The sequence below is a fragment of the Pseudomonas sp. NY15372 genome (assembly GCF_048068215.1).
Classification (GTDB): domain Bacteria; phylum Pseudomonadota; class Gammaproteobacteria; order Pseudomonadales; family Pseudomonadaceae; genus Aquipseudomonas; species Aquipseudomonas guariconensis_A.
Window position 1 is genome coordinate 1 of the sequence record NZ_JBLUPY010000009.1, and the last position, 52,783, is coordinate 52,783.

The following is a 52,783-nucleotide window of genomic DNA, read 5'->3' on the forward strand; positions in this document are numbered from 1 at the left end:
CCGCAAAAGCTCATGGCTGCGCAAAATCCGACTGTTGGGTTTGGGGGGCAGATCGCCAAATTTGGCGGAGGTATTGCGGCGGCAGCTGGGTTGATGGATGCGGTGCAGTACAGATCTTCTGCCATTAGATCAAAAAAAAATGGGGATATTAATGCTAGCCGAGAATATTGGTTCGCCAGCTCGGCTGCCTCAGCATCAGCTCTGACTGGTATTTATGCATCTCTTGCAGGGAGTTCATTATTTGGCCCATTGGGTTTTGCACTTGTTTTGGGGGTGAGCGCATTTGCAGCTTCTAATTTAGCAAAACAAGAAGAATCAACATTAATGGAGTTGTGGGCGCGCTCCTGCAAATGGGGGGTGCCCGAGACCTATCGCCACTGGGTCAAGGCTAGCGATCTCGACGTAGCTATCAGCGCCTTGAATGCCGCAGCAATTGGCATGCAGGCTGATGTATCTGTCCAGGCGCGTTTTCTTCATGCCAGTAACATACATATATCCACACCAATTGGACTAGTCAATCCTAGTGACGCCGTCCCCATAGTTTTCACTCTAAAGTACAGTCTCCGACTTCCAAAATTCAGTCCGGCGCACTCTAGATATGAATGGCGTTTAGTTATTTATTCGACTGGCAGCAATGGAGGAAGCGCAACCCTATCAGGTGATAGTACAAACCCAGAGCGAACAACATTAGCGGATGCTTCGAATGGAAAGATACTCATCGACACCACCCAAACACAAGCGATCGTGCATCATGATAAAAAGAATCAAATCTTGCTCCTTCAGGGGGCACTACCACTGAATGACAATCACGGCATTAATGCTATCGAGCTGCTTCTGACGTACTGGCCAAACGAGCATGACGAAGCTTCAAGTGCGCAGCTGTTAGTTAGAGAAGATAAAATTGAATTATAAGGAAAGGTTCAATGAGTCGCCCACTTCTAACCCCCCCATGTATTGGATGGAAAGAGGATCTCCCTCCCCCCTGCGAGGTACCAAATCTAGAGGCAGCATTAGGTGATCAAACACCGAACCATCAGGATTCTGTGTATTTGGAAATCCCTAGAAATTTGCATCTTCTGCGAGACCTTAAATTGTTATTGGTTCTGCCCGTCCTGTACACAACATTTTATATACCAGGCATGATAATTGATAGTTTTCGCACCGACGACCTCGAATCTATTTTACTAGGCGTGCCGACTTTACTAATAGGCATCTGGAGCATAGCTTTCGGTCTCCGTATTAGTCTTTGCCCGCCGAGAGATGAACCTATTAGATTCAATCGAGCCAGAAATAAAATATATGCTTATAACTTTAAATTTCCTTGGTGGAATCCTTTCGGCAAATGGTACATACATACGGTGAGCTACGACTGGCCCAACGTCAGAGCAGAGCGTTGGGCACAAGGAAGCGGCTTCAAACGGGGCGTAATGCTTTCAATCGTAGAACCGGGCACCCACAATGTAATTGATCGTTTCTCTCTGACCCTTATGGGTGCCGATCAATATGCCTGGTCCTATATATGCGTCTACATGCAAGATGGCCCAGAAACGCTACCGCCACCGAACCCGCCACGGGATCATAATGATGTGCTTTGGTGCGAGATTACAAAACGCCTGGCGCCGAAGGTCGAATGGCCAGCGGAGATCGATAGGGAGTCGCGAACGGCGCCCTAATTATGGATTACCGCCCCAATACAAGAAATCTTCTCGTGTAGACAGTCCTTTACGAGACCTCTATCAAGCCAACTTTTCATATTTCACTAGCAAAACACTCACCTGTCCGGATATTGATACCTGATATGAAACCCATTGCCCTTGTTGGTCACCTCCACATCTGCCCGCTTCATGGAAAGGGCACTATCACCACTGGCGCGAGCGCTACATTCGTCAATGGCAAACCCATCGCCCGCGCCGGTGACGAAGTTAGCTGCGGAGCCATCATCGAAACTGGATCGGTAAGCACGCTAATCGAAGGTCACCCTGCTGCGCGGCAAGGAGACACGACAGACCATGGCGGAACAATTGTCGAAGGTGACGCCGACTGGCTCGTGGAATGAATCGGTCAAAGCTTCTACGGGTCTACGGTTTTCCTGCGACAAGCAGCCCAGCCCAACTGGTGCGCACCAGCTTCACAGGCCTGCGCGGAGTGATCGGCAGCTGGCAACTGCTGCTGGGGCTGGGTAGGCTCTATCTGTTCAGCGACAGCCTGGACAAGAACCTGGCGAAAGCGGAAACGGAGATTGGTGCCAAGTCGAAGGAAGCGCTACTGGCATTGCACGGAAGCCGGTTGGCGTTGCTGGGTGGGGGCGTGGAAGTGCTGGGGATTACCCTCCGGGAAGGTTTCAAGCATGCCTCGGCGTCTAGCTTTGCGAGCAGTGTTTTCAAGACAGGCCTATCGTTGGAGGCCTTCATAGGATTTGAAACACACAGATCCGATCCAATGAAAACTGGGAAAATCGGTGGATTAGTCAACTTGGCGTTAGATCAGAAAATCAGATTTAGTATCACCCTCCCTACATTCGACGAACATAGATCTGGGTACCGATGGTATGTAATTGTACATCGTCATGGAGATGGCCGGGGCTATAGCTACCGTGCGGGAGAGGTAGTCGCCAGCGAGGAATTTCAGGTACCGCCCGAATATATTGAACATTCGTGCACTGCAGAATTTAAGCCGTCTCGCCCCCAAAAACATATAGATTACAAACAAGACAAAACAACAATAGAAATCATCGATCGCGCATTCAAGCTAGAAAAAGGAGGCGAGTTAAGGCACAGGCATTTTTTCGGTGCAATTGAGCTTATTCCCGATATTGGTGCCCATAGCATTATCGCTGCTACGCTATCCATTGCATTTTGGCCAGATCGCAACACGCCAGCTGCTTACGCCAAAATGACAACGCTGGAATTGAATGAGTGAGCAAGAAAAAAGCCCCCCTTTCACCGCGACCGCGTGGCTGGAGGTATGACCTGCCTGCACACCATGAGGCTACTACACTTTACCAGCATTCAGAACATTTGCGGCCGCCACCCAATCATTATGATGACATCTATCTGGAACTATCGAGATCCTCAATACGGACCAGAGGCTTCTTCGTATGTACTGGGATTTTATTGTTTTCCATGATTGTCATCGGAGAGCTGTGGATATTCTATACATCCTTAATGGATTCCAGCTACGCAGACATTGACATGCTCATCATCCTTAGCGCATTTTTTGTTTTGCAGTGGTTGATACTACCCACTATACGCATGGATCTTGAGCTTCCTCGTGACGAGCCCATACGCTTCAATCGCCTTCGCCGAAAAGTGTACGTCTATCAGTACAAATATGATCATCTTCGAGTATTCAGCCGTCATCGCTGGGGAGTACAGCCAGAGGTCTATGACTGGGATGACTTGCATGCTGAAGCGTGTAGTGTCTATCTACCTATGGGGAACGGCGGCCTGATCGAGAACATCATCATTTCAGTCCGCAAACCCGGTACAGACGAAGTAATCGACCGGTTCTTCTTTTCCCATGATTGGGTGGAGGGGCAGGCATATTGGACCATTGCCCAGCTTTTCATGGAGCAGGGCCCTCAAGCCCTTCCGGAATTTGTCCATCCACCTAGGGATTGGAACAACGAGCCCACAGCCTTCGACTTCATTCCCCATTTCGCACCGAAGGTCCAATGGCCAGCAGAAATGGATCTTGAATCTCGTTCCGCACCTTTTTCAAGAGAGACATCATGAAACCCGTTGCACTCGTTGGCCACCAACATGAATGCCCCTTGCATGGCTCAGGCATCGTGGTAAGTGGCAGCAAGACCTACCAATTCAACGATAAAGCAGTTGCCTGCATAGGAGATCGAACCAGCTGCGGCGCTATTATCATCGAGGGCTCCATGAATTATCAAATAAATGGAAAGCCTGTGGCACGACAGGGCGATCATACGGACCATGGTGGGGTACTGATTGTAGGTGATACTGGCTGGCTGCTCGAGTGAAAAAACTTACCCCTTCGAAACGCAAACTTGACCTGCACGCCATTTATAATCGTACTACTTATTTTTACCTCTCCAATCATGATTAAAACCAGCCTTCACAGCAATAGCCATGAACCACTAATAATTAGCATATAATCCATTTTAATCGGAGTATGGACTGTAGCGCTGGGGCTTAGGTTTTCATTATCCTTGAGTCAGGTATCAATAAGGTAATTGATCGCTTTCCGTTGAGCAGCATGGGGCTGGATTAAGCCGTCTGGACGTATGTTTGTACCTACATGCAAGAAGGCCCGACGAACCTGCCATTGCCGAACCCGCCACTGGACCATAACGATGTACTTTGGTGCGACATTGCAAAACGCCTAGCGCCGAAGGTCGAATGGCCAGCGGAGATCGATAGGGAGTCGCGAACAGCGCCCTAGTTATGGCCCATTGGCACAACCACGAGACCGGTTGGCATGGCGGCGCAGCCATCGCGGGACAAGCCCGCTCCCACAGAGGGGGCGGCGCTAGCCGCTAGTTATCTGCGCGACGGCGCAGCCCAAAGGGCTGGGTGATCTCCCACAGGGGCTCGGGATTCTTGAAGTGGCCACAGACCTGTGGGAGCGGGCTTGTCCCGCGATGGGGCGCTATGCGGTATCAAGCGTCGCCACCGCCCTGCCCCTGGTGTACAAGCGCCTGGCTCGCGGCAAATCGCAGGCACAAAAAAAGAGGCCCTGAGGCCTCTTTTTCGGTGACCCTACAAAAACTTGAAGGATCGAATCTGGAGCGGGAAACGAGACTCGAACTCGCGACCCCGACCTTGGCAAGGTCGTGCTCTACCAACTGAGCTATTCCCGCGTCGTGATGGCTGCCATTTTAGCGATATGCCAAACGACGTCAACCCCTTGATTCAAAAAAACTTTTACTTCTGCTCGGTGCCTTCGCGCAAGTGCGGCCAGGCAGCGACCAGGTAGTGGACCATCGACCACAGGGTCAGGCCTGCCGCGACCAGCAACAGCGCATAACCGAGCACCACCCAGGCGTTGAGTACCGGCGGGTTGGCCAGCAGGATCACCAGCGCCAGCATCTGCGCGGCGGTTTTCCATTTGCCGAGGTTGGAGACCGCCACATGCGCACGCGCCCCAAGCTCGGCCATCCACTCACGCAGGGCCGAGACGACAATCTCGCGGCCGATGATCACCGCAGCCGGCAGGGTCAGCCAGAAGTTGGCGTGCACCTGCACCAGCAACACCAAGGCCACCGCGACCATGAGTTTGTCGGCCACCGGGTCGAGGAAGGCGCCGAAGGGCGTGCTCTGCTGCAGACGTCGGGCCAGGTAGCCGTCGAGCCAGTCGGTTGCCGCAGCGATGGCGAACACCGTGCTGGCGGCGATGTAGCTCCAGTGATAGGGCACATAGAACAGCAGGATGAAGATCGGGATGAGCAGGACGCGAAGAACGGTGAGCAGGTTTGGAATATTCATCGGCACGACTGGCTGCAGGTTGAGGGTGGCATTCTACTCGCTATGCAGGCTGGCATAAATCGACTCGGCAAGCTTTTTACTGATACCGGGCGCCTTGGCAATTTCGTCGATACTGGCGCGGTTGAGCTCCTGCAGACCGCCGAAATGTTTCAGCAGGTCGCGGCGGCGCTTGGGCCCTACCCCGGCGACATCCTCCAGGCTCGAAGTCCGCCGGGCCTTGCCGCGGCGGGCACGGTGCCCGGTGATGGCGAAGCGGTGAGCTTCGTCACGGATCTGCTGGATCAGGTGCAGCGCCGGGGAGTCGCCCTTGAGGGTGAACTCATGGGCCACGTCATTGAGGTAAAGGGTTTCGAAACCGGCCTTGCGCGTCACGCCCTTGGCTACGCCGAGCAGGGTCAGGTCGGTTAGGGCCAGCTCCTGCATGACTTCACGCGCCATGTTCAGCTGGCCCTTGCCGCCGTCCACCAAAAGCACGTCCGGCAGCTTGCCCTCGCCGTCCTTGATGCGGCCGAAGCGCCGGGTCAGGGCCTGGTGCATGGCGGCATAGTCGTCGCCGGCGGTCACGCCCTCGATGTTGAAACGGCGGTAGTCGGACTTGAGCGGCCCTTCGGGGCCGAACACCACGCAGCTGGCCACGGTGGCCTCGCCGCTGGAGTGGCTGATGTCATAGCACTCCAGACGCTGGGGCACCTCGTCCAGGCCCAGCACCTGGGCCAGGGCCTCGAAGCGAGCGGCCATGTGCTGGCGGTTGGCCAGGCGGGCGTTAAGGGCTTGCTCGGCGTTGGTCACGGCCAGTTGCTGCCAACGTGCCCGCGTGCCGCGCACCCGGTGGCTGATGGCCAGCTCACGACCACGTAGGGTCTGCACGGCCTCGGTGATGGCGGCGAAGTCCTCGTGGGTGACGTTGACGATCAGTTCGCCCGGCAATTCGCGCTCGGCGTTGCCCAGGTAGTACTGCGACAGGAACGCGGCCATCACCTCGGCCACCTCTTCCTCGATGCCCACCTGGGGGAAGAAGTTCTTGCTGCCCAGCACTCGCCCGCCACGCACGCTGATCAGGTGCACGCAGGCGCCGCCCGGGTTGACGAAAGCCGCTACCACGTCGACGTCGCCCGAACCGCCTTCCATGTACTGCTGGTCCTGGACGCGGCGCAGCAAGGCGATCTGGTCGCGCAACTCGGCCGCCCGTTCGAAGTTCAGGGCCATGGCGGCCTTTTCCATCTCGGCATTGAGCTCGTTGCCCAACTGCTGGCTACGGCCTTCGAGGAACATCACCGAGTGGCGTACATCCTCGGCGTACTCCTCTGGCGACACCAGCCCTACGCATGGGCCCTTGCAGCGCTTGATCTGGTATTGCAGGCAAGGCCGGGTGCGGTTGGCGTAGTAGCTGTCCTCGCACTGGCGCACGGAGAAGGCCTTTTGCAGCAGGCTCAGGCTTTCGCGGATGGCTCCGGCGCTGGGGTATGGGCCGAAGTAGCGCCCCTTGGCTTTCTTGGCGCCGCGGTGAATGCCCAGGCGTGGGAACTCGCCGTCAGACAAAAACACGTAAGGGTAGGATTTGTCGTCGCGCAGCAGGATGTTGTAAGGCGGCCGCCATTCCTTGATCAGCGTCTGCTCCAGCAGCAGCGCCTCGGTCTCGTTGGCGGTGATGGTGGTCTCGACCTGGGCGATGCGCCCCACCAGTGCGGCGGTCTTGGGCGCCAGGCCGGTCTTGCGGAAATAGCTGGCCAGGCGCTTCTTGAGGTTCTTGGCCTTGCCCACGTAGAGCAGCCGCGCCTCGGCGTCGAACATTCGGTAGACACCTGGGCGACCGCTGCAGGTCGCCAGGAAGGCGCTGGCATCGAAGAGTTGTGACATGAAGATCTACAGGTTCGCGTCAACCATACCGTGGCGAACGGCCAGCAAGGTCAGTTCGACGTCGCTGGTGACCGAGAGTTTTTCGAAGATCCGATAACGGTAAGTATTGACGGTCTTGGGCGACAGGCACAACTTGTCCGAGATGATCTGTACCTTCTGGCAGCCGACGATCATCAAGGCGATCTGGATCTCCCGCTCCGACAGTGCGTCGAACGGCGAGCCCTGGGGCTGGAACGACTTGAGCGCCAGCTGCTGGGCGATCTGCGGGCTGATGTAGCGCTGCCCGGCGAAGGTCAGGCGGATGGCCTGGACCATTTCGTCCAGGCCCGCGCCCTTGGTCAGGTAGCCGGCAGCGCCAGCCTGCATCAGGCGCGTGGGGAACGGGTCGTCCTCGCACACGGTTACCGCGACTACCTTGATGTCCGGATGGCTGCGCAACAGCTTGCGGGTCGCCTCCAGGCCGCCGATCCCTGGCATTTTCACGTCCATGAGGACTACGTCCGGCTTCAGCTCGCGAGCCAGCTTGAGCGCCGACTCGCCGGAATCCGCCTCACCTACTACTTGCAAGCCGTCGATATCGGCCAACATGCGGGTGATGCCGGTACGCACCAGATCGTGATCATCGACCACCAAGACCCTAATCAAGCAGACACCTCGTCAATGGGGCGATTGGATCCCGCCACCTTAACAAAATTTCTCGCCGCTAACCTAGTTCGAAAAGCGCCTGCCGGTCCATCTTGCGCATTCTCGGCGTTTCGCGCTCCCCTCCTTCACCGGCCAGGCGATTCAACACATGCCGCACGGCGGCCTGGTCCGCCTCGGACAGGCGGCGGAAAATCCCCAGCAGGCGGTCTTCTTCGAGGGTAAGGCTGGCCAAGGGCGCCGGGGTGTGCACGCCGCTGAGCACATAGAGCGCATCCACGCCTCGGCTCGCCAAGGCAGCCAGGTAATCGACCCGGGGGGTGCGCTCGCCGCTTTCATACTTGCCCTGAGCGTTGGGTTCGACGCCGCCGATATCGCCGAACACCCGCTGGGTCAGCCCCAGACGCTCACGTTCCTCCCGCAGGCGCGGGCCAAATCCATTCATTCGACTCCCTTCCTCTTGTCCTTTGACTACGATGCCGGTGCGACCTTCGAGTGAATGGTCGGCAACCCAGATGGCACTATGCCTTTTAGGATCCAATCCGCGCAAGCCATCGTTGCGCTATCAGTCAGAAATTGCCCGACTGGTCAGCTACCCATCGCGCGCTGCATCCGGACGAAGCATTCGTCCTCGCCCATTTCGACGAAACCATGCCGGCTATAGAGCGCACGGGCCGGGTTGGTCCGAAACACCATCAGCCGCAGCAATGGCAGATGCCGCTGCGCCGTCCAGCCGGCGAGGGTCTCCAGCACCCAGCTCCCTACACCACGACCACGGTACTCGGGTAACAGGTGCAGCTCGCGGATGAACAAAGCCTGGCGGTCCTGGCTGAGGCTGCAGTAACCCAGCAGGCGCTCCCCTTCGGTGACCAACCATTGCTCGCGCCAGTGCCAGGCCTCGTCGAAGGCTTCCTCGATCCACAGCAGGTCGAACTCGCGGTAATACGGCAGCATGGCCCGCCGGGTCAGGTCCCGCGCGAAGGTGCAATGCGCGTCGCTGGCCGGGCTCAGTTCAAGGGGCATCGGCGGCGTTCTCCGGTAACGGCTATTGGGCGTAGCACACGGGCGAGCTGCCCGGGCCACGACGCTCCAGCTCGTCCTCCAGCCAGGCGGCCAGCACCTGGGCATTGTTGTGCTCGGTGTCCTTGCCGGCATACAGCAGGGTCAGGGTGCCCTTGGCGGCGAGGTCCAACAGTGGGTACCAATGCTCGGGATGGGCGGCCAGCTCCTGCTGGTAGCGTTCGGTGAAGCCGGAAAAATCCACCTCGCCATGGTGAAACGCCTTGCGCAATGCATCGGAAGGCGCCACTTCCTTCAGCCAGTGGCCGTGCAGGTCCTCCTTGCGCTTGTTGCGCGGCCACAGGCGATCGACCAGCACCCGCTGGCCATCGCCGTCCTCGACCGGGTCATAGACACGCTTGCAGCGGATCATCGTGTTCTCCTGGAGCATTGTTTCCTGACAAGCCTAGGGCGAACATTGACCGAGGTCACGCGCAAGCGTGGGTTACGAGGCGAATTGTGCTGGGTCGGGTGGAAGGGAAAGACAGCTGGCTCCCACGAGGCCTGCGCTGTTTTCAGAGACACCGCCGTACCTGTGGGAGCCGGCTTGTCCCGCGATCAAGGGCGAAGCCCTTGCCAGGCGACGGTGATATCGGGCCAGGCCCAATCGCGGGACAAGCCCGCTCCCACAAGGACCTGCAAACTCAAATAGTTATGCGTTGTTCTATGAGAGCGGGTTTACCCCCGGCCAGGGCTCAGCCTGGGATCTTCAGGCCTCGCTGCACGGCAGGCCGTGCGAGGAAGCTGGCGAGCACCCGCTGGACTTCCTTGAACTCGTCGAAACGCACCAGTTCCCGGGCGTTATAGCGCTCCACCAGATTGCGCACCCAGGGGAAGATGGCGATGTCGGCGATGCTGTATTCGCCCACCATCCATTCTCGGCCAGCCAGGTGCCGGTCGAGCACGCCCAGCAGGCGCCTCGACTCGTTGACGTAGCGGTCTCGCGGGCGCTTGTCCTCGTACTCCTTGCCGGCGAAGAAATGGAAGAAGCCCACTTGGCCGAACATCGGCCCGATGCCGCCCATCTGGAACATCAGCCACTGCATCGTCTGGTAGCGGGTCGCCGGGTCCTGGCTGAGCAATTGGCCGGTCTTCTCGGCCAGGTACTGCAGGATCGCCCCGGACTCGAACAACGGCAGCGGCTGGCCGCCCGGCCCGTTGGGGTCGAGGATGGCGGGAATCTTGTTGTTCGCACTCAGGGAGATGAACTCGGGGCTCATCTGCTCGTCGTTGTCGAAACTGACCTTGTGCACCTCATAGGCCAGGCCGATCTCTTCCAGCATGATCGACACCTTGACCCCGTTGGGAGTGGGCAATGAGTACAGCTGCAGGCGCTCGGGATGCTGCGCCGGCCATTTGCGGGTAATGGGGAATGCGCTGAGATCGGTCATGGTCAACCCTTGGGAAAATGGAGAGGTATCACTCTAGAGACACCCCGGCGCATCGGCCACTTCCCCTGAACACCATCACGCCTGGCTGTGGGCCTTGAGTTTGAGTTTCTCGGTATCCACCCGAACGAACAGCGAGTCGGCGGTGACGGTCAGCACGTCACCTGCCCATACCTCGCAGATGACCCGGCTCTTGCGCCCTACCTCACCTTCCACCCGGGCCTTGAGCAGCAACTCGACGCCCATCGGGGTGGGCTTGAGGTAGGTCAGGTTGAGCGTGCCGGTGACGCAGTCGATACGCGGCAGGCTGCCCGGCTCGCGGCCTTCGGCACGGTAGTGGTAGGCCATGGCGGTCCAGTTGGAGTGGCAGTCCACCAGCATGGCCAGCAAGCCGCCGTAGACCAAGCCCGGCCAACCGATGAAGCCGCTGTCGGGGGAATGCCGGCACAGCAGGTGGATGCCGTCGGTGTCCCAGTGGCTTTTCAGGTGCAGGCCGCTGGGATGGGAGCAGCCGCAGCCGAAGCAGGTGCCTTCCGGGGCCGCCAGCTCCTGCAGGGAGAGTGCTTGTTCGTTCATACGCTTCCTGTGCTTGTTGAAATGGGAAGGACGTCGCCGCCGATGGTAGCGCCCTGCCCTGCACCCGCCAATGCCCTTTCCCGCCGAGCTGTCCCTGACCCTGCCGCCCCTTCCCGGCCGGCACTCAATCGCTATATAGTTAACGCCATAACGATACCCACCCAACAGGGACCCTCCCCATGCGCATCCGCCTACCGTTCCTGGCTTACACTGCCTTGGCCAGCCTGATCATCTGCAACAGCGCCTGGGCCGATGAGGTCCAAGTGGCTGTGGCGGCCAACTTTACAGCGCCCATCCAGGCCATCGCCAAGGCCTTCGAGCTGGACACCGGCCACAAACTGGTCGCCGCCTATGGCGCCACGGGCCAGTTCTATGCGCAGATCAGCAACGGCGCACCGTTCGAAGTCTTCCTTGCTGCCGATGACATCACCCCGGCCAAGCTGGAGCAGGAAAAACGTATCGTTCCCGGCTCCCGCTTCACCTATGCCATCGGCACCTTGGCGCTGTGGTCGGCCAAGCCCGGCTATGTGGATGCCCAAGGCGCCATCCTGAAGACTGGCAACTACCGGCACCTGTCCATCGCCAATCCCAAGACCGCGCCCTATGGCCTGGCCGCCACCCAGGTGCTCGACAAGCTCGGCCTTGCCGAAACCACCCGGCCCAAGCTGGTCGAAGGCCAGAACATCACCCAGGCGTTCCAGTTCGTCTCCACCGGCAATGCCGAACTGGGCTTCGTGGCGCTGTCGCAGGTGTACAAGGATGGCAAGGTGCAACGCGGCTCGGCTTGGGTCGTTCCGGCGCAGTTGCACGAGCCCATCCGCCAGGATGCGGTGATCCTCGACAAAGGCAAGGACAACCCGGCCGCCAAGGCCCTGGTCGAGTTCCTCAAGGGCCCCAAGGCGGCCGCGGTGATCAAGTCCTACGGGTATGAGATCTGATGCCACTGGATGCCACTGACCTGGGTGCGATCTGGCTGACGCTGAAGCTGGCCAGCCTGACCACCTTGATCCTGTTGGTACTGGGCACGCCGATCGCCTGGTGGCTGGCGCGCACCCGTTCGTGGCTGCGCGGCCCAATCGGAGCCGTGGTGGCCTTGCCTCTGGTGCTGCCGCCGACCGTGATCGGCTTCTATCTGCTGATCGCCCTCGGCCCCCACGGCTGGATCGGCCAAGCGACCCAGGCCTTGGGCCTGGGCAGCATGGTGTTCAGCTTCGCAGGGCTGGTGATCGGCTCGGTAGTGTATTCCATGCCGTTCGTGGTGCAGCCCTTGCAGAACGCCTTCAGCGCCATCGGCGAGCGGCCGCTGGAAGTGGCCGCGACCCTGCGCGCCAGCCCCTGGGATACGTTCATCCATGTAGTACTGCCGCTGGCCAGACCCGGCTTCGTCACTGCCAGCATCCTGGGCTTCGCCCATACCGTGGGCGAGTTCGGCGTGGTGTTGATGATTGGCGGCAACATCCCCGACAAGACCCGCGTGGTCTCGGTACAGATCTTCGATCACGTCGAGGCCATGGCCTACCCGCAGGCCCACTGGCTGGCCGGTGTCATGCTGGTGTTCTCGTTCCTGGTACTGCTGATGCTCCACGCCGGGCGCCGTGGCAAGGCGGGGTGGAGCTGACATGCGCCCCTCGATCCTGGCGCGCCTGAACCTGGCGCGCGGCGACTTCACCCTGGATGTCGACCTGCAGTTGCCCGGGCGTGGCGTCAGCGCGCTGTTCGGCCACTCCGGCTCGGGCAAGACCTCCTGCCTGCGCTGCCTGGCCGGGCTGGAGCGAGCCGATGGCTATATCGAGATCAACGGCGACGTCTGGCAAGACAGCGCCAGTGGCTTTTTCCTGGCACCGCACAAACGGCCGCTGGGCTATGTCTTCCAGGAAGCCAGCCTGTTCCCGCACCTGTCGGTGCGCGGCAACCTGGAGTTCGGCTGGCGGCGCATCGCCCAGGGCGAACGCAAGGTCAGCCTGGCCCATGCCTGCGACCTGCTGGGCATCGGCGAGCTGCTCGAACGCCAGCCGGCGACGCTGTCGGGCGGCGAAGCGCAACGGGTCGGCATCGCCCGCGCCTTGCTCACCAGCCCACGCCTGCTGCTGATGGACGAGCCGCTGGCGGCCTTGGACGCGCCGCGCAAACGCGAAATCCTGCCCTACCTGGAACGCTTGCATGACGAACTGGAGATCCCGCTGGTCTACGTCAGCCATGCCCAGGATGAAGTGGCCCGCCTGGCCGACCATCTGGTGTTGCTGGAGCAAGGCCGCGCCCTGGCCAGCGGCTCGGTCGGCGAGACCCTGGCACGCTTGGACCTGCCCCTGGCCCAGGGCGAGGACGCCGGCGTGGTGCTCGAAGGTGTAGTCGTGGGCCACGATGCGCACTACCACTTGTTCGACGTGCGCCTGCAAGGCTGCGAAGGCCCGCTGCTGCGCATCGCCCACCCCACGCTCACCCACGGCAGCTCCCTGCGTCTGAAAGTGCAGGCCCGCGACGTGAGCCTGGCGCTGGATGCCGACACCGCGTCCAGCATCCTCAACCGCCTGCCGGTGCGTGTCCGCGAATGCCGCCCCGCGGACAACCCAGCGCACGTTCTGGTGAGCCTCGACGCGGCCGGCAGCCCGTTGCTGGCGCGTATCACCCGCTATTCGGCCGACCATCTCGGCCTGCACCCCGGCCAAGCCCTGTGGGCGCAGATCAAGTCGGTGGCGCTGCTGGGCTGAGCAATGGCCAGGCAGCCGTTGTCCATTGATCTGTGACCGTTCGATGGACCACCGCCCATGTTCGATTGCCCGCTGCCTCCGGCGCTTCATTATGTAGACGACAGCCAGCCCGGCCTGAGCCGACGCCGCTGGCGCGACCGCTTTCATTACTTCGACACCGAAGGCCAGCGCATACGCGACGCCCAGACTCTCGCCCGCATCGCCGCCCTGGCGATACCACCGGCCTACACCCAGGTATGGATCTGCCCCGACCCCCAGGGCCATCTGCAAGCCACTGGCCGCGATGCACGCGGGCGCAAGCAGTATCGCTACCACCCACAATGGCGGGCGCTGCGCGATCAGCACAAGTATGACCGCATGCTGGCCTTCGCCCAGGTGCTGCCCGGCCTGCGTCGGCAACTGGAACAGCACCTGGCGCGACCTGGCCTGGACCGGGAGAAGGTCATGGCCCTGGTGGTCAGCCTGCTCGACAGCACCTTGATCCGCATTGGCAACCGGCAATACCTGAAAGAGAACAATTCCTACGGGTTGACCACCCTGCGCAACCGCCATGTAAGTGTCCAGGGCAGTACCATACGCTTCCAGTTCCGGGGCAAACGGGGCGTCGAGCACAACGTCAGCCTGCGTGACCGGCGCCTGGCACGGCTTATCAAGCGTTGCCTGGAGTTACCCGGGCAAACGCTCTTCCAGTACCTGGACGAAAACGGCCAGCGTCACGCGGTGGGCTCGAGCGAGGTGAACCAGTTCCTGCAGCAGCTGACCGGTGCCGACTTCACCGCCAAGGACTACCGCACCTGGGCGGGCAGCGTCCTGGCCCTGGACCTGCTGCGCCCCCTGGCCTGGGAGCCGGAAAGCGAAGCTCGGCGCCAGGTCGCGGCGACTGTCCGGCAGGTGGCCACGCGCCTGGGCAATACACCGGCAGTCTGTCGGCGCTGCTACATTCACCCCGCCGTGCTCGACCATTACCAGCAGGGCCGGCTGGCTGCCTTGCCACGGATCAAGGCTCGCCGGGGACTGGAGCCTGAGGAAGCGTCATTGCTACTTTTCCTACAGGCGCTAACGAAATAAACGCTTATTGTATTGCTCTATTTACGCTATCTAGCAGAGAAATTTCCCATCTGGACGCCAGCCCCCTATCCTTGCCATCGAGCGCCTTCGCTGTACGACCCTACGGTCGGTTTCGGCACCTGCGACTGAAGACAAGTAACAGAATTTATCTGCAGGGGAATTACTCTTCGCCGAAAGCGTCTTTAATGAGAAGGAAGAGGGACCCGCTCCCGCCGCTGCGGTAACAGGCCGCGCGGACTACACCATCACCAAGGAGAACTACATGCTGATACTCACCCGCAAGGTTGGCGAAAGCATCGTCATCGACGATGACATCAAAGTCACCATTCTGGGAGTCAAAGGGATGCAAGTGAGGATCGGTATCGATGCGCCAAAGGATGTCCAGGTCCATCGCGAAGAGATCTTCAAACGCATCCAAGCGGGCAACCCTGCCCCGGAGAAAAACGACGACCAGCACTGACCTTCCTTGCCTCGAGCCGCACGGATGCGCTTGACCGATCGACCCGCCCACGCGGGGTAGCGCCTCAGGTGTCCAGCAATTCGCGCACCTTGGCGATCATCCTGTCCATGTCGAACGGCTTGTCGAATACCGCGACGAACAACTCGGGGCAAATACGCCCCTGGTTGGCCTGCGCGCCGCTCATGAGAATCACCGGCAAGTCTGCCAGCTGCAGTTCTTCGCGGATTGCCCTGGCCAGCTCCTCGCCATTGAGCAAGGGCATCATGTAGTCGGTGATCACCAACTCCACACGCTTTTCCTTCAGCGCATCCAGGGCCTTGTGGCCGTTGCTCGCCTTTTCCACCAGAAAGCCTTCGTCCTCCAGGGCGAACCCAAGGATATCGGCTATCAGGTATTCGTCATCGACGATCAGGATCGTATTCATCGCCCTATACCATCAGTCGCTCCCCGTAGGTACGGGTGTGCCGGAGAGCACCCCGCTGGCACCTTCGAAGGCCTTGCGCAGGAAAATGCCCTGCGGGCCCATGCACAACTCGTGCAACGCCGGGTCGTGATGGCTGTCGCGTACTTTGAGCACCGAAACCATGCGTCGCAGGCGGGAGTCCAGCTCGACGAAACGCATCAGCAGCAGGTTATCGACGATGCTCGAAAGGTCCGGGGCAGGCGCGGTGATCTCGGAGCCGAAGATATCGCGCATTTCCCAGGTCGCCAGCACGCTGACGTCCCGCGCCCGCAACTCGCCCATCAAGGCGCGGAAGAAGGCATTGAGCCGGGCCGGGTCGACAGCCAGGCGGCTGAAGGCGCCCAGGCTGTCGATCACCACCCGCTGCGCCCCCAGCAACTCGACACGGTGAAGCAAATGCGCGCCAAGTTGGTCGAGCAGCCCCTCGGTGGTGGTCTGCCAGCACAGCTCCAGGGCGTTCTCGCGCTCGAGGCGGGCAAAGTCGTACCCCAGCGCCGTGGCTTTCAGGCCCAGCCGGGCAGGTGTTTCGTAGAAGCCGAAATGCAGGCCCGGCGCCTGAGCGGTCGAAGCGGACAAAAACGCCAAGCCCAGGGAGGTCTTGCCGATGCCCGATGGCCCCATGACCAGGCTTACCGACCCCTTGGCCACGCCGCCGCCGAGTATCTCGTCGAGCGTGGCGCTGCCGGTGGAAACCCGGCTGAACGTATCCGAGCCCGGTTGACTGGGGTGGCTGTACAGCGCCTCCAGGCGCGGGTAGACCTGCAGACCGCCCTGGTCGATCAGGCATTCATGCAGGCCGGACAAGGCGCCACTCCCCCGGGTCTTGCGCAGCTGGACCTGGCGCACCGCACGGCTGCCCACCAACTGTTCGCTCAGTTCGATCACACCATCGACCATGGTGTGCTCAGGGCTGCCTTCCTGTAGCCTGGCACTGGTCAGCAATAGCACGGTGCAGCCGGCGAATGCGGCGTGCCCCTGCAGCTCCGAGACGAATTTCTTGGTATCGAGGCTGGTTTCCGCGCGCACACGGGCATTGAGCAGGCCATCGACGATCAACAGGCTGGCTTGCTGACGGGCGATTTCCTGGCGCAACAACCGCACCACCGCTTCCAGGCCTTCCTGCTCGAGGGTGTCGAATGCGCTGACGAACTGGATCTGGTCACCGACCAGGGCCGGGTCGAAGAATGCCAGGGTAGACAGGTACTGGAACAAGCGCTCGTGGGACTCGCTGAGCAACGTCGCCACCAGCACCCGCCCGCCACTTCGAACATGGCCAAAGGCAAGCTGGTTGGCCAGGATGGTCTTACCCGCCCCTGGCGGCCCCTGGACGATATAGGACGCCCCCGCCAACAGGCCGCCTTTGAGCAGCATATCCAGCCCTTCGATGCCCGTCACCAGTCTTTTTAGTGGTTCTGCCATGAGTCGTTACTCGTTGTGTTCGACGTCGGTGGCGCCTGGGCTGGCGGGCAGGTAGAGGGTCATGCAAGTCCCCTCGCCCACTTGGCTGGCCACGCAGATAGCGCCGTTGCTCTGCCTGGCGAATCCATAGGCCTGGCTCAGGCCAAGGCCGGTACCCTTGCCAAAGGGCTTGGTGGTGAAAAACGGCTCGAAGATGCGCGGCAATACCTTAGGGTCGATGCCTTCGCCGGTGTCCTGCACATCGAAGCGCACGAAACGCCCGTGCAGGCCTTCCACCTCGCCGGCCAGTTCGACGCAGCTCACCTCCAGCAGGATGCGCCCTTCGTTGTCGATGGCATCCCGGGCATTGAACAGCAGGTTGAGCAGCACCATCTGCAACTGGGCGACATCCACCTCGATCAACGGCAAGTCGGGCTGCAGGCGTTCTTGCAACTCGATGCCCGGCGGCAGCCCATGCTGCAGAAGACCACGGGTGGAGTCGATCAGTTCAGCCGGGGCGACGCGTACGCCACTCAGTTGCCGATGGCGGGCGAACGTCAGCAGTTGCCGGGTGAGCTGGGTACCCCGCTCGCCGGCGCTGACGATATGCTCGAGCAGCCGCCGGACCCGCTGCAGGTCCTGGCTACCGTGGGCCAGCCGGGCGGCACCGAGGATGATGGTCAGCAGGTTGTTGAAATCATGGGCCAGGCCGCCGGTGAGCTGGCCCAGGGCTTCGAGCTTCTGGGCCTGGAACAGTTGGGCGCGGATGGCATCGAGCTGCAGCGACGATTCTCGGCGGTCGGTGATGTCGCGGGTTACCTTGGCCAGGCCAACGATCTGCCCGTTCTCGTCACGAATCACATCCAGGGCCGCCAGCGCCCAGAACTGGCTGCCGTCCTTGCGCACGCGCCAGCCTTCGTCCTGGGCCACACCTTGCTCCAAGGCCTGGCGCAGTAGCTTCTGCGGGCGGCCATCGGCACGGTCCTGGGGAGTGAAGAACAACGAGAAGTGTTGGCCGATGATCTCGTCGGCGCGGTAACCCTTGATCCGCTCGGCGCCCGCGTTCCAAGACACCACCATCCCCGAGGGGTCGAGCATGTAGATGGCGTAGTCCACGACAGACTGAACCAACTGCTCGTAGCGGTTGGGTGGCATTTCCGGGCGGGAGGGACTGTCGGGTAAAACCATGCAAGCTCCGCGGGCACTACCAGGGCCACCCACTGAGCGTAGCCAAAAGTCCCGGTCTCTCATAGCGCCGAGTGCAGATTCGTCAGGTGTCCCGCTCGATCACCTTGGGTCCGAGACGCCGCGGCATGGCGACCTTGAGCAGCCAGAGGCAGACCAGCACGATCCCCGCGCCGCCCGCCAGCGCCAGGGTGCGCTGCGGCTGTGGGTGCAAGCCATCGAAGCCCAGCATCAGCAGGTAGCCCCCCAGTGATGCCAGGCTCAGGTAGAGAAAGATGCCCAGTAAGTAGACCTGGGCGAACAGCAATCGCCAGAACAGTTTGGGCCGCACGATGCGGGGGTTTGCGCCTGGAGGCGTCACGGAGATCATTCCTAGTGCTCATTGGATCCAATGGCTGGAACAGTGGCTTAATGACAGCAATGTGTCAATTACCCTATAGTCCACGAGCCGCTGATCAGCCAAGGAAGACCATGCCCGCCAACTATCGAATGCAGTGCATGCAGGAGGACCTGCAGCGCACGGCCGCGCAGCTTGAAGAGGTCTGCCACGGGCTCGCCGGCCATGTCCGGTACCTGCACCACACGATGCATGGCAGCGATGCCAAGGCGATGGACGGCCATGCCCAAAGCCTGCTCGCCTCAGCCTTGGAGCTGCGTGAAGTCGCCAAGTCGATTACTCCCTGAAACAAGGGGTACGGTTGACTCGTCTATAACGATGGGTTATAAAGCGCGCTTGATTGTCAGGCCCTTCCCCCCTAGGAAGCGCGCCGGTCGCAAGACCCTTTCATGCGTGCGAGTGTGGTGGAATTGGTATACACAGCAGACTTAAAATCTGTCGGCGTGAGCCTTGCGGGTTCGAGTCCCGCCACTCGCACCATCTCATTCTGAAAAGGCGCCTGGTGGCGCCTTTTTTATTGGTGCCAACATTCCCACCTTCATGGCAAGGGCTTCGCCCTTGATCGCGGAGCAAGTCGGACCGCCGCGCCGCCGCTGCCACAGGGGCAGCGTGATTTCAGGGCCGAGGGACAAACCTGGCGGGCAATCTCACAGCGAAAAGCGAAGCGGCTGCTACAGTGAAAATGTCCCTTTCCATTGGAACGCCACCATGCGCTACTCCCTGTTCGAAGGCCAACGCGACATCATCATTCTGCTTGCCCGTATCCTGCTGGTGATCCTGTTCATCCTCTCCGGCTGGAGCAAACTTACCGGCTTCGAAGGCACGGTGGGCTACATGACCTCGCTCGGCGCCCCAGCCCCGATGTTGGCAGCCGCCATTGCGGTCATCATGGAGTTCGCGGTGGGCATCCTGTTATTACTCGGCTTCTATACCCGCCCGCTGGCGTTCCTGTTCGCCTTGTTCGTGGTAGGCACCGCCTTGATCGGCCACCCGTTCTGGAACATGGTCGACCCCGAACGTAGCGCCAACATGACCCAGTTCCTCAAGAACATGAGCATCACCGGCGGCCTGTTGCTGCTGGCCGTGAGCGGTGCCGGGCGGTTCTCCCTCGACCGCCGCTAAGCCGTGCGCGCCGGCGCGGCGACGATGGGCTCAATCGTCCACGTCGTCGTACCAGGCTGGGTGTTCGTCGTCCTCGAAATCATCCAGCAACTCTTCGTCTTCTTCGGCCTCGTCCAACGCCCCATGGGCATCGGCCTCCGGGTCGGGGTCGTCATCGAAAAACTCATGGTCGAGCAGATGATCGTGCTCGGGCTCGTGCAGGTCGTCTTCGTCGTGCATGGCAGGGCTCGCGAAATAAAGGCACGCCTGTATAGGCTGATCACAGGCGTCGGTCAATCGCGCAGCACTTAACGCTCGCTTAACTGCCGCCCGGTTACTGTCGAAGCTCTCCCTTCAAAACGTCCTTGCCCGCCGCCCTGGCGGGCTTTTTTATGAGCGCCTTTTCATCCGGCTCTGGCGCATTTTTCGGATCCATGCCTGCTGGCCCGATTCGCACAAGTGTGGACCTGTCTTTTCGCAAGGAGAACCCGCATGGCCGTGAACATCGACAACCTGATCATCACCACCCCCGTTGCCAAATCCGCCACCGACCCCACCGCACTGGAGGTCACCGGCGCCGTGGCACTGGCCACCCTACCCGACTACGTTTCACGCCTGCCCGACGGCTCCGTGCGCATGAGCGCACCTACCAAGGGTGCTTCCAGCAAAAGCACCCATCGCACCCGTTGCGAATGGAAAGAAGCCGTCTATTGGGCCCTGGACAGCGCGGCCAACCACCGCAACTACCAATTGTTCAAACTGGAGAAGGTCAACTCGATACAGAAAGTGGTGATCGCCCAACTGCACGTAAAGGACGATGACAGCCCACCCATCAAGGTGTTCTGGAGCAAAGGCAAGCTCACCTACGGCTTTCGTGCTGAATTCAACCAAGCCACGGCCCCCACTAGCACCCTGCTGGCGGAGGTACCGCTCAACGCCGTCTTCGAGATCAGCATCGAGGTAGCTACCTCCGGCGCCGTGGTGCTGAGCGCGAGCTGCAATGGGCGTACCGGACGTATTACCTTGCAACTGGCCGAGTCGTGGCGACCGCGCATCTTCAACTTCCATGGTGGGGTGTATAACCAAGTGGATTACAGCGACACCACTTCGCCCGAGGATGGCTCGGTTTGCGTGATCAGCCAGCTTGACCTGGTCCACCTGTAGGTACCCCAACAGGTTGTGAACATGCTCTTCACGTTTTTCTGACAAACGTATAGGCACACTGAAACTGCTTCGTACGTTCTTTAACCCGCCTCCCCCATCGGCGGGTTTTTCTTTTCTGCCTTTGGCAAGCCTCCCTTCGCCCTGAAAAATGTGAAATCTGTCACATTTCCCAGTTTAAAATTGAACTTATCCGAAACGTCCTACTCAACCGGCAGAATGCTATTACGTCTGGCATAGCCCTTTGACAGCATTGAATGCGCTGCGCGGGTGAGTATTCTGCAGCCCTGTATCCACTTTTCCTTCCAAGGACGGACTCCATGAGGTCTTTTTCCCTTTTGGCTGTTTCGGCGAGCCTGCTCGTCGCTCTCCCTGCCTGGGCAGGCCCAGGCCAGGCCAATCGCGTCTGGGACCAGGAACCGAGTTCGTTCCTGGGTATCGATCTGCAAGGCGACTTCCTCAAGCAGGTTGCCGAATGCCCTACCGATGAGACCAGGCCAACCGAACCCTGCCGCATCGCCACCTCCGATCCGGACCGTTTCGAAATCCGCGGCCTGCCCTACCTGCCCATCTCCCCTGGCTACAGCCTGGTGGCAACCCTGGCGGGCGGACAGGTGAGCGAGCTGGTCTTCAGCGGCAATGCCAACAGCCTCTACCTGGTTACCGACATGCTCACCGAACAGTTCGGCGAACCGGCCGAGCAGAACAGCCGTTGGATCAAGATGAGCTCTGGTGCGTCCTACCTGACCGAGGTCATGTCCTGGAAAGGTGAAAAGGTAGCGATCAACTTCCAGCGCCAGGAACAGGACTTGGGCAAGTACGCCGTGACCGTTTCCAATCTGCCCACGCAGATGGCCACCACCGAAGAGACGCCCGTCGAAGCTGCGCAGCCGGACGTCTCCAAGCTCTGAGCTGGGCTGGGCTGGGCTGGGCTGGGCAACATTGTGCGGGCTTGTCCCGCGATCAAGGGCGTAGCCCTTGCCATATATCGGTGATGCCAGGGCCGGCCCAATCGCCGGGCATGCCCGCTCCTACAAGGGCAGTGCAAGGCAGGTAGAATCTGGCTTGCCGTCGATTGGGCCTGAGCAAATACAAGACACCCACTCTCGAATCGGTGATGATGGAGCTCCCGTAACATAAGCCACGGACGCCCAACGATGCCCCTTCACCTGGCCCCTTCGACACATCTTGCCGCAGCCCTGCTGGCGACCGCCCTGCTACCCGGCTGTACCACCCAACTGACCGAAAAGGGCCAGCAGGTAAACCTGGTGACCGCCTCGTCGGTCAACGCCTGCGACCTGGTCGACACCTTCACCCTGCAGGGCAGCTCCGCCGACGATGCCATCAACCTGGCATTCAACAGGGCGGGCGAACTCGGCGCCGACAGCATGGGCGTGAAATCTGTCGATGAAGATGGCGAGATCAAGGCATTGGCTTTCAATTGCCTTGCGAAGTGACCGCGAGGGGGCACACTGCGCCCCTAGGGTCATTGGGTATCACTCGGTAAAACTACGTCACCCTCCTGGGGCGGGAGCCTCACGAAAACACTGTACTTGCCACCCTCCATCTCTTCGAAGGCGATCAGCTTGTCGATCAGAGGCCCGCTCAGCACCTTGCCGGCATTGAGCAGCAGCATGCCGTTTTCGGCATTGAGATTACGCGCCAGCACCATCCCTGCTTCCAGTTCACCCGTGGGGAGCATCCTGACCTGCGGGTCGGCAAGCGTCACATCGCTCAGCATCGCCGCACACACCGCGATGAAATCCTCCACCAGCCCAGGGTCATACACGCGCCCGGCGTACTTGCGCAGGTGCAGCAAGGCTTCGTCGCTGTTCAACTGCCGCTCGAGCACCAGACCGCGCTGCAACTCGACAAAATCGACCGCCAGCTTGAGCAGCCGCGCGCCAAACGGAATGGCGTCGCCCTTGAGCCGGTCGGGGAACCCGCTGCCATCCCAGTGTTCTTGGTGGTGCAAGATCAAATGGGCCGCGTCCCGCATCGGCTCCAGGGCCATCAACAACGATTCGCTCTGCTTCGGGTAGTCGCGATAGCGGTCGCGCTCGGTGTGGCGCAGCTGGGCCGAGGGCGTGACCATCATGCTGTCCGGCCAGCTCAGCTTACCGATGTTGTACAGCGCGGCGGCCATGGCGAGGTCGCGGCAGTCGGTGTCGTTGAGCCCGTGTGCCGTGCAGTAGCTGCGCACCAGCTCGATGATTTGTCGATTGGTCTGCTTGGCCGGTGGCAGGCGCAGGTTGGCGAGCAGTGAGAACACTTCGGTGCTGGTGACATAGCTGTGCTTGAGCGCTTCATACGCAAGGTCGAGCATGTCCGCGGTTTGCTGCAGTTCGGCGGTACGCGCCGCGACACGTTTTTCAAGGCTTGTGTTGAGCACCTTGAGCTGGGTGTTCTGCTTGCGGATCAAGCGCTCCAGACGCTGGCGTTCGCGCTCGGAGTGCTGGTGCTCCAGGGCCTGGCGCAAGACCAGCAGTAACTCGTCGTCGTTCCACGGCTTGCTGATGTAACGATGGATCTGCCCTTCGTTGATGGCCTTGATGATCGCCGTCGGGTCGGCATAGCCGGTGAGCATGATCCGCATGGCCGTAGGGTACTGATGGCGTACGTGAGCCAACAGCGTGGCGCCATCCATGTTGGGCATGCGGGCATCGCTCACCACCAAGTCCACCGACTGCTCGGCCATGATTTCCAGCGCCTGGGCACCACTGTCGGCCAGCAGTACATCATAGAACTGGCCGCGCAACAGCCGGCGCAAGCTGTTGAGGATCGACGCCTCATCGTCGACCAGCAGCACCTTGGGTCGATAGATCGCCTGCGCGGCGGGTTGCTCTTCCATGGCATGGCCTCAAGCAAACTGGACGGTGACGGCTCGACCCCGGCAAAGGGGCTCGCGCTTGACTGACAGGCTAGATGATTTTTCACAGGCCGTGAAAAATCAGCAGCTTGTCCGCAACAGGCAAAGTGCCTGCCAGGCGACTAAGCTTCGACCCATACGCCCAGCGCACGCACACGCGCACATCACCAGGGATAACGGATGCTCCCGATGATCGATCCACGTCCACCTGCTCTTTGCACTGTCGTGCTGTTGCTCTGCGCCGTGGCCGCGAAAAGCATCGCCGCCCCGCTGGATCAACCCCTCAAGCCCTTGCCCGACCCACCGCAAGCGGACCCCAGGCGCATTGAGCTCGGGCGCCAGCTGTTCCATGACGCTAGGCTGTCGATCAACAACACCCTGTCCTGCGCCAGTTGCCACCGTCTCGATCATGGCGGTGCCGATGACCGCGCTCGGTCGGTCGGCTTCGACGGTCGCCCTCTGCTGGTCAACACACCGACAGTCTTCAACGCTGCCTTGAATTTTCGCCAGTTCTGGGACGGCCGGGCCGACACGCTCGAGGAACAAGGCAGCGCCGTGATCACCAGCCCCCACGAAATGGGCAGCGACTGGCAAAGCGTGCTGCAGCGCATCAAGGACGACCCGGGTTATCGGGAGCGTTTCAGCGCCGCCTACCCAGACGCGGTGACCAAGGCCAACATCCTGGGCGCCCTGGCCGACTTCCAGCGCACCCTGTTAACACCCGGCTCGCGCTTCGACCGCTACCTGCAAGGTGACACCGGCATACTCACGCTAGACGAAAAGTACGGCTACCAGCGCTTCAAGGACTATGGCTGCATCGCTTGCCATCAAGGCGTGAACATCGGCGGCAACATGTTTCAGAAGTTCGGCGTGTTCGGTGATTACATTGCCGATCGCGGCAACCCGACGAAGGCTGACCTGGGGCGCTTCAATATTACCGGCGATGATGCCGACCGTGCGGTGTTCAAGGTGCCCAGCCTGCGCAATGTCGCCTTGACCGCGCCCTATTTCCACGATGGCTCGGCGCCCACCCTGGAGCGCGCCGTGGACGTCATGTTCCAGTACCAGCTGGGGCGCATACCCAGCGAAGAGGACCGCACGCTGATCGTCCTGTTCCTCAAGACGCTCACCGGGCAATGGAAGAGCCAGCCATGAAGTATTCCCCGCGTGTCAGCCTGCTGGTGCTGAGCATCGTCGTATTGCTGCTGGCCTCGACATTGATGTTCCTCTACCTCAAATCCAGTTCCGAACAGACCCTGACCTACACCACCTCCCGTGACCTGATACGCCAGATCAAGCAGCAGGATTCGCAATGGGAAAACGAAATCCTCAAGGCGCGGGTCGCGATCTCCCATAACTACGATCCCTTGGTATCCCCCACCAACGAGATAAAGCGGCTATGGGCGCGCTTCGACGCCTTGGAGGCCGACCACGGGCGCAATGACGCACAACAGTGGAGCGATGCCCACGAGGGTTTTCTCAAGGCCATGCAGGAAAAGACCCGACTGGTGGAACAGTTCAAGTCCCACAACGCGTTGCTGCGCAACTCGCTGGCCTTCCTGCCGGCAGCAGAAGATGACATCCAGGCCCAACTGAGCAACGTGGCCGACCCCGACAGGCAGGAAGTGCACAATTTCGCCACCGACACCTACGACCTGCTGCTCAGCGCCCTGGAGTTCGCCCAAGTGACCTCTCCCGAAAAAGCCGCTGAGATCGAAGTGGGCTTGAACAAGCTTGCGGTGAACGTTCAGGACATGCCCGATGACTTTCGCACGCCCGTCGACATCCTGAGTAACCATGTCGCCTTGATCCTGCGCGAACAGCCGATCGTCAATCGCCTGCTCGAAAACGTCGAGGCCGTTCCCGTGGCGGAACGCCTGGATGCCATCACCATGATGCTCGAGCAGGACCAGCAACTGCGCGAGAAGACCAACAAGCAGTACCACTTCTACATGCTGCTGTTTTCCGTCCTGCTGATGTGCTCCCTGGTTGTCCTGGCCATTCGGCTGATCCGCAGCTTCAGCGAGATCAACCAGGCCAATACCGCGCTGCAGACTGCCAACGATGTGCTCGAGCAACGGGTCGAGGAACGCACCCGGGAACTGAAGAACGCCCAGAGCGAGTTGCTGGCCGCAGCCCGCCAGTCCGGGATGGCCGAAATCGCCACCAATGTGCTGCACAACGTCGGCAATGTGCTCAACAGCGTGAATATTTCCTGCGACTTGATCACCCGAAGGCTGCGTAGCAGCAAGAGCCAGGGCCTGGGCAAGGCCATGCAACTGGTCAATGCACACCCCGATGACCTTGGCCGGTTCCTGACCGAGGACGAGAAAGGCAGGTTGCTGCCCGGCTACCTCAATCAGCTGGTCGGCGCCATCGCCCAGGAGCACGAGGCATTGATGGAGGAGCTGGGCCGAATGACCAAGAGCATCGATCATATCAAGGAAGTGGTCGCTACTCAGCAGTCCTATGCCGGGGCCAAGAGCATGGTCGAACCGCTGTACATCCATGAGCTGCTCGACGACGCCCTGCGCATGAACGCCGGCGCCCTGACCCGTCACCACGTCACCGTGGTGAAGGCCTACAGCGATGTACCCCAGATCATGGGTGACAAGCACCGCCTGCTGCTGATACTGATCAACCTGATCAGCAACGCCAAGTACGCCATGTCGGACATGGGCAACGCCACGCGGACCATGACCCTGGGCGTCAGGATCGTCGACGACGCCGCCCTGGAAATCAGCGTCAAGGACGAGGGCGAAGGCATCGCCCCGGAAAACATGGCGCGGATCTTTGCCCACGGCTTCACCACCCGCAAGGAAGGCCACGGCTTCGGCCTGCACAGCTGCGCCCTGGCGGCGATCGAAATGAATGGCCACCTGACGGCCCACAGCGACGGCCCCGGCCAAGGCGCATTGTTCACCCTGCAGATACCCCTGATTACCGTCCCGGAGAACGCATGAGTGAGCTCTCGAACCGCCGCATCTTGCTGATCGACGACATGCCATCGATTCACGACGACTTTCGCAAGATCCTCTGCCCAGCCAACGCCCAGTCCACCGAGCTGGACGCCATGGAGGCGACCTTGTTCGGTGAACCCAGCAAAGCCGAACAGCCCCCGTTCGAACTGGACTCGGCCTATGGCGGCGAGGAAGGCCTGGGCAAACTCAAGCTCGCCGCCCAGCAACAGCGCCCTTATGCCCTGGCGTTCGTGGACATGCGCATGCCCGATGGCTGGGACGGGGCCAAGACCATCGAACACCTGTGGCAGGCCGACCCCAAGCTGCAGGTGGTGGTATGCACCGCCTATTCCGACTATTCCTGGGACGAACTGCTCGATCGACTGCAAGCGCACGATCGCCTGCTGATCCTCAAGAAGCCGTTCGACAACATCGAAGTGCAGCAAATGGCCAATACGCTGCTGACGAAATGGGAAATGACCGAACGCGCCAGCCTGCAGATGCACCGCCTGGAGCAACTGGTCGAACAGCGTACCACCCAATTCAGGCAAGCCAGCGAAGCCCTGCAAAGCGAGATCGATGAACGCAAACAGCTGGAGAGCCAGCTGGTGCAATCGGAAAAACTCGCCTCCCTCGGCCAGCTTGCAGCGGGCGTGGCCCACGAAATCAACAACCCGATCGGCTTCATTTCATCGAACCTCGGCACGCTGGACGGCTATTTCCAGCAGCTGTCGCGCATGCTCGACGCCTACCGCACCGCGGAAACGGCCCTAGGCGACAGCGACACCGCACAGCGCTTGCGGCAGCTACGCGAACAGATCGAACTGGACTTCCTGCTTGAAGACGTTCCGCTGCTGATCAGGGAGTCCAAGGAAGGCATTGGCCGCGTCAGCCAGATCGTCAAGGACCTCAAGGATTTCTCCCGGGTCGACACCCAGCAGCAATGGCAGCGGGCCAACCTGCAACAAGGCATCGAATCGACACTGAACATCGTGGCCAGCGAACTCAAGTACAAGGCGGACCTGATCAAGGAATATCAGCCACTTCCCGACATCGAGTGCCTGCCCTCGCAGATCAACCAGGTGGTCATGAACCTGGTGGTCAATGCCGCACAGGCCATGGGACCGGAACGCGGCACCATTACCCTGCGCACTGGCCAACAGGGCGATTCGGTATGGATCGAAGTGGCCGACACCGGGGCGGGTATCGCACCGCAGGTGCTGCCGAAGATCTTCGATCCGTTCTTCACCACCAAGCCGGTCGGCCAAGGGACAGGGCTTGGCCTGTCGCTGTCCTACGGCATCGTGAAAAAACACGGCGGGGATATTTCCGTGAACAGCACCGTGGGAGCTGGCACCACGTTTCGCGTGCAATTGCCGCTGCGCCAGAGCCGGCCTGCAGCATGATGGCTCGGCCCTGACGGGCTGCGGCAGCCTGGTCAGTCTTCCGATGGAACCAGCTCATAGCTCAACGGCGCGCCAGGAAAAGACGCGACCCAGCGCGTCGTGTACCGCGACTTGCAATGTGGGCACTGCACCCGCTGCCCATCCGTGCGTTCGTCTGGCTCGAATGGCAGGTCCTCGTTGCATTTCTTGCACTTGGCCATGGGAGATCTCCTGAGGTGGGCCTCTTCTCAGCATAGCCTTCTCACTTTCAGCGCTGGCGAGTAGCCTTTTTTGCAGTCTCCCTCGAACACGATCGATCCAGCTGCACCGGCCACCCTCGCTTGCGCAACAGGTATAGCGCGTCTACTTTTTTGATGCTCTCAAGCTCCCGAGAGCGGCGAACACAACCCTAGGCTTGCGAGGTGTCAGCATGACTTCTACCAACGGAATGCTAGACCCGGATGACGCCGTCATCCTGCTTATCGACCATCAGAGCGGGCTGTTCAACACGGTCCGCGATGTTCCCATTCCCGACCTGCGCAACTATGTGATCGCCATTGCCAAAACGGCCACCCTACTGAATATTCCGGTCATTACCACGGCATCCGTGCCGGATGGCCCTAACGGGCCATTGATTCCGGAAGTCCACCAGTACGCGCCTCATGCGGTCTATGTGCCCCGCACAGGCCAGATCAACGCCTGGGACAACCCGCCTTTCGTAGAAGCGATCGAGAAGACGGGGCGCAAGACCCTCATCATCGCCGGCACGCTCACCAGCGTGTGCATGGCGTTTCCTGCCATCAGCGCAGTGCAGGCAGGCTATAAAGCGTATTGCGTGGTCGATGCCTCCGGGAACTGGAGCAAGCTGGCGACCGATACGACCATCGCCCGCGTCACCCAAGCAGGGGCGATTCCTACCGATACCTTCGCGATCGTTGCTGAACTGATGCGTACGTGGAACAGGGCCGAAGGGTCGCGTTTCGCAGAAATCCTGGCGGAGCATGTCTGCCCTGAATACAAGTGCTTGATCGAAAGTTACGGCAAGGCGCAGGAGATCGCCAAGAGCGGCCCGGAGACCAAGCTCGATAAATATAAGTGAGGGAGGTTCCAGCCCATAACGAAAAACCCCGTAGACCTAGATCTACGGGGTTTTGAATAGTGGAGGCCGAGGTCGGAATCGAACCGGCGTAGACGGATTTGCAATCCGGTCTCAACCTGCTATTTTATTGGAGGAAATCGCTCAACCCCCTGTATCCATTGGGGTTTCCATCATTTTTCCGCATCTTGATTCATCATCATTTGGGACATTCGATGTCCCAAATTTGTCCCACGCCTCCTGCCCCCCTCCCCGGCGTTCTGCCGACCGATTCACTTCCTTTATATAGCTACTCACAGAGCAGGCCGATCGCCCCGGCCTCTTCAAGCTCGACCAGCGCCCATAGCCTGGCCGACTCGACGAACTCCAACATGTCGACAAGCTCGCCATCGCCTACTTCCCGCCGCCGATGTGCGGCCTTGGCCATTTCGGACAACACGGCGGCGCGCCCGTCCGGATCGCAAACCAGAGCGGACTGATCGTTCAGCTCGTCGAGCCAGGCGCGCGGCAGGTCAGTCATCGTAAATTCCCGCTGCACGGCACCACCAAGATTGCGCGTAGAGCACGCCGTCGACTTCCTCTAATCCGGTGATGTTCATACCGAGTGTGGCCATTCCATTCACGCAAGCATCGTGCAGAGGCGGGATGATGTCGCCGCTCGGCGTAGGATTGAAGACACAGGCCTCGATGCACGGGCGACCCAGCACTTTGCTATGACCGTACTCTATGTGCACGTCAGCACGCAGAGGCTTGGTCTTGGCAAGCTTTTCATTGGGGATGGCGATGCCGCGCTCACGGCGGCGAACGAGTAGGAAGTACATGTGGCACCAATACTGTATATCGATACAGTATTTGAACACCCAAACGGATGCCCAGGCCAGTACCGCTTGGCGGGCTATTCTTTCTGCTCGAGCAGGAGGGATGGGAATGTGCGGAAGATTGAGCCAGTACCGAGGCATACACGACTTCGTCGAGACGCTCAGCCTACCGGATGCCTGGAGAAACAACGTGGGCGACCAGGCTCTCGAGCGCTACAACGTGGCGCCCAGCACTCAGGTGGCCGTGCTGCGAGTAGATGACGCAGGCCCGCGGGCTGACCTGGTGAGGTGGGGATGGCGGCCGCATTGGGCGACCGATCGAGCGGCACCGATCAACGCCCGTGTCGAGAAAGTCGCGCACGGGCCGTTCTTCCGGGCGATCTGGCCGAGTCGAGCAATCACGCCCGTGGACGGGTGGTACGAGTGGGTCGATGAAGGCGGGCCGAAGAAGCAGCCGTACTACATCCGGCGCCGAGACGGGCGCCCTGCCCTATGCGCCAGCATCGGTCAGTTCATCGGCAGCGACCACGACGGCTTCGTTATCATCACAGCCGATGCCTTGGGCGGGATGATCGATGTGCACGATCGCCGGCCGGTCGTGTTTTCGCCTGAGCTTGCTCGGGAATGGATAGCACCAGGCACGCCCCGGGAGCAGGCCGAGCAAATGGCGCTCAACCTTGGGGAGCCGGCTGAAATATTCGAGTGGTTCCGCGTGGGCATAGCCGTGGGTAACGTCCGGAACCAAGGGCGAGAGCTGATACTGCCTATTTAGCGACACGCTCTCACTGCGGCCTCCAGCTGCTTCTGGTACCCGATCCGCTGCCGCCGCTCAGCGAGCAGCGCCCGCACTTTCACTTCCAGGCTGTCGCTCTTGCGCAGGTCGGCGGCAGCCCATGATGGCGCCGCCACTTCAGGCGCACGGCACGGCACCTGCACAGGCACCTCGACACGCACGTAGTGGGTTTCCGGCGCCGGCCTCGAGGCACACCCTGCCAGCAGCAGTCCGACCAGAAGCACCTGCAGGGCCTGCGCTTTTTCCCCGGTCCTGCAGGTTTTTGAGCGACCTGCACTTTTTTCCAACTCCTGCGCCTTCATAGCCCCAGCTCCTTGTCAATGATGGCCGTGGCAGCCGCGCACTGGTCGCCACCGGTGCGCTCCTGCTGCAGGCGATTTGCCGCGGCGTAGTCGCCCTGGGCGCTGTCCTTCGCCTCGGCTACCGCTTGCTCTGCCCTGGTCTGGCGAGCATTCGCGGCCAGGGCCAGGTCGCCAAGAGCCTTGCCCTGTTCTTGCGCCAGACCGGATAGGTTGTCACGCGCGGCGATGCACGCGGCAACCTGGTCCTGCACCGCGTCAAGAACCGGGCGGAAGTGGCTGGTGGTAGCCCAGGTGCCAACGGCCATGCCGAGCAGGACCAGCAGAACGGCGCCCATAGCGCGGATCACCAGTTGTTCCATGCCGCCTCCCATTCCGGCAGATCGACCGTCTGCCCAGCCAGCCCATGCGTGCAATCGCCCAGGTACTGGATGCGGCCGCCCGTGACGAACGAGTGGCAGACCTTGGTAACCTTGGTCTGCACGATCTCACCTGCCCTGATCTTCTCGGCGATCTCCAGCGTGGTGGCCGGGGGCTCCCACTGGTCGTGCTGGACCAGCACCGATGGCGTGAAGGTCGGCGCTTCGGCGTTACCGTTGTAGCCCCATCGAGGGCCGGTACCGGCGCCTACGTTCAAGCTATGGGGCGCATCGCATCCGCGGCAGAAGAACCACAGCGAGCCGTCCTCGGCCTGGCCCAGGCAGCGGCCAATTGTATTGATGCTCATGCCAGAGCCCTCCGCACGCCCTCGTCGATGACCTCGGCTTTGTACGGGTTGCCGCCGTTCTCATGGATGATGATGCTCTCGACGAACACCCGCAGCGTTGCCAGGTCTTTGATGTTGATCGGGTCGGTGGTGCGCACGCCCAGGCGCTTGGCCACGACCGACGCGTAGGCCTGGGTATCGTTCTCGTTCGACGGCGCCCAGCGGTTGATGGTCTCCAACACCGTGTCGATGCCTTTCCCTCCCACGCCGGGCATGCCGTCCTTGCCGCGGTAGGCGATGAGCAGCTTGCCCAGGGCGCGAATGCCGTTCTCTGGGGTATCGAAACGGGCGAAGCGCGGTTTCGCGGCCCTCACCTCGAGGCCCAGTTGGCCCACCCAGTCGTTCCGGGGGTTGAAGTCGATGTTGCCGGGGTTGTTGTTGCGTACACCGCGTGCGGTCATGGGTTTTCTCCAGGCAAAAAAATACCGGCTCTGGGCCGGTCGGTTTCGTTCAGTTGGATCAGGCAGGCGGTGCAGGCCAGTCGATCTCGTCGGGGTAGCCTGCCTGGGCGGGAACCCGGCTCAGCTCGACGCGGTAGCGCTTCCAGGCAGTCAGCGAGGCGGCGTCAGTGGCTTCGCCAAGGTCCACAGCATCCTGCAATGGAGCAATCGCGTTGTCTGCTGCTGCCCGGCGACTGGCTATTTCTGCGACCGCCAGAGCAAGATACTGCTCGGACTTCTCTTGGGCTTTGGCTGCAGCGGTGATTTCTTGAGACCAATCAATCACCCCCGCCACCACCTCCGTCGGTTCGCCCAATTCCAGGCCAGGCAGGTGCACAGGACCGTCGGCCGGATCGTGGATGTCGATCGGGAAGCGGGCGCTCTCCGGTGCGTCGGCAGCGTGCGGCAGCATTAAGGCAATGATCAGCTCGCCATTGATACGCTCAACTGGCGCAACGATGAATGAGTTGCTGATCGCCTCAATTGGCAGCGTCGACCCATCAGCCAAGCGGGACAGATTAAGAGATACATCGTTGACTATGAGGGTATCGCCCGACTTGGTGACAAACAAACCTAAATCAGAGCGAACTGGAGAGAATTTAATAATCATCCGTACCACCTGCCTACAGCGATCAGAATCGCTTTTCGATCAGCCGACAATTGCGAAGCTGCCGCGATGTGGAAGTATGAACAGGCTGCTGCATTTGGCACCCACACTTCGGCTCCAAAAGAGGAAAGATCATATGCTTTCGCTGTAACAGCCGGCGCCGACGAAAACTGAATTGGGTAAGTCCAAGACACGGTAGCAGAGCGAAATCCACCAAAATATGCCGACGGTATTGGCAACACATCTGTGCGAAGAGCCCAGCAGTGCTGAGTGCCATCTGCAAATCGAACATATTCACCATTCGCGTTTCCGCCACGCTCAATAATTGCCCCTGTCGGAACTCCACCGACTTGGCTTGCCGTGCCAACGATATCGGCCACTGCGGCCGATTTCAGGCCCAGACCGTTTCTTGCTGTCGATTGTGTCGCGCCGCCGGTGCCGCCCTTGGTCACCGGCACAACGTTCTCGGTCGACACCGAGCCAAGGCCGGCCAGGGTCGAGCCCCAGGTATTGGCGATATCGTTGAACTTGTCAGCCAGGGTCTTGGTGTAGCCCTGAACCGGCGTGATTGCGTAGGTGCCGCCGGTGACCGTGGCGCCCTTGTAGGCGGGCAAGATGCTCAGCACCGTGGTGCTGGCAATGTTGGTCACCTCATACCAGTTTCCATCCGGGCCTAGCAGTGCATCACCCACCCGGGCATTTGCTGAGAAGTTGGTGCCGGTACCGGTCACCGTCGTTTGGCCAGCCGTGATCGCGACCGTGCCTGCTCTATACCAGGGCATGGCTGTTTCCTTTGGAGAATGTTAGAGGGGGCGCACTGGGCGACCGGCGAACACCGTTCTGCCGTTTACACCAGCTGCGCCTGTGCTTGAGTTATAGGAACCTGAATAGGCCTGCAAAACACTTCTGTTTCCGACAAGGAACCCCGCCGGGTTATCGTAGAACTCATAACCATCGAAAAAAGTCGGAAGCAGCGAAGAAGCTAGAAAGTAGTCGTTTACGTTTCCAGTCCACGGCATCTGAAAACTTGACCAGTAGACTGTTGGGGTCTCTACCGGCGTGCCTGCAAGAACAAACCTGTCTGAAGATGGCGTGCCGCCACTCAACAGAATTAGGTTGTCGTTGCTGTTGAACGTCCGCTCCGAGGATTCATTCCTAATCCGGATCCCATAATCACTATCGAGCGAACTTGGTGTTGAAGATCCAACCATCCAATGCACGGTGTATAAAAGGTTGACAAATGGGCCTCCAAGCCAAGCGTCAACGGTGAAACCGGTCCAAGCACCAGGGGAGCCCAGCACGCGGTACTTACACACCATCATTCCTGTATCGGAACGCAAGAAGACATATGGCTCTTCTGTAGTTCTAATGACAGATGGGAAATTCCCTTGGCCCGATAGGATGTAGTCGCTGGTGCCCCGCCGCCCAAGAAGAAACGATCCGGATCCAGCAACACTCATAACCTTGTTGACATTATCAATCTGCACAAGATTGCTGTCGTTTCTTGCCCTTACTCCGTACTTGGTAGTCGCATCCGGGGCATCTCCATACGAAAGGACTTTGACGACCCATCTGTCGCTAAATGCCCGGCGAAGATGAAGCTGCCCTGGTGACCACCACGCTTCCACGCTAACCGCATAGCCTGGCGTTGGTGGCTGCACGACCACAAACGATCCTTCCTTGATCTGCGGAATTGAGAAGTACTGGTCCCAGGCTCCATTACCCTGCACCTGCGTCGTGTAGATCGACCGCAGCGCGGTCACCGACGTATCCAGCGTGACAACTCCGGACGCATTGCGCGTCCGGCCACCGTACTGCACAGCCATCAGGTCAGCCTCCCCACTGCCGTACGCTCTACCCCGTTTGCGTCGTAGACGTACAGGCCGTTGTTGTTTAACAGGATCGATCCATCGACCGACTGCCCACGGATCGAAACGGCACCGGTGACCATGTTCAGTTCGATCAGCGGCCGGCCTTGAGAGTCAACCGCCTGGGAACGCAGGGTCATACCAAGAACGATGTTCTGGATGAACGCCTGGTTGATGAACGCCTGGTTGATGTACACCTGGCCGCTCTGGACAACGAACGGCGCAGACAACGTGCCGTTGATGCCATTGACCACAGCGAACCGGTCCGCCGATACGAGGAATTGGCTCTGCAGGCCCGCCGGGCCGTTCTCGATGCCGAGACCAATACCCGCGGCCACGTACTGGCCCTGGGCGTTGATCTGCATCTTGACCGACCACATCGTGCTGGCCTTGCCATCCAGCGCGGCCAGGGCCTGACTGGTGACCTGCACCGCGGCGTTCGTCTTCTGGATTTCGCCGTTGGCTTTGTCCAGGCCCGAGTTGAACGACACCTCCAGCGTCTCGGTCTTCTTCGCCTGGGCATCGATCTCGGTTGCCCGCACCTTCGCCTCTTCAGCGATCTTGGCAGTGTTTTCCCAGCCCTTCAGAGCGCCAGCCAGTGCTCCCTCGCCGTCGTCGTCGCGTTCGCTCTGCGGAAACGTGAAGGTAGCCTCCATGTAACCGATGCGGACGCCCAGAGCCTGATCAGCATCCGCGCGGGTGGTTGCCTCCTCGCTGATGGACGCCTCACGAAGCGCCCTCTCCCCCGCAATCCCATCCTCGCGGGCGGCTTTCTCTTGATCGAGCGCGGCATTCGTCGCGTCCACCCTGGAGTTGACCGTCTGGAGCCGAGAGGCGGTCGACGATTCGTTGTCGGTGACAGTCTTCTCCAACGCCGAGATGCTGGCCGAATTGGCACCGACTTTGGTGTTCACATCCAAGAATCGGCTGGCCGTGGCCTGCTCATTCGTGACGACCGTCTGCTCGAGGCTGCGGATGCTGCCCTTGTTCTCGCCGACACTGGCCTCAACCGTTGTCATCCGGCTGGCCATGGCCTCGTTCTGCGTGGCGCGGGTGCGCGACTCTTCCGAGACCTTGGCCAGGGTATCCCAACCCCGCAACGCATCGTTCAGAGCGCCCTCCCCGTCATCATCACGGTAGGCGGACTGCACGGCCTGCAGCATGGCGGCATTGGCCGTTACTTTGCCGTCGATGGTGCTGATGTCGGCGGTGTTCTTGGACACGGCCTGGGCCAAGCCATTTGCCGTCTCGGCGATGCTGCCGATATCGACCCAGTAGGTGGGGTTCGGCGGCGCATTGGCTCCATCAGCTGCTGCCGGCACATCGGCGATCGCCATGTACAAGCGCTGGCCTTTGCGCACTGCGTCGTTCTTCAGGTAGGCATTGGTGGGCACGTACTCAAGCGGGTCGGTCAGCTCGGTGATCAGGCCCTCCAGCTCCTGCTTGGCTGCCTCGATGCGGCCATTCACCGACTCTGGACCCTCGCCGGAGATTTTCTCGATCTCCGTCAACAGCTCCTGTCCTAGCTGGGTCTCGTTGATCTTCCCTTCCAGGGCATCGAGGAACGTGCTCACATCCGTCGACGTAGACGCCGGCACCTTCAGGAAACCGCTCACTCCATAGGCGTTTTTCGAGCGCACGAAGTAGTAGTAGTTCGTGAAGAAGGCCAGCCCTGTATGGGTCAGGCTCATCCCCTGCCCCAGGTACTCAGCCTGCGCCGCGGTCGCTTGAGGATCGAGGCTGAAGAAGTACTCGTAGGTGCCGCCGTTCAGCCCATGGAGCGTGTTGCTCGGGAACAGCGTGATGCTGTCGATGCTCGACTGCACGACGCAGGCCTCGGGCACTGGTGGGCCGTCGATGTTGACGGTGATGCTGGCCTCGCCCGACCGCGCCAGAGGGCCCAGGGCAGCCACGCTCATCGTGTAGTTACCGGAGGGCAGCCCCGAGAACGGCAGCTGCATGGTGGTTTCCGGGACCTGGCGGGCCTGCACTGCTACCCCATCCCGCCGAACCGTAACGGCATAGCCTGTGACGACGCCGAAGGGCGGCACCCAGCTCAGCACGCCCTGGGCGATTTCCGCCGTCTCGTCTTGCGTCCAGGCCAGGCCGGTGGGCGAGCCAAGGCCACCCGCCGGCATGTTGATGAATCCCAGCGGGTTGTAAGGCTTGCCCACGGCATCATCGAAGATCGCGGCCTCGTACTGGGAGACGGTGACCGTGCAGCCATCATCAGACGCCATATTCCAGTCGGTGACGATGCATTCGCCCACGATGTTCAGCGACGGCAGGTTCACTCGCACGACGCGGCCAGGTCGGCAGTTGTAGCCGGCGAAATTCATTGGGATCTGCAGAGAGCCACCGGCGCGGGCGCGACGTAGCTTGATGTTAGCCAGACGCTGTGCCTGGTAGGCATCGGTCACGTAGCCCAGCGACATCGACTCCGACGCTTCGCCACCATCCTGGTCAACCCACTGCTGAACCCGCACTTCAGGGAAGTCGGTCTCAGCCCAGGACTGGGAGGGGTCGATGAAGGTCCCAGTGACGATGTTGATCGCGGCGTCATTGCCCACCTCGGTGGAGCCTGACACAGTGCCGATCACCATGTCCTCGGTGATCTCGAAGTCATACGGACCGTAGTAAGCGCCGGCCTGCAGCATCCACTTGCCGCCCACGCGAATCAGCTGTCCAGCGCACGACTCTTCCAGCTTCTGGAGAACAGAGGTGCGCTGCTCATCGGCGCCGATCACGCAGCCCGTGCGATAGCGTACGCCGGTCGTGCCGTCGGCATTCCCGACAGCCTCGTCGCACACGTTCGCAGCACTGGCGAACGATTCGAAGACAATCTCGTCATCGGGGACCTTGCAGCGCGTGCGCAGGAACCACAACAGGTGAAGGGCTGTGTTCTCGCTGTATCCGGTCATGCCGGTGCGAGGGTCGTACAAATCCTTCCGCCCACGGACGACAAAGCGAACATTGGGGATGCCCGAAGGAAACTTCTCTGCATTGTGCTTGAGCGACAGCCGAACGAAGGACAGGCCGCGGCCAATCTGCGAGTCTTTCCAGTCCCGGCAGTTGGCCTTCAAAAAGGCATTGACCTGGGTGGGGTTCACGATCAGCTCATACGAGGCGTACTCCCCATAGGTACCGACCTCCTCCTCGCCGAGGTAGATTTTCTCCAGGCCATCGACTTCGCCTTCGCTCAGAACATAGACCAAGTGCACCCATTCGCCATTGTCCTGATTGCCGGTCTGCTCCTGTGCCCAAACTAGGACGCCGCCAGTGCTGACCCGGCCAAGAATGAAGCGTGCCGGCGCCTTCGAGGAGCGCACAGTCTGGGCGGAAGGCTCGCCGGTACCGGCTCGACCGCCCTTGAGCGCTGCGTCCTGCTGCGAGCCAACGAACAAGCCCACCGCGCCGCCGATGATCGCGAAGCCGACACCGCCGGTGACAAAGCCCAGGGCGGCGCCGGCAGCGACCAGGGCAACCTTTTTGACTGCCTTGCTCATTCAACCCTCCACACCACCAGAGGCTCGCAGGCGATCCGCCCTGCCCCATCCTCCGCCACGGACCAGAACTCGCCGGCCCAGTACACCGCTACCCCGCGCCCGTTGGGGCCGTCGTACATCGCCACGTCGCCGCGCTGGATCAACGCCGGATTGACCCGCGCGAAGCAGGCATCCCAGGCCGCATCGAGCGAACCGTGGATCTTCTTCAGCAGGCGCTTGGCCCCCGTCTCCGTGGTGTACCGCCCCCGATACAGCGCCGCCGGATCAGTCCCGCACACCGCCACCGCGCAGTCCGCGGCAAACAGGCAGCAGTCAAATTCGCCCCATGAAAAAGGCCGCTCAGTGGCGGCCTTGATCGTGTTGGCGAGTTGAGTTGTCCAGTCGCGGGTTCGCATAGTCACTTCTCGTAGGTGAACTTCGGGGCGTCCTTGGAGGCGCCCCAATAAATGGGCCAGTCGGCCATTTGGGCCACGGCATAGAAGAAGCGGTCGTCTTGGTGCCGGGCGCGGTGGTTCTCGTCGGTCCAGCGCTCGGTAGAAGTCCGGCTCCACTCGGCCATGCGGTCAATGATCGGCACCTTGATGGCATTGCCGTCGCTGCCATTGCCGCTGTAAGCGAACTGGGCCGCATCCATCCGCCCGCTGAACAAAATGTCGGCGGCGTAATCGCCGGCCTGGTCGATGACCACGAACATCAGTTTGGCATTGCGCCCTCGGCAGCCCTTCAGGCTGGTCTCGGTGATGATTGTGGTGTCCAGGCCGTTGAGGGTGAGTTCGACGCTCATGGGCGAACTGGAGTTGCTGCTCTCCTGGGCCTGGCCAACCTCCCCGAAGGTGCCCACGCCCTGGTAGGTAATGCCGTCCAGGACCAGCTCACCCGTGCCGGTATGGGCGAAGACCATGCCGTCAGGGAAATCGAGCTGGCAGGCGTACACGGCCATGAATCGGCCCTGGGCGATGATGTCCACCACCCGCTGGCTGAATGGGAATGAACCAGCCATCAGAAGGCCTCCCTGAACTCAAGCGAACCGTTCGCCACCAATGGCCGAAGCGTCAGGGCGTGGTTGTCACTGACGCGCCGCATCTCGGCATAGGGCGCCTGGTACTCAACTGCAGTGCCGGCGGCTATCGTCTTGCGAATCGGCTTGTTCACGTTGATCAGCACCTGCCCGGATGCGTCAGAAGACGCATCGTCGACCACCTCGAACATCACCCCGCCGATGGTGATGTAGTCCCCCATGGAGAACACCTTCTTGTTGGCCGTCACCCCGTCCAGGCGCATCACGGAGGCCTGGGCGTTGGCGGAGACCACCTTGGGCGCGCCGATCGAGTCGGATCGCGTCCGGGTGAACGCTGGCAGATTGAACGTACCGAACATGCCCTGCAGGCGGCCGATGAACGCAGTCAGGATCCGCTCTTCTTCTCGCGACAACGCGCCGAAGGTCATCTGGCACTGCCAGTAGGCCCCCGGGTAGCCGACGATCTGCTGAGCGTTCGACAGCGTCGAGGTGAACGCCCGGTTGTTGTAGACGACGCCCCAGGTCATTTCCGTCGGGCACAGGCCATCCGGCCATGCGATTGCCATGTAATCACTCCTGGTGGTCGATCAGCCCTTACGCAGCAGCTGCCGGGCGGGGCCGTTGTTCTTGAAGTCCTTGAGCACCATCTGATACCCGGCCTGGGCGCCCTGACTAGCCGCCTCCCTGATCCGCGCCAGCGTTGCATCGTCGGCACTACCCTGGATTTGGAAATGCTGCTGAATGGGCGGCAGGTTGCCGGGAAGCCATCTGCTACCGCCTTGGGCCTGGATGTCGCTCAGTGTCCGGTCAAGCTTGGCGCTGGTTCCGGCAGTGGTGACGCGCTCGCCCTTCTGCAGCAACCAGGTGCCTTCGCGCGGCACGCTGTCGATACCGTCGTGAGCCATACCCACCAGTGCCAGGCTGCTGGCCAGGCCGGTGGTGCTTGTGATCGCAGCGGAGGCCGGCGCGGCGTTGGCACCGAACGATGCTAGAGACGCCATGGCGGCCGCAGGCGCATAGGCGGCGGCCATTGCGGTACCGGTTGCAGCAGCCAGCGCAGCCGACGAGGCCGCGGCGCTGTCGCCAATCGCGGCGTTGACCAGCATCTGCAGGCCGACCTTGACGAGCATGTGCAGCAGGTCATCGGCGATACCCTCAACGAAACTGCTGAAGTTGAACTCGCCAGTTTTCACGAAGCTGACCAGCTCATCCTCCAGGCTGCCCAGGGCATTGCTGGTAACGTCATACATCTGCGACGACAGGTCCCGCGCGTGGTCGGCATAGTCCTGCCAGGCGTCCTTGGAGCCATCCAGCCAGTTGGTCTGGGCCTCGTCGAGCTGGTCGTAGTAGTCCATCTGCATGGACAGCCGCTCGCTCAACGACGACTGCAGTAATTCAGCCTCGCGCTTGAACAGGCTTTCGCTGATGTCGCCGGCGTTACGCTGGGCCTGCAGGTCCGCGAACTTCTGGTCGAACTCCTGGCGGATCTCCAGAATGCCTTGCAGGCGTTCGCGAGTTTGACTGCCCATGCCGGCGCCAACAAATTCCATGTCGAGGCCGGATTTGGCCGTAGCATTGGCCGCCGCCAAAGTGGCCGCGTAGGAGGCGGCTTTCGCATTCTCCTCGTTGGCCATCTTCAGCTGTTTCAGCTTATCCAGCTCGGCTGCCAGGTCCTTCAAGCGGGTTTGCTGCTGAGCGCTCAGGCCTTTGAGATTTCCTGATTCGACTTCGAACTGCAGCTTGGCCGCCTCGGTGGCGTCCTGGCGCTTGTCAACCTCGGTGTTGATCAGGGCGATTTGGCGGCGATAACCCTCTTCCGCTGTATCGAATTGAGCCTGGATCTTTTTCGCGGCTGCTTCGGCGGCTTTAGCCGCAGCCTGAGCCGCAGTAGTTGGCGCCTTGAAGGTCCCTCGATCACCAGCCTCGTTCACCTTGTTGAGCGCATCGGCGACTTCACGAATCTTCCCGTCAACAGCACCGGACGCGCCGGCCTCATTGATACGTTGCCACAGTTTGTTGTAGCGCTTATCAAGTCCGTCCAGTTCAGCTGCGACTTCATCGGCCAATCCCGCCGAGTTCTCTCGAATCTTGTTAAGCGCATCGATTGGCTTGGACGGATCAACCCCATCAAAAGCACCGCCAACTATGTCAACCAGCCCGCTCACAGATCTAGCAGTTAGCTCAAAAACATAGGCAACAATGAGTCCAGACTTTGCGGTCACATCAAGAACAGCCTTTAACCCAGCCGACAAAGCTGAAACAGATTCGGTGTCTTGGCTGAGATCAAAGAGAATTTTTGAATAGTCTCCAAGCGTCGGCATTAGCGATGCTGCAAGTTGATTCTTGATGCCGTCCATAGACTGCTGCGCCAGCCAACCTGCTGCCGCAAGATCTTGTGTTGCGCGAATTGTGCTTTCATCCATGATGGCACCGGCTTTCTCAGCAGCTTCACCAAGCACCGCGAATCCAGCACCATTATCTCGCAGCAGTGGCAATAGCAAGGTCGCATCGTTTGCAAGCGACTCCATCTGCTGAGTCATTTCCGCCTGGCTCAATCCGGCTTTTTGAAGGCTGGTCGCGAAAAGCTGCAAAGCTTGAGGGCCCGACAGATTTCGAAATTGCTCGGCCGTAACTCCAACCTTTGGCGCAATGGTCTTGAAGAAATCCTGTAGCTCGCCGCCGCCATTCAGTAGAAAGTCACCAATTTTGTCGTTTACATCCTTGAGAATATCCGCAAGCTTTTCGTTCTCGACCCCTACGGCCTGTGCACCAGCAGCATACTTCTGAAACTCAGTTGTGCTTGAGCCAGCAACGGCTGAAAAACGACTAATTTCTGTTGCAGCCTGGACAGTCGAAACCGTGAATGTGGCCAGCGCTGCAACACCTGCTGCGATACCGGCACCGATGGCTACGCCTGCCGCCTTGGCGTTTTTTTCTACCTCTTTGCGCCATTTCTGAGAGCTACGCTCGGCCTTGTCCATGCCGGAGACAAAGCCTCCGACCTGCGCAATGACATCCAGGGTCAATGTGCCAAGAGACCTAGAAGCCATGGGGTTCTCCATAAAAAAACCCGCCGAAGCGGGTTTCATTCAATTTGGGTATTGGGCCCTTAGTTTTGCCAAACGGGCCTTGTCGTGCTCAGTGAATTTGGCTCCGCCAAAGAGCGGCTTACCATCTGCGCCATCCAGCTGTTCCACCTCAACGGTAAAGATGGCGTCTTGTGGAGGCTCTACATTCCCCCACTCGCTGAACTCGTTAGGTGCCAAAGACCAACTTTGAACCTCTCCCGGCTCAATCCCTCCGGAAATCTCGTAATTGAATTCTTTGATAAGCCATGGAACAGATCGGCCTGGTGTCGCGATCGTCCCCTTGAAGTAAGCCCTAGCTACCGCTTTATCAGTTCCGTTGGAAACTGTCATTTCGATGATGGGCTTTGCGCGGAAACTGTACTTCTGACTTTCCTTGTAGAATCGCGATTTTTGAACTTCAAACTTCTTGAGGCTCCCCTTCGCCGATTCGGCCTGAGCCTGCTTAGCAGTCAGCTCGTCAATTTCCGCCAGGGCCTGCTTGCGCTCTCGCTCCGCCCGTTCGGCTCGAAGAAGATCGGCTTTCGCGGAGATTTCCTTGGCGGTCATTCCGTTAAGAGCGGCTTGCATATCGCCCGGGATATCCTCGGCGCGCTTTTGCCCTTGGAGAACTTTGCCAAAGTCCAGGCTCTGCAAGGCCAGGAACATCACATCCGATTTGAATTTCTCACGCTGGTCGCTGGGAAGACTTTCGGCAACTTTCGCAATTGAACCCTTGAAAGCCTCTTCAGAGGAGCCGTCCACCTTCGGCTCCCCACATCCTGCGATTAGGCCCGACAGCAGCGCCAGGGCAATGAACCTACGCATTTTACTTCTCCATTAGTAAAATCGCGCAGCATAGCAAAAAGCCTTCAATTCACGCCCACGTCTCCATTGCCACCCCGAGACTGGTCGCCACCTGGTCGACATGAGGCGAGAAGTCCGCCGGCGTGTAAGGCTCCGGCCGCTTCTTCTGGTCCCGAGTCTGGTTGGCCAGGATCGAAGCGATCAGGGCGAAGCCGCTCTCGATGCGCATGCCCAAATGGAACGAGCCGCGCTTACGCCAATACTTCACCCAGGAGTGGAACTCGCGCAGGCTCAGGTTTTCTTGCGCCTGCGCGATGGTGCTGCCGCCGACTCCGGCGAGGACGAGTTCGTGCCAGAGCTCGTCGAGGTCGGTGAGCTCGTCGTCTTTCCCAGGTTGTTCACCTCATGGATGACCGCGAGCAGCGCAACGGTCAGGTTTCCATCCAGCGCGCCAAGGCGCTTGGTGCTCTTCGGGTCCTTGGCCAACTCGGCCTTGTCGAGAGGTCCATGGGTGATGTCCAGGACCGTGAAGACCGGCTGCCCTTCCTCGTTGCAGATCGCGGCGGCGATGCGGCCGGCAATACTGTCTTGGTGGCCAGCCGCGGCGAGGACATCGCTGACGGCGGACTGGTAGCCCAGCGGGCGAACGTAGACGGTCGCCTTCAGCGTGTCTTCGCCTTGGCGCCAGCTGATTTCCTTCTCCACAGGCCGGCCGGTGAAGGAGCCGACCTGTTGCAGTGAGTCGATAGTGAGCTTCATCAGTGCCTCACGCAGCTTTCTTGATCCAGGCGGAACCGCCCGAGCGTTGAATGGAGATCGCGGTGCTGACCACGGAGTTGGCGGCGAAGTCGAACGGGAAGTCGGCGACATAGCCCTGGAAGACAAACCAGGTGCGGGTCGTCGGCAGCTCGAAATCATCACCCTCGGTGTTGAGGGTCGGCAGCGCGGTAGGGTTACCGCCCGCATCAAGCGGGCCATCGGACCAGCCCACCGCCCAGCGGATGGTGGTGTCACCATCGGCCTCAGACAGCTGATGCAGCCGGATATGGCTGGGGCTGTTTGGGTCGGCGTTGATGGTCAGGGAGGCTTGGCCAGGGGTGCGCAGGCCTGGCTTGTAGGATCGCTCCCTGGCCACGAGGCAGGTATCCTCGATCTGCTCTTTCGGAGATCCGCCGGGGTTGAACGCGGTGGCGCACTCCACCTCCATTACGGTGAGCGGGCCGGTACCAGAGGCAGGCGGCACCAGGGCAAAGACCTGGGTGCCTTGGGTCAAAATCGACATGGTGGTCTCCTGTCGGGCAAAAAAAAGCCCGCTCGAGGCGGGCCTGGTTGGCTCAACGGCGGACTATCCAGTCCACGTCGAAGCTTGTTCGATAGTTCTTGGTTGTCGGGTCACGGCTCTCACCGCCCCATCGGGTGACATTTGCGCGCAGCTCGATGGCATCACGGATGGCATCGCGCACCTGGCGCACAGCGGTGCCGGTGGTTCCGTACACGTCGATCTGCAGCGTGAAGCCGTCGGCGTCCGGGCGTCCGGCGAGGTAGTTCTCCGGCGATCCGTTGACGAGTTGCCACACGGCATAGGGCTTGGCCACGGCATCCGGCGCCTCGCCAAAGGAATAGAGCCGCATATCCGCGCCAGCCCCCAGCAAAGCGGTAACCGCTGGAGAAGCCAAACAGGCCTGAACAATCGGTGGTGTCATGAGGATGCAGCCTTCTTCGCAGCGCGCCGGATAGCGCGGTCAATGCTCTTCTCGTACTCGGTGACAAAGGTGTTGGTAACCTCGCTGATGCTGTTGGCCAGGGCCGGACGCATGAACGGAACAGCGGCCATTTTCTCGGTACCGAACTCGATCAGACGCCAGTGAGGCGTCGGCGAATTCGGGCTGAGGTCGCCGCCATCCTTGAGCACGGCGCCGTGGAGCACGCCGATCCGAAAACCCAGGTCACCTGTCTGCTTGAACAGCCGGCCATTCCAGCGCAGGGCGATGTTGTCGGCGATCGAGCGGCCGGTATCCTTGTCGTCGATGCGTTCGGCACCTTCCTTGGCCTTCTGCACCACCACCTGGGCAGCCCGGCGCAGCGCGGCCCGGCCACCCTTGCGGCGAACGTCGTAGCTCACGGCGTCCAGCTTACCCAGCAGGCTGTCCAGACCGGTGATGCTGAACTCGACGCCATCAGCCATCCTTCACCCCCTTCTCGACCAAGATCGTCAGGTAGTCGAGGCCGGACTTAGCGTCAGCCAGCGGCGGGCCGACGATGCTGTACACCTCGCCCCGGTACAGGATGCGCATGGTTGGGAGCACACCAGGGCGGTACCGGATGACCATCCGGCCCGTGGCCTGGGCCTGGCCGGCCTGGGCCGCAATGAAGTCTTTGGCCGACAGGTCTTCGACCCTGGCCGGACACTTCTCCCAGCGGGTGACCCATTCCGGCTCCCCGAACTCAAGGGTCACTGGGTCACGCACCGGCTTCAGCTCCTGAATGTCGATCCGGTGCCGCAGCCTGCCGGCCTGCATCACACACCCATCCGGATGCGGTAAGGCATCAGCAGGTGTTGGGACGCCAGCGGCAGCTCGGTGGCAATGGTGCCCGTTACCACCTCCTCGCGGTTGGCGAACAGGTGGCCAAGTTTCAGCAGGCAAGCAGCCTGGATCGCAGGGTTGACCACCATGCCGTAGGCGATGGCGTCTGCCTGGTCGTAGGCGTCGGACAAAGCCTGGCGTGCGTGTTCGAGCATACGGCAGCGCATGGTGTGGTCCTGCTCAGCCTCAGCAGCAGCGACTGCGGCGGCGTTCGCCTCCTTGGCTGCCTGCATGGCCGTCGGCACGCCTGCGCGAGCTTCGTCGAGAGCCACCTGGTCCAGATAGAAGCGGCGGTTGAGGAACTGCATCGACGCCTCTTCCGCCGCATCAAGCTGAGCCTGGACCAGGATCTGGTCCTCAGGCTCGGCAAGCAGGTGGTGCATGGCCACTTCGATGGCGATCACGGACATGGATCACTCCTTCATCTGCTCTGGCTCGCCACCGGCGCTCAGCCGAACGGCTTCCGCATTGGCCTCTTCCTGATTGCCAGAGAACGCGCCAACTTGGTTGCCGGCGGCGTCAACCACAATCCACTTCCCGCCGCCCTTGTGCTTCGCCTTGAAGGCCGCGGCCGGCGTAGCGGTGGTGCCCAGGGAGCCGGAAGTCAGCACACCGGCGCCGGCTGCATCTTCCTGGGAGACGGTTACCACCACCTCACTTTCAGAGTCGTCCAGCTCGGCATAGCCCTTCTGGATCAACTGGCGCCCATGCTGCTCGATGGTCTCGAACGGGGTGCCCTCCACCAGCGTTTGGCCGCCCAAGTACAGAGGTTTCAGTGTTTTCAGCTTCATGAATGCCTCCAAGGGCCGCCAGTCAGACGGCCCTCATAGGGTGGTTATGGGGTGGTAGGTGCAGTGAAGGAGCCGTAGATGAACGCCTCGGGACGCTTCACTGCCAGGGCGAGACGCTCTTCACAGCGAATCGAGATCAGGTTCTTCTCGAAATCGTCGGCATTCTCGGTCGAGATCACCACGTTGGCATCTTCACGGTCGAACAGCTGAGCGCCGGTCTGGAAGGCGCCAGTCAGGAACTTGCCCTGGAAGCCGACAGCTTCGGTAGCCACCACTGGCAGGCCCCACAGGACCGGACCAGCCAGACCCAGCGGGTTGGCCAGGATGTAGCGACCCAGAGTGTCCTTAGTCAGTTCGATCTTCGCCCAGTCGGTGAAGTGCAGGACATGGCCGGAGGCCGGAAGGCGCGCCAACTGGGCCTGCAGCATGGCCAGACGCAGGTCATCGATACCGGATTGGTTCTCGACCGCGAATGCCGGAGTGAATGCAGATGCCTGCGGCACGATGCCGTGCAGGTGCACACCGGTGCCGTCGCCGAACAGGATTTCCTGCTCCTCGACGTACTTGAGGCCATAGCGCATCTCGACATCGACGGTGGAGCCCAGCTGCGCGAAGTCGTCCAGGATCTGCTTGGAAGCCTTGAACATGTGAGCGATGGTCGATACTGCGGTGAGCTTCGACGCGAACTGGATGTCGGAGTACGGCTTGGCGGTGCCCTCCGCTACGACCTTGGCAGCGTTGGTGAATCCAGTCTGCTGCACCCAGAAAATGGCCGGTGCAGTGGTTCGGCCAGGGGCGATCAAGTCGCGGATGAACAGGCGCTGCTTTGGCGCGGTGTCGATTCCGGGCAGTCGCTGCGGCTCTACGATGCCGGCCGGAACGTCGGTCGACAGCAAGGCGGCGCTGACCGGAATGTTGACGCGCTTGCCGCCTTCAACGCTGGCCGCGAATTGTTTCAGCGCCTCGCTCTTGATCACCACGCCGCCGAGGCTATCGCGGATTTGTGGAGTGCTGGCCGAGGGCAGGCGTGCGAATTCCTGCTCGAGTTCGCCCAGCTGGGCTTTCAGCTGCTTCTCGGCCTCGGTCAGGCTGTTGAACTTGGTCGCCAGTTCGTCAACGGCGTTCTTGGTTTCTTCGGACAGGCTGCCGGCCTTCTTGGCCTCGGCCAGGGCGTTCTCGGCCTGCTTGCTGAAATCGCTGGTGGCTTGCTTCAGCTCGGCGGAAACCTGCTTCAGCAGGTCAGCGGTATTGTCTGCCATGGGATCTTCTCCGGTTACTTGAGGGCTGCTGCCGAGAACCGCGACATCGCGGCCTGTAGATCGGCAAAGTGGGCGGCCAGATCGGCCTGGTTGTCGGCAGCGGTGCGCGTACCGGAGGAGGCAGCGCCAGGCGTACCTCCTTTGAGTTCTTGAATCAGGGCGCGGCGCTCAGAGCGAGGCATGCCCTGCTTGGCTAGGATGGTGTCCAATCGGCGGGCGGCGATCTGCTGAGGCGCGAGGGCCTGCGGGTCTTCTTGAGCTGCGTCAGAAGGAAGGAGGCCGTCTGCGAATCCAGCCTCAACTGCGGTGCTACCACCCATCCATGTCTCGACATCCATCAAAGCGCGCATAGCGGCGATGTCATCACCCGTCCTGACTGAGTAGATGTCGGCCAGGGTGCCATCGATTTGGTCGAGAAAGTCTGCGACCTCCGTGAAGTCGTTACGGTCGCCTGCGGCGATAGTCCAGGCGTTGTGGATCATCATGAAGCCTGCCCGGGCGATTTGGATTTCATCACCGGCCATGGCGATGAACGACGCAGCAGAAGCGGCCAAGCCAAGCACCTGAACGGTCACCTTGCCCTTGTGCTCGCGCAGCAGGTTGTAGATCGCCAAGCCTTCGAAAACATCGCCGCCTGGGCTGTTGATCTTCACGGTGATGTCTTTGTCGCCGATGCTGCGAAGCGCGGCGCTGACGCGCTTAGCGGTGACGCCCTCACCCGTCCACCAGTCCATGCCGATCGGGTCATACATGGTGATGGTGGTGGCATCGTCACCAGCCGATGCCTTGATCGCCGGGTTCCAGCGCTCCATAGCTTTCGGCAGCAGATCGGATTCGACGCGCGCGTGCGGCCGCACCGCCGGCGCTACCGGTAGTGTCTTGAGAGTCATGGGTTACTCCAGGTCAGGCCGCTTTGAGCAGCGGCATCGATATCAGCGCGTGGGCCATCATTGGGCCATCCGGATTTCCGGATTCCAGAGCCTGGGTCGCCAGCTCGACCGCCTTGTTGATGGCCTCTCGGTCGTCGTTGTTGCGTGCCGAGACCAGCCGAAGCATGAATGCCGAGGCAGCTGGCGATACGCCGGCGCTCGGCTTCCCGAGTTGATCAAGAGGCACCAGTGCAGACTGGACCGTGTAGGTGTCACCACCAGGGATAGGTGGCATGTTCTCCAGCCGGCGCACCTCATTGCGAGACATCCAGCCATTTTGCAGAGCCGTGTTGTACCAGGCCCCGCGGCCTGCGCTGTCCGCGCGCAGCAGGCCTTCAACTGCGAACTCAGCGAAGTAGTCGTCGGCATCGGCCTCGCCGATCAGGCAGCGAGTGATTTCCTGCTCGATGTTTACCAGCAGCGGCCGCAGGCTGTTGGTGAGGAAGTGGAGGTTCTGCGCCTCAACCGAAGCAGCCCAGCTGGACTGCTTGTCCATGTGGCCGACCATGAAGGGCGGAACACGGAACCAGCGGCAAATCTCCTCAACGTTGAATGCACGCGACTCCAGCATTTGCGCTGCTTCGGGGTTCATTGTGATGCCCTGGTACTTCAGCCCGGCCTCGGCGACCATGATCTTGCCGGCGTTGTTCGACCCCATGAAGGCGGTAAGGCTCGCTCGCAGCTGCTCCCGCTGAGCAGGTTTCAAGTCGTTGTCGCTGCTGAGGATGCCTGACGCTTGCATGCCCTGAGCGAATACCTTAGCTGCGGCCTCCTCTGCCGACATCGCCGAACCGAGGATCTCGCGTCCCGTGGTGATGGGTAGCATCCCACAGACCCCATCGAGGCCGAATGCACGAATGTGCATCAGGTTCTTTTCGGGGATCTCCCGTTCGACTCCGTTCTCGCTGTACTTGTACTGAAGACGACCGTTTTCCAGTCTCTTCACCGACACGCACTGAGGAAGCAGCGGCACCAGCGCCACTACGCGCTGGCCGACCATCTTCTTCTCGACAAAGGCGTTGCCCCGCAAGCACAAGCTTGCCACCACCAACAGCATGAACCGCTGAGGAGTCATTTCGGCATTCGGCACTCGGCACAACAATCGGTACAGCGGGTGATCCTTCGCCGGCTCCCTCGATCCATCCGGAAGGCGCCGGTAGAACCTCAGTGGCAGCGTGGATACCGATTCTGAGAGCAGCCGAACGCATGCCCATACCGTCGATAGCTGGAGGGCCTTGTCGACGGTGACGTGCTTGCCACTGGCCGAGCTGCCGAACCACTCTTGCCAGAAGGCGCCGGTATTCAGGCCGATGGGCACGCCCAGCCAGTCCAGCAGTGCGGTCTTTACCCGCCCTGGTTTCTTATCGCGCGCCATTAGATTCCTACCATGATGGGGTTTTCGAAGAAGCCGTCATTGCTTGGCACATGAGCCAGACGCATCACGCTGCCCACCGCCATGATCAGCGCCACGGCGCCGTCGATCTTGTTGTCGTCGCCCTGTTTGATCGGACGCACGACGTCGTCATTACCAGGCAGGTGCTTGCCGATTACGTTGCTGATGCACCAGGTCATGATGGGATTGCCGTCGTGGTGGAAGCGGCCCGCCTCGATGGCTGCCTCCAGCTCCTTCATGCCGTCGGACATGTTGGTGTAGTTCTGGGTGATGGTGATCGGGTTGAAACCCTCGTCATCCAGGTCATGGCTCAGACCGGTAGCGCCGTGCGGGTCGATCGGGCTCTCCCTGATCGGTGCCACCTTGTTGGCTTCCTTGGTGTCCTCGAGGATCTCGCGGTAATCGACCTCGGCACCGGGCGTTGCGACCAGATGGCCAGTATTGATCCAGGCCTGGAAGCGCTCGGACATACGCTTGTTGTCTACGTCGTTGGCCGTGTCTTCCGGCACCCAGAAGGCAGGCCCGACGCTGTAGTAGTGGATCTTCCCATCGACCTCACGCCAGAACAGCCTGGCCCTGGAGTTCATGTCCAGCTTGCGCGCCAGGTCGAAGCCGGCGACCCATTCCTGGCCCTCGAATTGGTCAAGCGAGAGCGTCTTGTCCTCGCAGGCCTTCCAGCTTTCCATATTGAAGAAGCCGGACTTGGCACTCACCCACAGGTTCAGGTGCTTGGTCTTGAACGTATTGGTGAAGCGCGCCGAACGGATCGCCCTCGCCAGCTGGCTCTCGAGGTACTCCTGAAACACGGACACGCCCATGCATGGGTTGGCCTTGGCCAGGTTCTTCGGATCGGTCCAGTCGTCACCCTCGTCAAGGGTCCAGATGTAGCCGAACAGTTCGTCGTCCGGCACGGTGCCGTTGAGCATCTCGATGACCTGGCGGCGCTTGTCGTAGCACGGCCCCTCGATGTTCGAACCGGCTGTGGTAATGATGAACATCAACGGTTGCCGGCGCGCCCCCATGCCGGTGAGCATCGTGTCGTACTGGGCCGCGCTGTCGTGCTCGTGGTATTCGTCGATGATCGCGCAGGACGGCGACGCACCATCACCCGGGTTGCCGATCAACGGCTCGAAGCGGCTGCCGTTCGACGGGATGTTCAAGTTCGAGGCATTAACCTCGATGCCAGCGGCCTCGATCAGCATGGGCGACCGGCTGACCATCAGCCTTGCAGGCCGGAATACCTCCCACGCCTGCTTCTCGGTGGTCGCACCGGAGTAGACCTCGGCGCCGAACTCGTTGTCGGCGGTGAACATGCTGATGCCGACTCCGGCGGCAATCACCGATTTGCCGTTCTTGCGCGGCACTTCCCAGTAGCTTTCGCGGAAACGCCGGTACCCGCCCTTCTTCCGGATCCAGCCGAAAGTGCAGGCCAGGCCGAAGAGCTGCCATGGTTCAAGCGTGATCAACTGCCGCTTGAACGCCCATTCGCCCTTAGTGTGGGGCAGCAGCTGCATGAGGCGCAGCTTCTTCTCAGCCTTGGCCGAATCGAACTTGTACGGATAGTCCTTCGAGCGGCTGGCCGCCACATCATCGAAGTGGCGCTCAATCGCCTGATGGACGAGGCGACATGCCGGGAACTTACCTTTCAGGACGGACCTTGCCCACGCCATCGCCTTGTCGACGTTGGTGTGTTTGGTCTTAGCCATCAGGAACTCAGTAGAGCTGCAAACTCGTTGGTGGATTTCTGTTTGTTCCCGCCGATGATGCGGGTTCGACTGGCCGGGTCCAGGCCCAGCATTGAGCCGAAGGTGACCATCTGGCGCATGGCCTCGTTGGCGGCGGTGAGCGCCGGGTTTTTCACCGGCCCACCTGTGGCTCCAGCGACTACGATGCCATGCTCCCGGACAGAGTCTTGAGCAAGCCGCCAGTTACCGTACGCAGTGCAGAACGCCTCGACATTGTGCATATCGGTCAGAGCCAGAACCTTGGCCCGCAGCAACTCCGGCACCAGCATTTCCCAGACCCGAGCGGCGTGTTCGCACAGCCACTCGGGCGGGTCGACATTGGTCACCAGAGCAAAGTCAGGCTCGTCCATGTTCAGCTTGCGCTTGCCGGGATTACCGGCCAGCGCCTTCTGGGCCGTGGGTTTTGGGCGACGGCCGGAGCGCCCGGCAACCCCTGGCATCGGCGCCTCCACTAAACTTTATATTTCGCGGGTGTAAAAAAACGATTGAGGGCGCGGTGTCCGAGCGAAAGGGCCTGAACTTTTGACCCTCCCCCTCCCACTAAATGAGATTTCTTATCATTTACGCCGATTTCGATCATTTTTTGACCGTTTTCGACTCCCGCTGCGTCTTGACCTTGTGGCAGTCGCGGTTGATCGCCCGAAGGTTGCTGTCATCGTCGGTGCCGCCGTGGGCCAGGGCCACGATATGGTCAACCTCATGCGCTTCACGGATGCGGCCGAGCCAGGTGCAGTCATCACACCGACAGAGGTACTGATCTCGCTTCAGGATTCGCTCCCGCTTGCGCCGCCACGGGCGACCGCCACGGCCTGACCCCTTACGTGTCGCCCAAGCCTTGGCCTGCTCGGCAGCCAGGTCGGCATGACCA

General features: G+C 60.7%; 63 protein-coding genes, 2 tRNA genes and 2 pseudogenes (1 of these 67 cut by a window edge). 23 read left to right on the top strand and 44 right to left on the bottom strand.

The window, feature by feature from the left end; all coding sequences use genetic code 11:
- The 7 genes and pseudogenes from ACNFG0_RS09315 to ACNFG0_RS09345 all read left to right on the top strand — a co-directional run.
- Window positions 1-912 (top strand): annotated as a pseudogene (locus ACNFG0_RS09315) (hypothetical protein); the annotation flags it as partial.
- Window positions 913-1,139: 227 nt separating this feature from the next.
- Window positions 1,140-1,673: a DUF6708 domain-containing protein gene (locus ACNFG0_RS09320; protein ID WP_416764682.1), complete on the top strand. Its 534-nt coding sequence runs from the start codon at window positions 1,140-1,142 to the stop codon at window positions 1,671-1,673.
- A gap of 125 nt (window positions 1,674-1,798) precedes the next feature.
- On the top strand, window positions 1,799-2,056 hold the full coding sequence (locus tag ACNFG0_RS09325) for a PAAR domain-containing protein (protein WP_196143352.1): 258 nt from the start codon (window positions 1,799-1,801) through the stop codon (window positions 2,054-2,056).
- 89 nt (window positions 2,057-2,145) lie between these two features.
- The gene (locus ACNFG0_RS09330) at window positions 2,146-2,919 is read left to right on the top strand and encodes a hypothetical protein (protein WP_416764549.1); all 774 of its coding nucleotides are present in this window, start codon (window positions 2,146-2,148) and stop codon (window positions 2,917-2,919) included.
- Window positions 2,916-3,734, top strand: a complete 819-nt coding sequence (locus ACNFG0_RS09335; RefSeq protein ID WP_416764550.1) for a DUF6708 domain-containing protein — start codon at window positions 2,916-2,918, stop codon at window positions 3,732-3,734. The genes ACNFG0_RS09330 and ACNFG0_RS09335 overlap by 4 nt, the downstream gene beginning before the upstream one ends.
- A complete protein-coding gene (locus tag ACNFG0_RS09340; RefSeq protein ID WP_416764551.1) occupies window positions 3,731-3,988 on the top strand; it encodes a PAAR domain-containing protein in 258 nt (85 codons plus the stop codon). Before ACNFG0_RS09335 ends, ACNFG0_RS09340 begins: the two co-directional genes overlap by 4 nt.
- 266 nt (window positions 3,989-4,254) lie before the next feature.
- Window positions 4,255-4,410: pseudogene (locus tag ACNFG0_RS09345) on the top strand (hypothetical protein); the annotation flags it as partial.
- A gap of 342 nt (window positions 4,411-4,752) precedes the next feature.
- Here the strand turns inward: ACNFG0_RS09345 and ACNFG0_RS09350 are convergent.
- The 9 genes from ACNFG0_RS09350 to ACNFG0_RS09390 form a co-directional block, all read right to left on the bottom strand.
- A tRNA-Gly gene (locus tag ACNFG0_RS09350) sits at window positions 4,753-4,828 on the bottom strand.
- A 64-nt stretch (window positions 4,829-4,892) separates the two neighbouring features.
- The gene (gene pgsA / locus ACNFG0_RS09355) at window positions 4,893-5,453 is read right to left on the bottom strand and encodes a CDP-diacylglycerol--glycerol-3-phosphate 3-phosphatidyltransferase (RefSeq protein WP_196146864.1); all 561 of its coding nucleotides are present in this window, start codon (window positions 5,451-5,453) and stop codon (window positions 4,893-4,895) included.
- Between the two features lie 33 nt (window positions 5,454-5,486).
- Complete coding sequence (gene uvrC / locus ACNFG0_RS09360) at window positions 5,487-7,310, bottom strand: excinuclease ABC subunit UvrC (protein ID WP_196146863.1); 1,824 nt, start codon at window positions 7,308-7,310, stop codon at window positions 5,487-5,489.
- Window positions 7,311-7,316: 6 nt separating this feature from the next.
- On the bottom strand, window positions 7,317-7,955 hold the full coding sequence (gene uvrY, locus ACNFG0_RS09365; protein WP_084855634.1) for a UvrY/SirA/GacA family response regulator transcription factor: 639 nt from the start codon (window positions 7,953-7,955) through the stop codon (window positions 7,317-7,319).
- A gap of 58 nt (window positions 7,956-8,013) precedes the next feature.
- Complete coding sequence (locus tag ACNFG0_RS09370) at window positions 8,014-8,397, bottom strand: helix-turn-helix domain-containing protein (protein ID WP_196154978.1); 384 nt, start codon at window positions 8,395-8,397, stop codon at window positions 8,014-8,016.
- 143 nt (window positions 8,398-8,540) lie between these two features.
- Window positions 8,541-8,975, bottom strand: coding sequence for a GNAT family N-acetyltransferase (locus ACNFG0_RS09375; protein WP_196154979.1), 435 nt, complete (start codon window positions 8,973-8,975; stop codon window positions 8,541-8,543).
- A 22-nt stretch (window positions 8,976-8,997) separates the two neighbouring features.
- Window positions 8,998-9,384 carry a DUF488 domain-containing protein gene (locus ACNFG0_RS09380; RefSeq protein WP_416764552.1) on the bottom strand — a complete coding sequence of 129 codons (387 nt, stop codon included), beginning with the start codon at window positions 9,382-9,384 and terminating at the stop codon, window positions 8,998-9,000.
- A gap of 322 nt (window positions 9,385-9,706) precedes the next feature.
- Complete coding sequence (locus ACNFG0_RS09385; protein ID WP_196154981.1) at window positions 9,707-10,402, bottom strand: glutathione S-transferase N-terminal domain-containing protein; 696 nt, start codon at window positions 10,400-10,402, stop codon at window positions 9,707-9,709.
- A gap of 75 nt (window positions 10,403-10,477) precedes the next feature.
- Window positions 10,478-10,975: a PaaI family thioesterase gene (locus ACNFG0_RS09390; RefSeq protein WP_416764553.1), complete on the bottom strand. Its 498-nt coding sequence runs from the start codon at window positions 10,973-10,975 to the stop codon at window positions 10,478-10,480.
- Window positions 10,976-11,154: 179 nt separating this feature from the next.
- On the opposite strand from ACNFG0_RS09390, the gene modA reads away from it, so the two are divergent.
- The 5 genes from modA to csrA all read left to right on the top strand — a co-directional run bounded on the left by modA (window position 11,155) and on the right by csrA (window position 15,211).
- Window positions 11,155-11,913 (top strand): molybdate ABC transporter substrate-binding protein, encoded by a 759-nt coding sequence (modA, locus tag ACNFG0_RS09395; protein WP_416764554.1) that lies wholly within the window; start codon window positions 11,155-11,157, stop codon window positions 11,911-11,913.
- Window positions 11,913-12,593, top strand: coding sequence for a molybdate ABC transporter permease subunit (gene modB / locus ACNFG0_RS09400; protein ID WP_196146856.1), 681 nt, complete (start codon window positions 11,913-11,915; stop codon window positions 12,591-12,593). The genes modA and modB overlap by 1 nt, the downstream gene beginning before the upstream one ends.
- Before the next feature lies 1 nt (window position 12,594).
- On the top strand, window positions 12,595-13,683 hold the full coding sequence (modC, locus tag ACNFG0_RS09405; protein ID WP_196146855.1) for a molybdenum ABC transporter ATP-binding protein: 1,089 nt from the start codon (window positions 12,595-12,597) through the stop codon (window positions 13,681-13,683).
- 57 nt (window positions 13,684-13,740) lie between these two features.
- A complete protein-coding gene (locus tag ACNFG0_RS09410; protein WP_416764555.1) occupies window positions 13,741-14,751 on the top strand; it encodes a DNA topoisomerase IB in 1,011 nt (336 codons plus the stop codon).
- A 262-nt stretch (window positions 14,752-15,013) separates the two neighbouring features.
- Window positions 15,014-15,211, top strand: coding sequence for a carbon storage regulator CsrA (csrA, locus tag ACNFG0_RS09415; RefSeq protein WP_043211735.1), 198 nt, complete (start codon window positions 15,014-15,016; stop codon window positions 15,209-15,211).
- 64 nt (window positions 15,212-15,275) lie between these two features.
- On the opposite strand, the gene ACNFG0_RS09420 is transcribed toward csrA, so the two are convergent.
- The 4 genes from ACNFG0_RS09420 to ACNFG0_RS09435 all read right to left on the bottom strand — a co-directional run bounded on the left by ACNFG0_RS09420 (window position 15,276) and on the right by ACNFG0_RS09435 (window position 18,627).
- Window positions 15,276-15,635, bottom strand: a complete 360-nt coding sequence (locus ACNFG0_RS09420) for a response regulator (protein ID WP_416764556.1) — start codon at window positions 15,633-15,635, stop codon at window positions 15,276-15,278.
- A gap of 12 nt (window positions 15,636-15,647) precedes the next feature.
- Window positions 15,648-17,093: an ATPase domain-containing protein gene (locus ACNFG0_RS09425; RefSeq protein ID WP_416764557.1), complete on the bottom strand. Its 1,446-nt coding sequence runs from the start codon at window positions 17,091-17,093 to the stop codon at window positions 15,648-15,650.
- A gap of 6 nt (window positions 17,094-17,099) precedes the next feature.
- Complete coding sequence (locus ACNFG0_RS09430; RefSeq protein WP_230381100.1) at window positions 17,100-18,260, bottom strand: two-component system sensor histidine kinase NtrB; 1,161 nt, start codon at window positions 18,258-18,260, stop codon at window positions 17,100-17,102.
- An 82-nt stretch (window positions 18,261-18,342) separates the two neighbouring features.
- The gene (locus tag ACNFG0_RS09435; RefSeq protein WP_196154986.1) at window positions 18,343-18,627 is read right to left on the bottom strand and encodes a hypothetical protein; all 285 of its coding nucleotides are present in this window, start codon (window positions 18,625-18,627) and stop codon (window positions 18,343-18,345) included.
- A 101-nt stretch (window positions 18,628-18,728) separates the two neighbouring features.
- Here ACNFG0_RS09435 and ACNFG0_RS09440 point away from each other — a divergent pair, with 101 nt between their 5' ends.
- The 3 genes from ACNFG0_RS09440 to ACNFG0_RS09450 all read left to right on the top strand — a co-directional run bounded on the left by ACNFG0_RS09440 (window position 18,729) and on the right by ACNFG0_RS09450 (window position 19,776).
- A complete protein-coding gene (locus ACNFG0_RS09440; RefSeq protein ID WP_196146850.1) occupies window positions 18,729-18,941 on the top strand; it encodes a hypothetical protein in 213 nt (70 codons plus the stop codon).
- Between the two features lie 108 nt (window positions 18,942-19,049).
- A tRNA-Leu gene (locus tag ACNFG0_RS09445) sits at window positions 19,050-19,134 on the top strand.
- Window positions 19,135-19,362: 228 nt separating this feature from the next.
- Window positions 19,363-19,776: a DoxX family protein gene (locus ACNFG0_RS09450; RefSeq protein WP_196146986.1), complete on the top strand. Its 414-nt coding sequence runs from the start codon at window positions 19,363-19,365 to the stop codon at window positions 19,774-19,776.
- 30 nt (window positions 19,777-19,806) lie between these two features.
- On the opposite strand, the gene ACNFG0_RS09455 is transcribed toward ACNFG0_RS09450, so the two are convergent.
- Window positions 19,807-19,995, bottom strand: coding sequence for a hypothetical protein (locus ACNFG0_RS09455; protein ID WP_196146987.1), 189 nt, complete (start codon window positions 19,993-19,995; stop codon window positions 19,807-19,809).
- Between the two features lie 252 nt (window positions 19,996-20,247).
- On the opposite strand from ACNFG0_RS09455, the gene ACNFG0_RS09460 reads away from it, so the two are divergent.
- From ACNFG0_RS09460 to ACNFG0_RS09470, 3 genes are all read left to right on the top strand, one after another.
- Window positions 20,248-20,919, top strand: coding sequence for a polysaccharide lyase family 7 protein (locus tag ACNFG0_RS09460; protein ID WP_416764558.1), 672 nt, complete (start codon window positions 20,248-20,250; stop codon window positions 20,917-20,919).
- Between the two features lie 317 nt (window positions 20,920-21,236).
- The gene (locus ACNFG0_RS09465) at window positions 21,237-21,827 is read left to right on the top strand and encodes a hypothetical protein (RefSeq protein ID WP_416764559.1); all 591 of its coding nucleotides are present in this window, start codon (window positions 21,237-21,239) and stop codon (window positions 21,825-21,827) included.
- Between the two features lie 246 nt (window positions 21,828-22,073).
- Entirely contained in the window at window positions 22,074-22,373 is a 300-nt protein-coding gene (locus ACNFG0_RS09470) for a hypothetical protein (RefSeq protein ID WP_416764560.1), read from the top strand.
- A 29-nt stretch (window positions 22,374-22,402) separates the two neighbouring features.
- Here ACNFG0_RS09470 and ACNFG0_RS09475 read toward each other — a convergent pair whose 3' ends face one another.
- Complete coding sequence (locus tag ACNFG0_RS09475; RefSeq protein ID WP_416764561.1) at window positions 22,403-23,767, bottom strand: HD domain-containing phosphohydrolase; 1,365 nt, start codon at window positions 23,765-23,767, stop codon at window positions 22,403-22,405.
- A 207-nt stretch (window positions 23,768-23,974) separates the two neighbouring features.
- Here ACNFG0_RS09475 and ACNFG0_RS09480 point away from each other — a divergent pair, with 207 nt between their 5' ends.
- The 4 genes from ACNFG0_RS09480 (at window position 23,975) to ACNFG0_RS09495 (ending at window position 29,229) form a co-directional block, all read left to right on the top strand.
- Complete coding sequence (locus tag ACNFG0_RS09480) at window positions 23,975-24,940, top strand: cytochrome-c peroxidase (protein ID WP_416764562.1); 966 nt, start codon at window positions 23,975-23,977, stop codon at window positions 24,938-24,940.
- The gene (locus ACNFG0_RS09485; RefSeq protein WP_416764563.1) at window positions 24,937-26,748 is read left to right on the top strand and encodes a DAHL domain-containing protein; all 1,812 of its coding nucleotides are present in this window, start codon (window positions 24,937-24,939) and stop codon (window positions 26,746-26,748) included. The genes ACNFG0_RS09480 and ACNFG0_RS09485 overlap by 4 nt, the downstream gene beginning before the upstream one ends.
- The gene (locus tag ACNFG0_RS09490; RefSeq protein ID WP_416764564.1) at window positions 26,745-28,151 is read left to right on the top strand and encodes an ATP-binding protein; all 1,407 of its coding nucleotides are present in this window, start codon (window positions 26,745-26,747) and stop codon (window positions 28,149-28,151) included. Before ACNFG0_RS09485 ends, ACNFG0_RS09490 begins: the two co-directional genes overlap by 4 nt.
- 409 nt (window positions 28,152-28,560) lie before the next feature.
- Window positions 28,561-29,229 (top strand): isochorismatase family protein, encoded by a 669-nt coding sequence (locus ACNFG0_RS09495; RefSeq protein WP_196146995.1) that lies wholly within the window; start codon window positions 28,561-28,563, stop codon window positions 29,227-29,229.
- A gap of 286 nt (window positions 29,230-29,515) precedes the next feature.
- Here ACNFG0_RS09495 and ACNFG0_RS09500 read toward each other — a convergent pair whose 3' ends face one another.
- Window positions 29,516-29,746, bottom strand: coding sequence for a hypothetical protein (locus ACNFG0_RS09500; protein WP_416764565.1), 231 nt, complete (start codon window positions 29,744-29,746; stop codon window positions 29,516-29,518).
- Window positions 29,739-30,047 carry a hypothetical protein gene (locus ACNFG0_RS09505; RefSeq protein WP_224455856.1) on the bottom strand — a complete coding sequence of 103 codons (309 nt, stop codon included), beginning with the start codon at window positions 30,045-30,047 and terminating at the stop codon, window positions 29,739-29,741. The genes ACNFG0_RS09500 and ACNFG0_RS09505 overlap by 8 nt, the downstream gene beginning before the upstream one ends.
- A 106-nt stretch (window positions 30,048-30,153) precedes the next feature.
- Here ACNFG0_RS09505 and ACNFG0_RS09510 point away from each other — a divergent pair, with 106 nt between their 5' ends.
- Complete coding sequence (locus ACNFG0_RS09510; RefSeq protein WP_416764566.1) at window positions 30,154-30,816, top strand: SOS response-associated peptidase; 663 nt, start codon at window positions 30,154-30,156, stop codon at window positions 30,814-30,816.
- Here ACNFG0_RS09510 and ACNFG0_RS09515 read toward each other — a convergent pair.
- From ACNFG0_RS09515 to ACNFG0_RS09645, 27 genes are all read right to left on the bottom strand, one after another.
- Window positions 30,813-31,139: a hypothetical protein gene (locus ACNFG0_RS09515; protein ID WP_416764567.1), complete on the bottom strand. Its 327-nt coding sequence runs from the start codon at window positions 31,137-31,139 to the stop codon at window positions 30,813-30,815. The genes ACNFG0_RS09510 and ACNFG0_RS09515 overlap by 4 nt on opposite strands.
- A complete protein-coding gene (locus ACNFG0_RS09520) occupies window positions 31,136-31,498 on the bottom strand; it encodes a hypothetical protein (RefSeq protein WP_416764568.1) in 363 nt (120 codons plus the stop codon). The genes ACNFG0_RS09515 and ACNFG0_RS09520 overlap by 4 nt, the downstream gene beginning before the upstream one ends.
- Entirely contained in the window at window positions 31,483-31,863 is a 381-nt protein-coding gene (locus ACNFG0_RS09525; protein ID WP_416764569.1) for a DUF6527 family protein, read from the bottom strand. The genes ACNFG0_RS09520 and ACNFG0_RS09525 overlap by 16 nt, the downstream gene beginning before the upstream one ends.
- Window positions 31,860-32,303, bottom strand: coding sequence for a structural protein P5 (locus ACNFG0_RS09530; RefSeq protein ID WP_416764570.1), 444 nt, complete (start codon window positions 32,301-32,303; stop codon window positions 31,860-31,862). The genes ACNFG0_RS09525 and ACNFG0_RS09530 overlap by 4 nt, the downstream gene beginning before the upstream one ends.
- A 58-nt stretch (window positions 32,304-32,361) precedes the next feature.
- The gene (locus tag ACNFG0_RS09535) at window positions 32,362-32,952 is read right to left on the bottom strand and encodes a tail fiber assembly protein (protein ID WP_416764571.1); all 591 of its coding nucleotides are present in this window, start codon (window positions 32,950-32,952) and stop codon (window positions 32,362-32,364) included.
- On the bottom strand, window positions 32,949-33,731 hold the full coding sequence (locus ACNFG0_RS09540) for a phage tail protein (RefSeq protein WP_416764572.1): 783 nt from the start codon (window positions 33,729-33,731) through the stop codon (window positions 32,949-32,951). The genes ACNFG0_RS09535 and ACNFG0_RS09540 overlap by 4 nt, the downstream gene beginning before the upstream one ends.
- Window positions 33,732-33,752: 21 nt before the next feature.
- Complete coding sequence (locus tag ACNFG0_RS09545; protein ID WP_416764573.1) at window positions 33,753-34,775, bottom strand: hypothetical protein; 1,023 nt, start codon at window positions 34,773-34,775, stop codon at window positions 33,753-33,755.
- Window positions 34,775-38,323, bottom strand: coding sequence for a phage tail tip fiber protein (locus tag ACNFG0_RS09550; protein WP_416764574.1), 3,549 nt, complete (start codon window positions 38,321-38,323; stop codon window positions 34,775-34,777). Before ACNFG0_RS09550 ends, ACNFG0_RS09545 begins: the two co-directional genes overlap by 1 nt.
- The gene (locus ACNFG0_RS09555; protein ID WP_416764575.1) at window positions 38,320-38,718 is read right to left on the bottom strand and encodes a DUF6950 family protein; all 399 of its coding nucleotides are present in this window, start codon (window positions 38,716-38,718) and stop codon (window positions 38,320-38,322) included. Before ACNFG0_RS09555 ends, ACNFG0_RS09550 begins: the two co-directional genes overlap by 4 nt.
- A 2-nt stretch (window positions 38,719-38,720) precedes the next feature.
- Window positions 38,721-39,323 carry a hypothetical protein gene (locus ACNFG0_RS09560; RefSeq protein ID WP_416764576.1) on the bottom strand — a complete coding sequence of 201 codons (603 nt, stop codon included), beginning with the start codon at window positions 39,321-39,323 and terminating at the stop codon, window positions 38,721-38,723.
- Complete coding sequence (locus ACNFG0_RS09565; RefSeq protein ID WP_416764577.1) at window positions 39,323-39,907, bottom strand: hypothetical protein; 585 nt, start codon at window positions 39,905-39,907, stop codon at window positions 39,323-39,325. Before ACNFG0_RS09565 ends, ACNFG0_RS09560 begins: the two co-directional genes overlap by 1 nt.
- A 21-nt stretch (window positions 39,908-39,928) precedes the next feature.
- A complete protein-coding gene (locus tag ACNFG0_RS09570; RefSeq protein WP_416764578.1) occupies window positions 39,929-42,391 on the bottom strand; it encodes a phage tail tape measure protein in 2,463 nt (820 codons plus the stop codon).
- Window positions 42,392-42,430: 39 nt separating this feature from the next.
- Entirely contained in the window at window positions 42,431-43,234 is an 804-nt protein-coding gene (locus ACNFG0_RS09575) for a DUF6694 family lipoprotein (protein ID WP_416764579.1), read from the bottom strand.
- A gap of 49 nt (window positions 43,235-43,283) precedes the next feature.
- Window positions 43,284-43,481, bottom strand: coding sequence for a hypothetical protein (locus ACNFG0_RS09580; protein WP_416764580.1), 198 nt, complete (start codon window positions 43,479-43,481; stop codon window positions 43,284-43,286).
- Window positions 43,482-43,504: 23 nt separating this feature from the next.
- Entirely contained in the window at window positions 43,505-43,972 is a 468-nt protein-coding gene (locus ACNFG0_RS09585; protein ID WP_416764581.1) for a phage tail assembly chaperone family protein, TAC, read from the bottom strand.
- A 7-nt stretch (window positions 43,973-43,979) separates the two neighbouring features.
- Window positions 43,980-44,495, bottom strand: a complete 516-nt coding sequence (locus tag ACNFG0_RS09590) for a phage tail tube protein (protein ID WP_416764582.1) — start codon at window positions 44,493-44,495, stop codon at window positions 43,980-43,982.
- Between the two features lie 52 nt (window positions 44,496-44,547).
- Window positions 44,548-44,916, bottom strand: a complete 369-nt coding sequence (locus ACNFG0_RS09595; RefSeq protein ID WP_416764583.1) for a DUF3168 domain-containing protein — start codon at window positions 44,914-44,916, stop codon at window positions 44,548-44,550.
- On the bottom strand, window positions 44,913-45,398 hold the full coding sequence (locus ACNFG0_RS09600) for an HK97-gp10 family putative phage morphogenesis protein (RefSeq protein WP_416764584.1): 486 nt from the start codon (window positions 45,396-45,398) through the stop codon (window positions 44,913-44,915). The genes ACNFG0_RS09595 and ACNFG0_RS09600 overlap by 4 nt, the downstream gene beginning before the upstream one ends.
- On the bottom strand, window positions 45,391-45,732 hold the full coding sequence (locus ACNFG0_RS09605; protein ID WP_416764684.1) for a phage head closure protein: 342 nt from the start codon (window positions 45,730-45,732) through the stop codon (window positions 45,391-45,393). Before ACNFG0_RS09605 ends, ACNFG0_RS09600 begins: the two co-directional genes overlap by 8 nt.
- Window positions 45,732-46,208 carry a head-tail connector protein gene (locus ACNFG0_RS09610; RefSeq protein ID WP_416764585.1) on the bottom strand — a complete coding sequence of 159 codons (477 nt, stop codon included), beginning with the start codon at window positions 46,206-46,208 and terminating at the stop codon, window positions 45,732-45,734. The genes ACNFG0_RS09605 and ACNFG0_RS09610 overlap by 1 nt, the downstream gene beginning before the upstream one ends.
- 3 nt (window positions 46,209-46,211) lie before the next feature.
- Entirely contained in the window at window positions 46,212-46,589 is a 378-nt protein-coding gene (locus ACNFG0_RS09615) for a hypothetical protein (RefSeq protein WP_416764586.1), read from the bottom strand.
- 44 nt (window positions 46,590-46,633) lie between these two features.
- Window positions 46,634-47,848 (bottom strand): phage major capsid protein, encoded by a 1,215-nt coding sequence (locus ACNFG0_RS09620; RefSeq protein ID WP_102082685.1) that lies wholly within the window; start codon window positions 47,846-47,848, stop codon window positions 46,634-46,636.
- Between the two features lie 14 nt (window positions 47,849-47,862).
- Window positions 47,863-48,738: a head maturation protease, ClpP-related gene (locus ACNFG0_RS09625; protein WP_416764587.1), complete on the bottom strand. Its 876-nt coding sequence runs from the start codon at window positions 48,736-48,738 to the stop codon at window positions 47,863-47,865.
- Window positions 48,739-48,751: 13 nt separating this feature from the next.
- The gene (locus ACNFG0_RS09630; RefSeq protein WP_416764588.1) at window positions 48,752-50,152 is read right to left on the bottom strand and encodes a phage portal protein; all 1,401 of its coding nucleotides are present in this window, start codon (window positions 50,150-50,152) and stop codon (window positions 48,752-48,754) included.
- Window positions 50,152-51,876, bottom strand: a complete 1,725-nt coding sequence (locus ACNFG0_RS09635) for a terminase large subunit (RefSeq protein ID WP_416764589.1) — start codon at window positions 51,874-51,876, stop codon at window positions 50,152-50,154. Before ACNFG0_RS09635 ends, ACNFG0_RS09630 begins: the two co-directional genes overlap by 1 nt.
- Window positions 51,876-52,355: a phage terminase small subunit P27 family gene (locus tag ACNFG0_RS09640; RefSeq protein ID WP_416764590.1), complete on the bottom strand. Its 480-nt coding sequence runs from the start codon at window positions 52,353-52,355 to the stop codon at window positions 51,876-51,878. Before ACNFG0_RS09640 ends, ACNFG0_RS09635 begins: the two co-directional genes overlap by 1 nt.
- 136 nt (window positions 52,356-52,491) lie before the next feature.
- A protein-coding gene (locus ACNFG0_RS09645; RefSeq protein WP_416764591.1) for an HNH endonuclease crosses the window boundary here: on the bottom strand, window positions 52,492-52,783 show its 3' portion. 77 nt of this gene lie beyond the right edge of the window; the window shows 292 of its 369 coding nt (coding positions 78-369); the start codon falls outside the window, past its right edge; it ends in the stop codon at window positions 52,492-52,494.

Bases quoted from the DNA above. Each gene is read 5' to 3' on its own strand.
- ACNFG0_RS09320 (WP_416764682.1), top strand. From the start codon at position 1,140: ATGATAATTGATAGTTTTCGCACCGACGACCTCGAATCTATTTTACTA.
- ACNFG0_RS09325 (WP_196143352.1), top strand. From the start codon at position 1,799: ATGAAACCCATTGCCCTTGTTGGTCACCTCCACATCTGCCCGCTTCAT.
- ACNFG0_RS09340 (WP_416764551.1), top strand. From the start codon at position 3,731: ATGAAACCCGTTGCACTCGTTGGCCACCAACATGAATGCCCCTTGCAT.
- pgsA (WP_196146864.1), bottom strand. From the start codon at position 5,453: ATGAATATTCCAAACCTGCTCACCGTTCTTCGCGTCCTGCTCATCCCG.
- uvrC (WP_196146863.1), bottom strand. From the start codon at position 7,310: ATGTCACAACTCTTCGATGCCAGCGCCTTCCTGGCGACCTGCAGCGGT.
- ACNFG0_RS09370 (WP_196154978.1), bottom strand. From the start codon at position 8,397: ATGAATGGATTTGGCCCGCGCCTGCGGGAGGAACGTGAGCGTCTGGGG.
- ACNFG0_RS09375 (WP_196154979.1), bottom strand. From the start codon at position 8,975: ATGCCCCTTGAACTGAGCCCGGCCAGCGACGCGCATTGCACCTTCGCG.
- ACNFG0_RS09380 (WP_416764552.1), bottom strand. From the start codon at position 9,384: ATGATCCGCTGCAAGCGTGTCTATGACCCGGTCGAGGACGGCGATGGC.
- ACNFG0_RS09385 (WP_196154981.1), bottom strand. From the start codon at position 10,402: ATGACCGATCTCAGCGCATTCCCCATTACCCGCAAATGGCCGGCGCAG.
- ACNFG0_RS09390 (WP_416764553.1), bottom strand. From the start codon at position 10,975: ATGAACGAACAAGCACTCTCCCTGCAGGAGCTGGCGGCCCCGGAAGGC.
- modA (WP_416764554.1), top strand. From the start codon at position 11,155: ATGCGCATCCGCCTACCGTTCCTGGCTTACACTGCCTTGGCCAGCCTG.
- modB (WP_196146856.1), top strand. From the start codon at position 11,913: ATGCCACTGGATGCCACTGACCTGGGTGCGATCTGGCTGACGCTGAAG.
- modC (WP_196146855.1), top strand. From the start codon at position 12,595: ATGCGCCCCTCGATCCTGGCGCGCCTGAACCTGGCGCGCGGCGACTTC.
- ACNFG0_RS09410 (WP_416764555.1), top strand. From the start codon at position 13,741: ATGTTCGATTGCCCGCTGCCTCCGGCGCTTCATTATGTAGACGACAGC.
- csrA (WP_043211735.1), top strand. From the start codon at position 15,014: ATGCTGATACTCACCCGCAAGGTTGGCGAAAGCATCGTCATCGACGAT.
- ACNFG0_RS09420 (WP_416764556.1), bottom strand. From the start codon at position 15,635: ATGAATACGATCCTGATCGTCGATGACGAATACCTGATAGCCGATATC.
- ACNFG0_RS09425 (WP_416764557.1), bottom strand. From the start codon at position 17,093: ATGGCAGAACCACTAAAAAGACTGGTGACGGGCATCGAAGGGCTGGAT.
- ACNFG0_RS09430 (WP_230381100.1), bottom strand. From the start codon at position 18,260: ATGGTTTTACCCGACAGTCCCTCCCGCCCGGAAATGCCACCCAACCGC.
- ACNFG0_RS09435 (WP_196154986.1), bottom strand. From the start codon at position 18,627: ATGATCTCCGTGACGCCTCCAGGCGCAAACCCCCGCATCGTGCGGCCC.
- ACNFG0_RS09440 (WP_196146850.1), top strand. From the start codon at position 18,729: ATGCCCGCCAACTATCGAATGCAGTGCATGCAGGAGGACCTGCAGCGC.
- ACNFG0_RS09450 (WP_196146986.1), top strand. From the start codon at position 19,363: ATGCGCTACTCCCTGTTCGAAGGCCAACGCGACATCATCATTCTGCTT.
- ACNFG0_RS09455 (WP_196146987.1), bottom strand. From the start codon at position 19,995: ATGCACGACGAAGACGACCTGCACGAGCCCGAGCACGATCATCTGCTC.
- ACNFG0_RS09460 (WP_416764558.1), top strand. From the start codon at position 20,248: ATGGCCGTGAACATCGACAACCTGATCATCACCACCCCCGTTGCCAAA.
- ACNFG0_RS09465 (WP_416764559.1), top strand. From the start codon at position 21,237: ATGAGGTCTTTTTCCCTTTTGGCTGTTTCGGCGAGCCTGCTCGTCGCT.
- ACNFG0_RS09470 (WP_416764560.1), top strand. From the start codon at position 22,074: ATGCCCCTTCACCTGGCCCCTTCGACACATCTTGCCGCAGCCCTGCTG.
- ACNFG0_RS09475 (WP_416764561.1), bottom strand. From the start codon at position 23,767: ATGGAAGAGCAACCCGCCGCGCAGGCGATCTATCGACCCAAGGTGCTG.
- ACNFG0_RS09480 (WP_416764562.1), top strand. From the start codon at position 23,975: ATGATCGATCCACGTCCACCTGCTCTTTGCACTGTCGTGCTGTTGCTC.
- ACNFG0_RS09485 (WP_416764563.1), top strand. From the start codon at position 24,937: ATGAAGTATTCCCCGCGTGTCAGCCTGCTGGTGCTGAGCATCGTCGTA.
- ACNFG0_RS09490 (WP_416764564.1), top strand. From the start codon at position 26,745: ATGAGTGAGCTCTCGAACCGCCGCATCTTGCTGATCGACGACATGCCA.
- ACNFG0_RS09495 (WP_196146995.1), top strand. From the start codon at position 28,561: ATGACTTCTACCAACGGAATGCTAGACCCGGATGACGCCGTCATCCTG.
- ACNFG0_RS09500 (WP_416764565.1), bottom strand. From the start codon at position 29,746: ATGACTGACCTGCCGCGCGCCTGGCTCGACGAGCTGAACGATCAGTCC.
- ACNFG0_RS09505 (WP_224455856.1), bottom strand. From the start codon at position 30,047: ATGTACTTCCTACTCGTTCGCCGCCGTGAGCGCGGCATCGCCATCCCC.
- ACNFG0_RS09510 (WP_416764566.1), top strand. From the start codon at position 30,154: ATGTGCGGAAGATTGAGCCAGTACCGAGGCATACACGACTTCGTCGAG.
- ACNFG0_RS09515 (WP_416764567.1), bottom strand. From the start codon at position 31,139: ATGAAGGCGCAGGAGTTGGAAAAAAGTGCAGGTCGCTCAAAAACCTGC.
- ACNFG0_RS09520 (WP_416764568.1), bottom strand. From the start codon at position 31,498: ATGGAACAACTGGTGATCCGCGCTATGGGCGCCGTTCTGCTGGTCCTG.
- ACNFG0_RS09525 (WP_416764569.1), bottom strand. From the start codon at position 31,863: ATGAGCATCAATACAATTGGCCGCTGCCTGGGCCAGGCCGAGGACGGC.
- ACNFG0_RS09530 (WP_416764570.1), bottom strand. From the start codon at position 32,303: ATGACCGCACGCGGTGTACGCAACAACAACCCCGGCAACATCGACTTC.
- ACNFG0_RS09535 (WP_416764571.1), bottom strand. From the start codon at position 32,952: ATGATTATTAAATTCTCTCCAGTTCGCTCTGATTTAGGTTTGTTTGTC.
- ACNFG0_RS09540 (WP_416764572.1), bottom strand. From the start codon at position 33,731: ATGCCCTGGTATAGAGCAGGCACGGTCGCGATCACGGCTGGCCAAACG.
- ACNFG0_RS09545 (WP_416764573.1), bottom strand. From the start codon at position 34,775: ATGGCTGTGCAGTACGGTGGCCGGACGCGCAATGCGTCCGGAGTTGTC.
- ACNFG0_RS09550 (WP_416764574.1), bottom strand. From the start codon at position 38,323: ATGAGCAAGGCAGTCAAAAAGGTTGCCCTGGTCGCTGCCGGCGCCGCC.
- ACNFG0_RS09555 (WP_416764575.1), bottom strand. From the start codon at position 38,718: ATGCGAACCCGCGACTGGACAACTCAACTCGCCAACACGATCAAGGCC.
- ACNFG0_RS09560 (WP_416764576.1), bottom strand. From the start codon at position 39,323: ATGGCTGGTTCATTCCCATTCAGCCAGCGGGTGGTGGACATCATCGCC.
- ACNFG0_RS09565 (WP_416764577.1), bottom strand. From the start codon at position 39,907: ATGGCAATCGCATGGCCGGATGGCCTGTGCCCGACGGAAATGACCTGG.
- ACNFG0_RS09570 (WP_416764578.1), bottom strand. From the start codon at position 42,391: ATGGCTTCTAGGTCTCTTGGCACATTGACCCTGGATGTCATTGCGCAG.
- ACNFG0_RS09575 (WP_416764579.1), bottom strand. From the start codon at position 43,234: ATGCGTAGGTTCATTGCCCTGGCGCTGCTGTCGGGCCTAATCGCAGGA.
- ACNFG0_RS09585 (WP_416764581.1), bottom strand. From the start codon at position 43,972: ATGAAGCTCACTATCGACTCACTGCAACAGGTCGGCTCCTTCACCGGC.
- ACNFG0_RS09590 (WP_416764582.1), bottom strand. From the start codon at position 44,495: ATGTCGATTTTGACCCAAGGCACCCAGGTCTTTGCCCTGGTGCCGCCT.
- ACNFG0_RS09595 (WP_416764583.1), bottom strand. From the start codon at position 44,916: ATGACACCACCGATTGTTCAGGCCTGTTTGGCTTCTCCAGCGGTTACC.
- ACNFG0_RS09600 (WP_416764584.1), bottom strand. From the start codon at position 45,398: ATGGCTGATGGCGTCGAGTTCAGCATCACCGGTCTGGACAGCCTGCTG.
- ACNFG0_RS09605 (WP_416764684.1), bottom strand. From the start codon at position 45,732: ATGCAGGCCGGCAGGCTGCGGCACCGGATCGACATTCAGGAGCTGAAG.
- ACNFG0_RS09610 (WP_416764585.1), bottom strand. From the start codon at position 46,208: ATGTCCGTGATCGCCATCGAAGTGGCCATGCACCACCTGCTTGCCGAG.
- ACNFG0_RS09615 (WP_416764586.1), bottom strand. From the start codon at position 46,589: ATGAAGCTGAAAACACTGAAACCTCTGTACTTGGGCGGCCAAACGCTG.
- ACNFG0_RS09620 (WP_102082685.1), bottom strand. From the start codon at position 47,848: ATGGCAGACAATACCGCTGACCTGCTGAAGCAGGTTTCCGCCGAGCTG.
- ACNFG0_RS09625 (WP_416764587.1), bottom strand. From the start codon at position 48,738: ATGACTCTCAAGACACTACCGGTAGCGCCGGCGGTGCGGCCGCACGCG.
- ACNFG0_RS09630 (WP_416764588.1), bottom strand. From the start codon at position 50,152: ATGGCGCGCGATAAGAAACCAGGGCGGGTAAAGACCGCACTGCTGGAC.
- ACNFG0_RS09635 (WP_416764589.1), bottom strand. From the start codon at position 51,876: ATGGCTAAGACCAAACACACCAACGTCGACAAGGCGATGGCGTGGGCA.
- ACNFG0_RS09640 (WP_416764590.1), bottom strand. From the start codon at position 52,355: ATGCCAGGGGTTGCCGGGCGCTCCGGCCGTCGCCCAAAACCCACGGCC.